Below are 57671 nucleotides of genomic sequence, written 5' to 3' on the forward strand. Positions count from 1 at the left end.
CGGTCCAAGCAACAGCTCTACTCCCATCTTACGCCCTTCCGCACCAAGCGCAATACCAACCTCATGCAGCAATTCCATACTCCAGGATGAGCCGATAGCTGAACCCGTCGGATAGCAAGTGGCAGGAATGTTCTCCCCGGTTACGCCCATTTCTTCATCGCTGTTTGTTTTCCGTATGCCATTCGTTCCGTCATACATATGAATAGGCGGGATAGCGAGACGCTCGATGCCTTTCGTCATCCACATATTTGAACCCGCACACAAAGACGCTTTTTCATCCAAAGTCATTAATGCTATTAAATCATTAGTCGATCTCTTCATGTAATCTCCTCCATTGTACAATCGGCCATACACCCCTTATTAGTGCTGTACCGACTCCTTCTCTTTCTTGAGCTCCTGCAAATCGTAAACCTTATAGAATGGAAACCATATCACAAACATTAACAGCAGCACGAATGCCAGCAGAATCAAGCCGTTAAAGCCGGCTAACAGATAGGTGGACAAGCCTAGCGGTGTATACCAGAGCTGGAATACTTGCGCTGGGATATCAGCCAAGCCCCAATCGAGTGCTAAATAGACAATTATCGGAATAACAAGGCCGTTAATCCACATCGGAACCATTAAGATCGGATTGAAGGCAATCGGCGCACCATAGACAACCGGTTCATTAATATTGAACAGCGAAGGAACGATCGTCGCTTTGCCAATAGAGCTGAGCTTCTTCGATTGAGCGAACAGGAACAATACGACTAGCGGCAGTGTGCCACCAAGCCCACCAACCCCAACCCAGCCGGAGAAGAACGTTTCAAACGTATTGATATTGATAGGATCAAGCCCTTTCGCTACGAGCGCTGCATTCTCCTCAATAGCCGGGAACCATATCGCATACCAGATCGGCGACATAACCCATGGGCTGACGCCAAACGAATACAGCACTACCCCGATGAAGTTGAATAGGACGAAGCCCAGCAAGCTTTGGCTGATTGCATTAAGCGGGTTGAAAATCGATACAATCAGATTGAAAATATCGAAATTCAACTGATACGTAAGTGTCCAGCCCATAGCCAGCAGTACAGCGATTGGCACAAGAAAATCAAACCATTCGACAATAAATTCCGGAAGCTTCGTATCTTTTTTGAAGAAAGAAAAACGGTGGAACACATTCATGACTACTGCTACAGCTACCCCCACGATAAGCGCCGTTACCATCCCGGCAGCGCCAAACCGCTCGAGTACGAACTGGATCGTGCCGTCATCGCCGAACGTCGGCTTAAGCAGCATCAGAAACAAGGATACTCCCGTCGCGCCGGCAATCAGCTTAATGTTATGCCGCTCTTTTTTGTGCATAACAAAATACGGTGTTAGAAATGCAATGAATATACCGATCAAACCAAAGCTGAATGTCGTGAATGGAGTCAAATCCGGCATACCCGGAATATAGTTATTCAGAATCGAGATTAACGTTACGAGCGATCCAATAAAGATCATAGGCAATATAACCATAATCGCCTGCTGAATCGAATCTACCCAGACATTCTTGGTGAAGGCCTCCACTCTCGGAGCGAACTTCTCAGTCATCCATTTCATGAAGCGGTCCATTTCTGTCTCCCCCTTGTTATTGTTGTTGTCGTCGGTCTATGAAACCGCTTTATTAGTATAAAATGATTCGTTAGCGCTTTCTCGTTCTTATTTGCCGGGAGGAGGTCTGTTTTTTGCCGAATCACTATCAATCCTTCTAGCTTGTTCTGCACAGCGTTTCCGTATACGGCAAAAAACACCCCTAAGACAACATAACGTCAACCGTCTGAGCAGTCGGTAACCGTTATTGTGCTTAAGGGGTGTTGCCATTACATTCCTGCTATTGCTTAATATTGCCTGTCCAGCAGAATCAGCATCACGCCATGCGGAGGCACAACAGCGTCCTCTTCATAATAGGTAAGCTGATGCAGCAGATCCGTTCGCATCTCCGGCCCGCTTCTGCTCTTCAGATAGTCCAGCTCTTCTTCTGTTGGAGCAGGTGGTGCGCCAAGACGAACCCATTCATCAAATACAGAGCCGCGATCCCTGCCGAGCACATACCTTGTCCGTTTATAGCTGCCTGACAAGCCCTGAACGTCGAGCCTGAACCTTTTATGCCCCTTTTCAGCAAAGATGGTATATCGGTTGAGTTCCGTTAAGCCCGTTCGGTCGCCGTTAGCGTACAGTGAATCGACATGCACATAATGATACATAAGAATCTGTAAGCTTCCATTGCCATTTGCTGTTACGATGTAGCCATCGCCTTGAGCGACAATGAAGCTGCCAAGCTTGGATAGGAGCTGGAACGCATAGTAGCTTGGTTTTTTCAGTCCGTTTCGGTTAACGAGTCCAAATCCACCGTAAAAAATCGAAGATGGAACTTGGCTTTCCTCAAAAACATCCGTAAACGACCAATAAGCGATTGAGTCCAAAGCCCCTATGCTCCCTAGAGCATGATAAATAACAAAAGGTGCCATAAACATCGTATCATGGACCAAATTCCGGTCGTACAGTGAGAAATTCCACTCTGTCATGTGCAGCTCAAGAGGCTGCTTCCTGCTGTATCCGATCTGCTTCTGTAACAGGTTAATGCTGTCCATATAGAAGGAAGGAGGCATGATAGAGGTCAGCTTCCCTACCTCTTCCTTCTTGAACGGATATTCGGAATAGACGTGGAAAGAGAAAAAGTCTATCGGTACGCTTCTGCTTCTACAATAGTCCATAAATGGCTCCGTCCAGCTGTCATTCCACAGCGTGCCGTATCCAAGCGCGGGCCCACCTACCTTTAATTCGGGCGATATTTCTTTAATGGTGTTGACGGTTTCCTCGTAAAACTGAAAATACTCTTCTTTTGTCCCCGCCCAGCATACATCGGTCAAATCCGGTTCGTTCCATACTTCGAAGTACCATTGCTTGACCTCATGATGTCCATAACGATTCAAGCAATGCCGCACGAACTCACGGACAAGCCCATTCCATTTCGATTGGTCCGCAGGCGGTGATATGCTGCCCTTCCACCAAAATATCGTTTCGTCAGAACGCTTCAGCAGGCTAGGCATGAAACTAAGCTCCACAAAAATCCGGATGCCCGACTGCAGCAAATAATCGTACAGGTTGTCCACGTATGACCAATTGTAAACCGGCGTCCCTTCCTCCGATTCCGAATAAACCATCATCTCATCGTTAAAAATGCCATGAAACCGAATATGTGAAAACGGGAACTGTCTTTGCATTTCCGTGAATTGCTTGCGCCAATCGTCTCTCAGTCCTTCCACCGCTCTACCGGCAGTCGTTATTCGGTTCCAATGCTTCTCATAAGCCTTGCCCGAATCTCCGGCATCCACCTGAACATCAACGGTATCATGCGTTTCTGACGGCAATTCGTGTTCAAGCGGCGGACTGCCTTCACTGTCGTTCAAATAACGGTATAAGGAATCCATTGCCGTAATCGTATCCGTCTCATAATAATCTGCGCTGGAAGACTCTTCGGTCGTCAGCGATTTCCTGGCTGGATCGGGCTTTTTAACATTAGCTTCACGGTATACGCTTGGGGTTGTTCCATACTTTCCTTTGAAGTACTGGTTGAACAGCTTTACGTTGGCAAATCCGCAATCGTGTGCGATTTGAGTTACGCTATTAGTCGTATCCGTGAGCTGCGCCGCAGCCTTCTCGAGGCGGATCAGCGTCAAATATTTTTGAAACGGAATACCGATTTTATCGCTGAAAAAATGAGAAAAATAATGCAGGCTCAAATGCTCCTGATCGGCCATCGACTGCAGCGTTATTTTCTGGTTATAATGCTTGTCCACATATTGAATGACACGGTTAAGGCGTAAATAATCGTATTCTTTTCCTTTCTCCTTCGACTCTCCGCTCATGCCAGCAGAGAAATACCGAATCAAATGGCCGGTTAGTGTTTGGAGGCTGCCAATTGAGTAATTCCGGTAGCCTGGCCCTTTTTTGTTAGATTCCCAGACCATTCTTGCTAAGCAGCGGCGCAATCGGTCGAATCGATAACGGTTATTAGGCGTCTGGCTGACCGAATTGCAGTAAAAAACAGCCGTATCGTTATCTAATAGTTCCAGACTGAATTGAAGCGTCAGAAGCACATTATCTTGGCTAGTGCATTCGATTCTATGTACAGACATACTGTTAATGACGATAATATCGTCTTCGCTTAAGTGATATTCGCGCTGATCGACATACACGGTAACCGCGCCTTGCAGCACATAGATCAGTTCGATTTCTTTATGCCAATGAAACGGAATGTTTTTGACGCTATTTATGAATAGCCTGATCGGCAAATCGTCCTGAGTTTCGACAAACTCGTAGTGATAACGCATGCTCCGCTCTCCCTTCATTCTTATTGTTATTATGCTCCCAATAAGAAGAGGAATTCAATGGAGATGCTTAAATCACCTTATGATCCGTATCTCCCGGTCTTTACGAAATATGGCTACTTCACAACATTTCAAGTATTGTTTCCCGCAGCAGGCTGCCGAATGCCGGCAGCCTGCTGCATACTTATTGAATACGTACTACACTTACCAAACTAAGACCTCATTACTGAAGTCAGCTATTCTCCTTTCGGGTACTGCGATTGCTCTCCCGTTGCATTCTGCGCGACAATAAATGCCTCCGGAATGGAGTTTTCCATTTCATCCACCGTAAGTTTAGTATGATTGTCCACAACTGCTTGTACGATCCAGTGTCTCATCGCTTCATTGATTTCGTCCGCCGCTTTCGTCGGAAGCTGATGCTTCTCCGCCTTAAGGAGAACGAGCTTGGATCGACGAAGGTTCTGCTGGAGTATTTTGCGATACCGCTTGAAGCCCCCATCCTTCTCCCCGTAAAGCAGCAGAACAGGTGCTTTTATATCCGAAAGCCGCTTGGTGCAGTTATAATCCAAGCTGTACTTATAAAGCTCGTGAATATTCCGTTTATGTCCTCGCTTCGAATCCTCCAACAATTTACGGAAGGTACTCAAACTTTCCGAATTCCCCCACGTAATCCCAAGCCTAAGCAGCCGAACCGCCGGCATCCAGCTTGACAATCCAATCGCAATTCGAATGCGGTTCCTCAGCACAAAGTCACTTGCCTCAGACATTGCGCTAATCAATATTCCACCCAAAAAAAGTTCGGGATGAGTTAGCATCGCTTCCAATGCAATAGACCCTCCCGTTGAATAACCGGCTACAAATGCCCTGTCAATTTTCAGGTAATTCAAGAGCTGCCTCATATCCTCGACAATCAGCTTATAGGTGATTGGCACATCCGACGAACGGCTTCTCCCATGTCCCCGAATATCGAAAGTAATGACCTGATATTCGGCCGACAGCTGCGCTTGTTGATATCTGAAGTTGGCGCTTGTAAGCAACGGAGGATGGATGAATACGATCGGAATCCCTGATCCATACGTCTCATAATAAAGCTCGGAACCGTTAATATTTGCAAAAGGCATAAGTATTCGCACCTCTAGTTCATAATCATTGGCTTTCTAAACCTAGGCACCACAATTGCGAACGATTATGTCGTTTGATGCATCCCCATTCATTTTTCACTTATCATATCCCAAATCAATTCAACTATTCTTCCGGTTCGTATTATGAGGTCATGGACGCAAGAATAACCAGAAATCCTAGATGGCTTAATAGACCCTTTTGCTCTGAATATCCATGGGAAAATGAAGGTATCCTAAGAAATCCGGAGGTTGCCTCATGACCAAAAAAGACCAACATCAACGGGAATGGGCCGTGTCTTAGAAAGCAAAGCAACTATTAGTTTTAACACAAAAACTGGAAGTTAGTAGACAAATTTATAGATCAGGGAAAAGAGGCACTGCGATGGATTCAGAGCGAACGTTATACGAATTGGGTTAATAAAGTAGCGGTACAAAAAAACCTGTGCCATCAAGATTTTGCAGCAGCCAACTTGATTAAAACTAAGCAAGGGCTTGTCATTATCGATATGGATTCTTTAACTTTCGATCTACCGGTAAGAGATATCCGTAAAATATTCAATAAAGTGATGAAAAAACATGGCTGGAGTTCTGCTAAAGCCATTACCATGCTGAGAGCAGACAGGGAGGTTCATCCTCTAAGCGAAGAGGAGTGTAGTATTATCTATGCTGATTTGTTGTTCCCTCATCTCTTCTATGGCTTAGCCAGCAAATATTTCAACAGGCGACTGGAATGGAACGCTTCGCAGACGTTGCTGAAGCTGAAATCTTTAATAGCGGCTGATTCAGATCGTCAGCAAATGCTCTCCTCCTGGAGCAGCATTATTCGGCAATCATAATAGGTATAAAGCTTGCTTTATGTTATTAAGCAAGCTTTCTTTAAACTACTTAGCCACTCTCAAACATTCGACACCAATGAAGTATCAATATGCGCGCAGCTTCATATTTTTCCGCATTGGCGAGGAAATTGTAGTTTACTTGGTTCTGAAAATTTTTATTTCGTCTTGGTTATTCTCCGTTTAATATTATCACTTACTAAACTTTACACCGGTCAGGACTTCACTAAGCTGCCACAGGCGTTCTGCTAGGGAAGGATCAATTGCATGATGAAATACAGCATCCGGCATCTCGTCCATTGAAGACGCAGCTTTAGCAATATCTGCATCTAAACAGTAAACTCCACCTTTACCTTTCAATAGAGGACTAGTTGCGCACCATACACTAGTTGCAGCTCCTTGTTCCTCTGTCTTAAATTCGGTAATGACTGATCCACTGATCTCTTCCTCCGAGACATATCGCAGCAGGTCTGTCTTAATTGCGCCAGGATGAACAGAGAACGCGCGAATATCATAATCATAACCCAGCTTATCTAGTGCAACCGCAAACAGTGCATTTGCTGATTTTGATTGAGCATAAGCTTGCCCCTTGCTATACTCCCGTCGTTCAAAATTAGAATCATCAAAATCAATACCCCCATACATGTGTCCAGCAGAAGAGAGCGAGACAACTCGTGCACTTGCTGCTTGTTTCAAAGCAGGCCACAAACGTGCTGTCAAATGGAAATGTCCTAAATGGTTGGTGGCAAATTGGGATTCGTAGCCTCGTGCATCCCTCGTCAATGGTGGCGTCATAATACCAGCATTATTGATAAGGATATCAAGTTTTCGTTCCGAGCTAAGGAAACGGTTTGCGAATGCATCGATAGATTCTGGATTCATTAAATCAAGTTCTTCAAGTTCGACCTGAGGAATACCTGCTAAAGATGCTCTAGCTTTATCCAAGTTTCGAGCAGGAACGATGACTGTACCTCCTTTATTCGCTAGAGCACGAGTAGTCTCGATCCCAATCCCAGAGTATCCTCCGGTTACAATGATAGTCTTACAGGATAAATCAATACCATCCAATACTTCAGTTGCAGTTGAATTCTTGCTGAATCCGGATAAGATCGGTTTTTGCGGGGTAACTTGATAATTGTTTTGTGTTGACAATTTCGTCTCTCCTCGTAATTAAGAACAACGTTATTCTTTTATATTTTGGATAACGCATTGATCTGGGCAATGCTTCCAAGATGGTAGGCACTGGGCTTGGGAACTCGTCTCTGCGTTGTACGATCCACCTCGATCAGCCCGAAACGTTTGGAGTAGCCAAGCTGCCATTCGAAATTATCAAGCAGCGACCAGTGCATATATCCTTTAACCGGAATGCCGTCGGCTATGCATGCTTGTACGCCTTTCAACGCACGATCGATAAACGCTACGCGACGCTCGTCTATGTTCGTTGCAACACCATTTTCGGTAATGAAAATCGGCTTGCTCCAATGCTTGGAAACATACCTTATGACGTGTTCCAACCCCTCAGGATAAAATTCATAGCCCATCTCGGTTTTTTCTGTGTCATCAGGGAGCGATAAAAAGCCATCAGGGCAATAGATCTCACGTGTATAATTTTGCAAGCCGAAGAAATCATCGTCCTGTAAGAAAGGGAGAAATTGCAGAAACTCCTCTTGCAACGTTTAAATGACCGCATCATTCCATGCGGAGTTATATACATTTATTCCGGAAGATCATCTACTTAAGAAGATTCACGGGATTGTGGACTTTAGTTTCATCCATGAACTAGTGAAAAATTCATATTGTGAATATTACGGTAGACCAGCAAACGAGCCAGAGCTGATCTTTCGCTTGCTGTTTTTACAGGTCTTATACAATCTCTCCGATGAGCGAATGATTGAAGAAGCGCAGGTTAATCTGGCTTACAAATGGTTTATTGGTGTTAATCCAGAAGATGCTTTCATGTTCCGCTATCTCGCCGATCTTGGCCAAACGGTAGAAGAGTTGTTCCCGGACCATGAAGGAGCAATAAGCGGCAAATTGCATATCGCGAAGGAAATTGTTGAAGACGAGCGCCTGCTAGCAAACAAAGGCATCCGGTCAGCGGTCGACCATGACGCTAGATTCGGTTGGAAAAGCAATACCATGTCGTTTTCGGTTATAAAGAACATTTGGCTATGACGGAAGAAGAAATCATTACAGCTGTCGAAGTGACACCGGGAACCAGCGATGACGGAAAACAGTTACCTACTCTGCTGTCGCCAACGAAAGCAAACGGGATTGTAGTTAAAGAAATCATTGCAGACACGGCATACTCTGGCAAAAACAATCTGGAAGCCATGAAAAAAGAAGCAATCCAGCCGGTGGTTTCACTGAATCCCGTCGTTCACTCGGGAGGCGAGCGTCAAGAGGGATTTGACTACAACAAGGACGCTAATTTTGTCGTCTGCCCCGCAGGTGAACACAGCACTCGCAAAGCCATTCAAGGCAGTAAAAAAAGCGGAGACAGCCGCTCGCTTGTATTCTACTTTGACGTAGAGAAATGCAAAGCATGTCCACTGCGCGATGGCTGCTACAAACCGGAATCCAAGAGCAAGACCTATTCTATTCGGATCATCGCAGAGCACTTCAAAGAGCAAATCGAGTTCGAACTAAGCGATACGTTCAAAGAACGGATTAAGCGCAGGCCGAACATTGAGCATAAGAACGCAGAGATGAAGAGATTCCACGGAATGGCTACAGCCAAATACCGAGGTCTATTTCGTATGCGAATACAAGCCTATCTCACTGCGTTTGTTGTAAATGTGAAACGAATGGTCAGGCTAATTGAGAAAGAGCAGCCCATCCTCTGACGAGGAACGAGCTGCTCTTTTTGTTTTTCAAATCCATTTACCATCTTAGAGTACCCATTTCCTCAAAATTGAGGATTTTGCAGGGCTCTCTTATTAAGACTGTATTTCTTCACTCTCCCCCCTGAAACAGTAGTAATAATGGGCATAATACTAAGTTCCATGACTGCTACTGTTGTGAATTACTCTTTTCAAAAAAATTTTCCGATGGATCTAAATATTTTGTAACGCAAAAAAAGTCCCAATGACTGTAATAGCTCACCGAGACTACTAAGATTATTTTTTTCCTATTATGCTTCGATCACCGTTTCCCCTTCCCCTACAGGGGTCTCAAAACCGTTCAAAAACCGAGTTAACGTGTCCTCGGTAATCGGAAACGCTGCATTCGCGTCATAACGTTCACTCCGTATGAGCAGCCTCTGACGCAATTCATCCGGCTCAACCTTTAAGTGAATCAGTTCCCACATTCCGCCATGCTGCTCGATCAGTTGCTTGTAGTCATTCCGTCTTTGACGCTGCCAGAAGCTGAAATCGATGACGATATGGCGTTTAGCTTTAATCAGGTTAACCATTTCCCCCCGCAGCTTTATTTCCGATTCTTCTTTATAGGTTTCATACTGCTCCTCAAGGTAATCCACTCCATAACGGCCGTGTGTGGCCCATATGTCCTCATCTATCGACAACCGGACGAATCCCTCTTCCTCCAGCTTTTGAGCAAAGGTTGTTTTCCCCGACCCCGCCACACCGCACATCATCACAACGATGGGAGCTACGCTAGTACGTATCTGCTGTACCAAATTTTCGAGAACAAGCTGTTCATTCAGCATCATTCATCATCCCCTTTTGATTTTTTAGGAAATATCCCTTAATCATAGTTAAAACATTTACGGTAGCTAACTATAAAATTTACTTTTTTTACATGTTTTTTACCATACTTAAAGCTAACTTAACTCTTATAGTTAATGCATAGTTGGAATGAAAGCCTTCATTAATAATAAGGGGGTAGTTCTACATGCAATCAATCGGATCTAAAAGGTTCATTATTGGCGTCCTGCTCGTATGGTCAGTATGCATGGCGATATTTAGCTTCGCCGATCTCTCTTTGTCCAAAGCCGTCTACAATGAGGCGCATTCCTTATTCGGGTTGTTCTTCGAAAACCTTGGTGAACATCCCGCCTTTATTGTCATTTTCGCAGCAGGAAACATTCTGTTCAGCACTGCAAGATATGAGCCTCTAGGCAAAAAAATCTTTATCCGCGTCGTCAGCGGTTTCTTGTTAACACTTGGCGGATTCGGCACGTTTGTCATCGGTATCACACGCCTATTCGCTTCGGAAGGAAACAGCTATTTGCTTCTCAGCCTATTGCTAACCATCGCACTAACTGTTCTTGCGCAATGGTTATTGCGATTGGTGCCAAGAGAAACGCTGAAGACTTACAATCTCGCTGCATGGGCCGGTATTGTTATCATTTTTTCAGAGATTATGCTTGTCAACGTATTAAAAATCTTCTGGGGGCGTCTTCGCTTTCGGGAAATGAACGGTGATTACTCTCAGTTTACTCGTTGGTTTATGCCACAGGGGATCCAGGATAATGGAGTCACCTCCGAGGCATATAAATCATTTCCATCGGGCCACTCCGCGAACGGCTGGTCCATGCTCGTATGGATGATATTCATGCCTTTCGCTACAAAATGGCGTAATCTGATGTTCATCCTCGCTGTTATCTGGGGACTATGTACATCATACAGCAGAATCGTTATGGGCGCTCATTTTGCAACAGATGTATTGTTCGGTGCTTTCATTACCATCTGCTGCATGATGTTTTGGTGCAAAATATTTAAAATCGAGCTGTATCCGAATCTAACCACGCATTACACTCAGTCTACATCGAAATCGAAGATTGGCGTCTAATGCTGCATGGTGGTTCCACACTTCTATTCAAAGTCCTTAAAATCACATCTCCAATCAGTCACATATGCGGGATAATAGCCAGACCGGTACGCCACTCTTTGTGAGGCGATATGACTGGAGATAGCATCATAAAGTGGTACACAACCACGTTGCAATATTTCAAAAGTTAAGCTGTTTATAAGATAAGTTGCCAATCCCAAATGACGATAATCGGGAAGAACGTCTATACCAATCTGCCACATCTTTGTGCTTACATTAGAAGCCCTGCCATTCCAACAACTTTACCATTTCTCTTCGCAAGTACGACCAGAACTGTATGATAAGGATAATTTTCATGATCGTTAATCTCATTGTTGGTGGCATTATAGGTGCTGTTATCTCGTCCCTAATGGATTGAATATCCTTCAAGAATGGATTTATCAACTTCAGTGAAATTTGCTGACCCACTCCTTATCACTGTTACTTCGGTAATGCTTAACCTTCGACACTTCCTATACTCTAGATAAAATAAAGTCCCGATGATTTTATTCTCATCGGGACTTTATTCAGCGGTTCCATACTTTTTTATCGCCACCACCACCATGTTCAGTGACATTATAGTTGGTGTCTAAGGAATCCAGTAAAATCAAGGTCTTTTTGATTTTTAGCTCGTTCTTAAAATTACATTATAGTTGGTATCTAAGAAAAGCACCCTCAACACACGATTACATTAATGTTGGTACCTCATAATTACATTAAAGTTTGTTCCAAATATTCATTTCGAGTAAATCACTACAAGTGACCATTTAGATGCTCTACTCTGTTCGCATGTCTCGATGAGACAGCTCCAGAATCTATTACCTTAACTACTTTTCTCAATTCGTCTTAACACATATGATGCTAAAGTAAACAGATCAATCGCATCATCTTCCGACATGCTCCATTCAATTTTTGCAGAGTGAGCAGTAGGATTCCTGAAAGTCCCAAACAATCCCTTAACTAAGTTCACGATGGGGGAGCATAATAAAGCCCATTAAACCAATCTTTCAAAAACCTAAACCCAGTCGCAAATAAGCTCCGTACCCTATTAACCCCAGCAGTACGATGATCGCCATCATGTTTTTTTTCATATCAAACCCCTCCATAGTTACAGCGAAATATCAATGAAGACAAATCTGGCGAGCCAAGCGCCGATTCTTTCCATCTGTCCGCTAAACAGCAGCAGGCCCATGGCAAGAAATATCACCCCGTTAATCTTTGAAAGCACGGGAACAAAGCGATTCATTTTTTTGAGAATACCCGTGGAGTAGGTTAAAGCGAAAGAAATCAATAGAAAAGGTATCCCCAACCCCGCCGAATAAACAGCAAGCATCAAGACACCGCTCCAAAACGTGTCGGAAGAGCTCGCCATCAGCAATATGGAGGATAAGGCGAGCCCGACGCAGGGAGTCCAACCAGTACCAAACGCAAGGCCGGTAAGGAAAGACTTCAATGTGCCTCCCGTCGATTGAAGGCGCTCCGTGTCCCAGGACTTATTCATATTAAGAAATTTCAAGTTCAGCCAGCCGATCATTTGCATGCCGAAAACTATAATGAGCAGACCGCTTAATTTCTGAACCAAGTCTCTATGCTCCGCGAACAACTGTCCTACCATGCTTGCCGATGCGCCCATCACAATAAAGATGGCGCTGAATCCGACGATAAAGCTTAAGGAATTCAACAATAACCGTTTTCGATCCACATCAATTTTGTTTTGGTGAACCGCTGATCCTGTGAGATGTGAGACATACGCAGGAATGAGCGGAAACACGCAAGGAGATAGGAAAGACAGCACTCCCGCGGCAAGAGCTATGAAAACTGAACAAATCCATTAGTGATTACCCCTTTTACCCATTGGTTTTCTGCCCATGATAAATCCATAAGAAAACAGAAAGAATCATTCCCATTGCAAAGCTGACTGCTTGTTCGGAACTAAATGATAGAAACAGGAGAGCTCTCTCTGGATTTAGGAACCAAAGAAAGGTCAAACCGATCGAAAACCATTGCCATCTTTGCATGATACTTTTTAGAGAAATCGGCTGTTTGGAAATGAAGAAAAAAAAGACCGTCACCGTCGCCAGTACGGCATATCCGGCATGAAACGGCCAGTTGTTGCTTTCAAACCAGATTACCCCCGCATGATAGGCTGCCGCCCCTCCCAATAAAAAGACTGTCACCACTTCCGCTGTTATCTTCCAAGACATATTTCCTTTCAAAACGCGGTAGGCGGCATACAATCCGGCAATCATGCTTGCGATCCATTGTCCCGGAACACCTCCGTCGAAATACAGGAGCGATGCCGGATGCTTGATCGTAAGCAAAGGATCCAACAATAGAGGACTCCCTTTCCAAACCAGAAACCAAATCACAAAAGCATTAAAAGCGATCGTACCGAAGTCATCTTCCGCAGACAGTTTCCTTACATAACTTCGCATTGCTGCCCATCCGAACCATCCGAATGGCGAAAAACATTAAAATTTGCCCATTGAGCACGAAGGAACCGATCTGAATCGTGTACAAAGCACTCCCCTCTCTGTGTGTTTTATCATATCAGCCGTTTGTTAAGAAACGTTAAAGCAGATTGGTAAAGATTGTTTCATTTCGGGAAGAACCGCGCTAAGCGGGGACCGTATTCGGTATTAGAAGGCTGGAGAGAATGTAGATGGTAAAAAGGATATGGGGTTGTGCGCGCGAGGTCGGATGCGCATAGACGGAAGCCCGAGGAACGCCTTAATCTATTCTATGGGCTTCCATTTCATCTAGCCGCGTTTGCGTGCGATGATAATGTAATGCTGTTCGCTCGGATAGGAAAGCTGTTCAACGAAAAAACCATTCTCCTCGAACGATTTTGACAAATCACCGGAATGCAAACGATGGTGAAGCGGCGGACCTTGCTCCATAGCCTTCTTCTCCCATTCGACACACAACACTTTCCCATCCGGCTTTAGCACCCTGTGAATCTCCTTCAAACCATCCTGCAGCGGGTCCACCTCATGGATCACGAAAGAAGCGATCACATGGTCTACAGTTTGGGCCTCTAGAGGAATCTGCTCAATCGCTCCCTGTACCAGCTCTACGTTGGTTGCTCCTTGTTCAGATATTCTTTCTTGCAGATATTGCAGCATCTGAGGTGCAACGTCCAAAGCGTAGATCTTTCGACAAAGCTTAGAGGCCGGCAACGTGAAATATCCTGTACCTGCCCCCACATCCAATACGGTATCTCTTGTTTGAATATCCAGCATGGCAAGAATGGTTTCCGGCGGTAATGCCTTTCGTCTCTCGGGATTATCTAGCTTCGCTGCGTGTTCGGGATTAAACCTTTTTTCCATCGTAACGCCCACCTTTATATTATAGTTGGATTGGAATGGTAACCCAGAATGAATGTTTATTATCATCACTATCAAGCTATGCCTGCCCGCCATGCTGCTGAGCAATCACCTTCACAATGGAAAGCCCTAAACCGGTACCAGCTTTGCCTCGATTACGGTGTCTGGACGGGTCCGCCTTCACGAACGTTTCGAAGATGTGGGCTTGAATATCCTCAGGGATAGAGGATTAAAGACGAGTCTCACTGGTTTATTTTTGAGTAGGACCACTCCACGCCGAAATTCCGCCGTTCAAATTGGCAAGATTCGTATATCCGTTTCGACTGAGCAGTTTTGCAGCTTGCTTGCTCCGCATGCCGCTCTGGCAATAGAGAAACACCTTCTTGTCTTTTGGAATTTCCCCCATTCGCTGCGGCAGCTGGCTTAATGGGATATTCACGGCACCTGCAATATGTCCCCGTCTATATTCATGACTTTCCCGGACATCGATGACCTTATTCCCCTTAGACTGTTCCTGAACCTGCTTCGCGGATAAATTGCGTAATCCTTTCACAGGAGCAAATTGTTTATACAGTATCCAGATGACGAATAAGGCCAAAAGGATATAAAAAATATAATCCAAAGCTTTTCACCTACCTGCTTTTTACTAAGAGTTCTACCGCTTCTTGCACCAACTTGTTTGTATCCCCGCCGGACGCCCTTTCATCTTGGATGCACTTCTCTAAATTGACAGCTACTACAAGGGCCATCGTTTTATCTATGGCACTGCGCACTGCAGAAAGCTGACTGACTACGTCCTTGCAATTCTTTTCTTCCTCCATCATGTTGAGAATACCCCTAATTTGTCCTTCCACACGGCGTAACCGCCTTTTCATGCTTTCATCATATTTCATCATGGTAACCCCCTATACATGTATAGGTATATTATAACCGAAAAGCGAGGAACTCGTCCTAGATAAATAAAGTTTACTTTCGTACCGGCTAAATCGGGGGGAGGGGGCAAACCACCCGACCCGACCCGATCCGTCAGTGACGTTATCCTTTTTTCACAAAAAACGTAAATACACCATTCTTTTCTTTCACATCAATCAGCTCATGATTCGTCTGATTGACCCAGGCTTGGAAGTCGTTCATAGAGCCCTTGTCGGTTGTTTGCAGTTCCATGGATTGACCTGTCTGAATCGAGTCAATTCCTTTCTTTGCCTTCACGATCGGCATCGGACACGCTAGACCCTTCGCATCAATAAAAATATCCGCCATTTCATGGTCCTCCTTTTTTCAGTTAAAAATTCAATGTGACTTCCGCATCGAAGGCGTAATCGAGATAAGTAGCCGCTCCACCAAGTTCAATGCCATCGATGAAATTTTCCTTGTCGAGTCCCATGACATCTACGGTCATTTGACAAGCGATCATGCGCACGCCGGATTCCCTCGCAATCTCGAGCAGCTGCGCGATCGTCGGGACATTTGCTTTCTTAAAGCCCTCCGTCAATCCCGCATTCTCCGGTTTCAGTTGAAGTATTTGCTCTGAATTCTTATGAATAGTCGACAAGCCCTCGAAGGTAAAGAAAATGCCCACCTCTGCGTCCAGTGCTGCTGCTGCTGTTGCGATGTTCAACACCTTATACGCTGTCTCCAAGCCGCCTGACGATGCGATAATTGCCACTCTTTTGTTTCCCATGTTTATTGGTCTCCTTATATATAAGTTTTATTTTTATTTTTATTCGTCGCGTTCCGTGGCCCCTTGCCAACCCGACATTCCGGTAAGTACGTTCTTTACCTTAGAAAAACCGCGTTCGTTAAGCAATTGACATGCCATATCGCTTCGAGTACCCGTTCTGCAAACAACATAGTATTCTTGATCCGGCTGCAGTTGCTCGATCTTCCCCTCCAACTCACCCATCGGTATGGATATCGCTCCCGGAATCCGCTCAAAGCTATATTCGGCAGGTTCCCGCACATCCAGCACATTGATCTTCTCGCCGGAAGCAAGTTTATCCGCCAATTCCTCATTACTTATAACATGAGGATACTTGGTTTCGGTTTTCGTCTCAAGCTCCGAGGCTTTCCTCAAGAAGTGACGGAAAACACCATCCTCTTCCTTCAAACCGATGTACTGGTTGCCTGTACGGTTCGCCCAGCTTTGCAGGTCTGCAACAGAGCCTTTATCCGTAGCACGAACCTCCAACACTTCACCCGACTGGATTTCCTCCATGCCTTTCTTGGTTTTCACAACCGGCATCGGGCAAGCCATACCTTCACAAATCACAACACGATTCGTTTGAATTATAGCTGTCATCTATTATTCCCCCCATCTTTAGTCATACAATGCATCCCGTCCCATTCGCACATACCTCCAGGCATATTGGCTACATCGTATCCCAAGGACTCAAGGTGCTCGCATGCTAATGAGCTTCGGTTACCGCTTCGGCAAACTACGATGTACTCTTGCCTCGGATCCAGCTCTGCATGCCTTTGATGGATAGTCCCCAACGGGATCTGCTTCGCACCGGGAATATGGCCGGAAGCCCACTCATCCGGTTCGCGCACATCCAGAATATGAAGCTCCTCACCTCTTTCTAACCGCCGTTTCACTTCATGAGGTAGAATATCTTTCGAATATTTGCCTGCCATATCGGTCGCTCCTTACATCAAGATATCAATCCAAATTTTAATCACAGTTGCTGTAATCAACCCAGCAAGTATCCATTGCAGTACTTTCACATTCATCGTCTTCCCGATCTTTGCACCCAGCGGCGATGCGATAATGCTGGCCACGACCATAACGATCGATGGAATCCAAAGCAGATGTCCGCCCATCACCTTACCGACCGTCGTCCCTATCGAGGAAATGAAGGTGATGGCCAGGGAAGAAGCAATCGCTACCCTTGTCGGGACCTTGAGCAGTACGAGCATAATCGGCACCGTGATAAAGGCTCCGGCTGCACCGACGATTCCTGACAAAATCCCAACGAATCCCGCAGAGACCGATGCCAGCCCCTTATTGAACTGCAAATTTGACAGGTCACTGGCATCATCGCCTTTCTTCGGCATAAACATCATGACCGCGGACACCAATGCTAGCACTGCATAGGTCAAATTAATCGCGCTATCGGGGAGAAACTTTGAGCCATAACTTCCAAGAAAACTTCCGATGATAATGGGAATACCCATGTACAAAACGAGCATTTTATTGATGAAATTCCCTTTCCTGTAAACGAAGATGCCGGCTAGCGTTGCGAAAAACACCTGGACCGCGCTCACCGCTGCAACCTCCTGCGCCGTAAAAGCAATGAATCCAAACGCCGGCGGAATGTACAGAAGCATCGGGTATTTAATGATAGATCCGCCTATCCCGACCATTCCGGAAATGAAGGACCCAACGAAGCCTATTACAAATAAGGTCAAAATCCATACCAAATCGAGTTCCACTTGAAAATCCTTCTTCCTTTATCTCCATTACGTATACCAGTATGGGTATATAATACAGACAATTACCTTAGATATCAATTTCTCTTAGCAGGAGGAGCGTAAGCAAGGGATTAGTTATCATGAACCGCGCAACGATTCGGTCCCATCTCCATTTCGCGTTGTTCTTCTACATTCGGTGTCATTTTACCCATATTCGTTTGGCGAATTTCTTGATAAGCGTTCGGTTGAGGAGGAAGGTGTTCCGTTACCGTGACTCGGAACTCATCATCGCTATGAATGTTCAACCCCGGATTGGATCGGTACAGATCCCCCAGTCTTGCGGACACCTTCCCGCCTTCCCCAAGCTCTGACCCTCTGCCGAAATGCGCAGGGAGAACAATAAAATTTTCGGATAGGTTCCTGTACGTTTGATACAGTGTTGTCCGCAGATCGCTCACCCAGTCCTCCGCTTTCCCCGCGAGATCGGGGCGGCCAATGGATGCCACAAACAAAATATCCCCAGTGAGCAAGTATTGATCATCGATAATGAATGAAGTGCTTCCAATCGTGTGCCCGGGTGAGTAAACAGCCTTGATCTTAATCTCTGTACTGCCGACCGTAATAACTTCCTCATCCTCTAGCGGTTCATATGGGAAAATAACTTCCGTCGCATCTTTGGGCGGCAGCCAATACTTCGCATTGGTTTTCTCAGCTAGCAGTCTTCCCCCAGAAATATGGTCTGCGTGCAGATGAGTATCGAGTGTGTGCTTAATTTGAACCCCGCGTTCTTGGGCAAATTGCTCAAATACATCTAACATCCGCACAGCATCAATTACCGCTGCATCCTTACCAGAGACCACCATGTAGGACAAGCAGCCTTTACCAATCCGCACGAATTGGAACAACTCCCCCCCGTCCTTCAAATCGCCGATCTTCACCGGCTCTAAATATTCACTCCAAGCCTTCATACCGCCTTCTAGGTAATAAATGTTTGTTCTTCCGGCTTCAATAAGCTGCTCCGCCACAAACCTTGAAGATCCTTCTTTCGCACATACAACCAAGATGTCTTTATCATTTGGGATTTGATCCAGCGCAGGGTCAATCCCATCCAACAGATCAAAGTAAGGAATGTTGATGATGTCCATCTTTCCTCCTTCAATTCTCCAGTCATCATATTCAGACGTATTGCGTACATCAAGTATGAAGAGTTCTTCATACTCAAGCAGCTTCCTCGTCAGTTGCTCCGAAGTCATCGGCTTCATTGCCGCAGTAACCATATTTTACAGCCCTCCTTATTAAGTTTGTTTTGATGGTAAACACGTTACCAAAATACCCATAGGGGTATGTGTATATGTTACTTTATCTTCTGAATCATGTCAACTGAATACTTCAGCACCTGTTCTCGGATTACCCTACATAAGTTAATTGTTTGTCGTTACAATACACTTGGTTAATCGTTCCTCCACCGAGACATTTTTCTCCTTGATAGAAGACAACTGCTTGTCCAGGCGTTATAGCACGAATCGGTTCGTGGAAACTGATACTCTAACTTTAGAATCAGCTAACCGTTCTACTGTTACTTTATTGTCCGATTGGCGATAGCGGAATTTTGCAGTACATTCAAATGTATCCGGTATATCTCCCCTTGAAATCCAGCTTACATTATCACTAATGATGCTATCTGAATATAGCATTTCATGGTGGAAGCCTTGTCCAACATATAGGACATTCCTTTCAATATCCTTTCCAATTACAAACCAAGGATCGCCGTTTCCTCCAATACCCAATCCATGCCTCTGTCCGATTGTATAGTACATTATTCCATCATGATGTCCGACAACTTTGCCGTCGAATGTTTCCATATTCCCTTTTCGAGCAGGCAAATAACCACTTAAGAACTCTTTGAAATTTCGTTCACCAATAAAGCAAATGCCTGTGCTATCTTTTTTGAATGCTGTCGCCAAATTAGCTTTGGCAGCTAATTCCCTTACTTTAGGTTTTTCCATATCACCTATCGGGAATAACACCTTACTTAACTGCTCCTCTGTTAATTGGTTAAGGAAATAAGTCTGGTCCTTCTTTTCATCTTTCCCTCTTAACATGTGAACTTCCCCGTCATCTCTGACCACTCGTGCATAATGTCCTGTAGCCACATAATCGGCTCCGAGTCTCATGGCATGATCTAAAAATGCCTTAAACTTGATTTCCTTATTACATCAGGATTCGGCGTTCGTCCCGCCTTATATTCTTCCAGGAAGTAGGTGAATACCTTGTCCCAATACTGCTTTCAAAATTCACTGAATAATAGGGAATATCCAGCTGATTACAGACGCGGATAACGTCCTCATAGTCTTCTGTAGCCGTACAAACACCAAATTCATCTGTATCGTCCCAGTTCTTCATGAATATTCCGATTACGTCATAGCCTTGCTCTTTAAGAAGCATAGCAGCAACTGAAGAGTCGACTCCGCCTGACATTCCTACAACTACACGTGTGCCTTTTGGTGCTTTCTCCATTTGATTTCCTCCTGTCTTTCTATAAATACTTTCTATCATCAATCGTAAATTCTGCTACTAGTAGAGGAAAAGAATTACACTATCCTATTAATTATCATTCCTTTTATTTCGGAAGAAAACAAAAGTCAAATCTGGTATGCCCCAGTGAAAGGACTTTTTCCGAAGTGGAAGTTCAAATATGATCATGAGTCCGACCACTATACCTGCCCAAATGGTCAAATTTAACGTATCGAACCACGACAAGAGAAGGATATAGAGAATATAAGTCAGATTCCAAACAGTGTAAGGAATGCCCTCTCCTAGCTGAATGTACACGATCAAAGAATTACACGAAAGTGGTGACGCGCCATGTTTGGGAAGAAAATAAAGAGTAAGTGAGGTTGAATCGGTTATCTAAATCAGGGAAAGCCCTGTACAAGTTCAGAAAAGAAAAAATAGAGCGAAGCTTTGCAGATTCAAAAGAATTGCATGGGCTTCGCTATTGCAGGTTGCGCGGAAAGCAGAAAGTGAGTGAACAAGTGTTACTCACAGCTGCCTGCCAGAACATCAAGAAGATTGCCACCCACTTATCCAGGATTGGATAGGTGGATGGGAGTCTTTTTTTCTAAATATGGACGTCTCAGAATTCGGTAAGAGCCAAAAACAAAAAAAATTGTAGAGAAAAATATACTTTCTCTACAATCTGAGATACCCTTCAAGAGTCTCTTTCCATACAAATTTAAATTTACTAGACGTTTTTTTCTGTTTTCACCTTAAAACGAGTAAGATTCTCCATCATCTGGCACTAACACATTAGACTTGATTCCTTTTTCGTTGATAAAGTTCTTTAATTCTTCTCTGGACAATCCCCAATGGTTAACTGCTTCCATATGACTAACAATGATGGTAGCTTCAGGAGCAGCCTTGTATACTTCATATATGTCTTCTTTCCCCATAATAAGAGGGCCAACAGGGCCATCTTCAACAAATTGGTTTTCGCCACCGTTTAGCATAATAACTTCTGGTTTGTAGGTATCGATAATCTCTTGTACTTTTTCATACCAGACGGTATCACCAGCTAAATACAATGTTTTTTCATCCGTGTGTTGGAAGACAATCCCCATAACATTTCCCATGAGCTTTGCCGTTTCTCCATGTCCGTGACGACCATCAACTTCAGTAAGTTCAACTCCATTAAAGTCTATACCTACTTCTTCTTCCATGACTTCAATATTCGTGAATCCTAATTCTTTGGCTAATTCAGCATCCTGTTCATCTTGCATAATCATCTTAATGTCTTTAGGCAGCTGTTCTTTTGCTGCTTGGTCAAAGTGATCCTCATGTGTATGAGTAATGATGACAGCATCTACACCATCAAGAATCTCATCAACGGACATTGGTAATTCAACGATTGGATTTCGATCATCTCTTTCGGCAGGAAGGAAAGGATCAAATTCGCCTTTTTTGGAAAACATCGGATCAATCAAGAACTTTTGCCCACCGTATTCTACAGTTAATGTAGCATTTCGGATTTGTTGGATATTCATTTCCTGTTCTTGTTGTTGAGAAGTATTTTGCTCTGGTTGGCTCTCCTGAGGGCTACCGCAAGCAGCTAATAATGCGCTCATTATAAGCGCCGTCATTGAAAGCATAGATGTCTTTTTAAATTTCTTCATTTTAGTAAAACCTCATTTCTTAAATTTAATAATTATTTCTCATTTAAATACACAACATAATGAAACAAATTGTCTCGTCTTTTGTGTTCGGCATCGGCCGAATAATAAAACCACCAGCAGCTTGAATCGTAAAGTCGGATTTATAGTACACCTACAGCAACAGAGGAGGGGACATGTTCTGAATGCAGTAGGTAAGAGGTGAAGTCCTCACTGTTTTCACCCGATACAATGGGAACCTGGCAAAACACCCCTGCATGTACATGGGAGATGAAACATAACCTCTCACTTCCCCCTCGGCATTTGCATTAACCAGGATGGTCCCAATTAATCCGCGTCCATTCATTTTTATCTACTTTTAATCTTTTGTTTTTAATTTGCGAATTTTTTCAGGTTCTTGCTATACAAACTAAAATTTACTACACACTTTTTTTCATTTTTCACCTTAAAACGAGTAGGATTCTCCATCATCTGGAACTAACACATTAGACTTGATTCCTTTTTCGTTGATAAAGTTCTTTAATTCTTCTCTGGACAATCCCCAATGGTTAACTGCTTCCATATGACTAACAATGATGGTAGCTTCAGGAGCAGCCTTGTATACTTCATATATGTCTTCTTTCCCCATAATAAGAGGGCCAACAGGGCCATCTTCAACAAATTGGTTTTCGCCACCGTTTAGCATAATAACTTCTGGTTTGTAGGTATCGATAATCTCTTGTACTTTTTCATACCAGACGGTATCACCAGCTAAATACAATGTTTTTTCATCCGTGTGTTGGAAGACAATCCCCATAACATTTCCCATGAGCTTTGCCGTTTCTCCATGTCCGTGACGACCATCAACTTCAGTAAGTTCAACTCCATTAAAGTCTATACCTACTTCTTCTTCCATGACTTCAATATTCGTGAATCCTAATTCTTTGGCTAATTCAGCATCCTGTTCATCTTGCATAATCATCTTAATGTCTTTAGGCAGCTGTTCTTTTGCTGCTTGGTCAAAGTGATCCTCATGTGTATGAGTAATGATGACAGCATCTACACCATCAAGAATCTCATCAACGGACATTGGTAATTCAACGATTGGATTTCGATCATCTCTTTCGGCAGGAAGGAAAGGATCAAATTCGCCTTTTTTGGAAAACATCGGATCAATCAAGAACTTTTGCCCACCGTATTCTACAGTTAATGTAGCATTTCGGATTTGTTGGATATTCATTTCCTGTTCTTGTTGTTGAGAAGTATTTTGCTCTGGTTGGCTCTCCTGAGGGCTACCGCAAGCAGCTAATAATGCGCTCATTATAAGCGCCGTCATTGAAAGCATAGATGTCTTTTTAAATTTCTTCATTTTAGTAAAACCTCATTTCTTAAATTTAATAATTATTTCTCATTTAAATACACAACATAATGAAACAAATTGTCTCGTCTTTTGTGTTAGGCATCGGCCGAATAATAAAACCACCAGCAGCTTGAATCGTAAAGTCGGATTTATAGTACACCTACAGCAACAGAGGAGGGGTTGTTGATCTTTTGTTTTTTAATTTACGAACTTTTTCAGGTGTTACATCATTTAAATGCGGATCCACTACCATCATTCCTGAGAAAGTTTGGAGAACTTGTCCGCGTATGGCACGTAGGTAATCTTCACCAAGTCCTTGTTGCTCAACTTTTTCTGCATTTGTTAACCCTTCTTCACGCTGTTTTTTCGCTAATTAACTTGTTGTAACAAGTCCAACATGTTTTTTCACCGTCCTAATTGATTTTGAATTTATTCAATAATTTGAGTATGGAAGCAGCGTTTCATATGAAAAAACATTATTTCTCCAAGGCCAGTAAATGTTGCTACACCTCGTTTATGAATTGCTGTTTTGAATCCTTCTGCGTCTGCTCCTGCAACTGTTAAAAAGTCACAAATATCCGTAGTTACCCCAACAGTATGAACCTTTTCTACTCCTAAATTTCTTAAAGTTTCAGCCAAATCTGTTTTAAAGAATGCATTATAGTTCGTTTTAGGTTTATAAATTAAATTTTCATTATCCTTATTATTTTGGAACCAATCATATAAATCTCCGTATAATTGTTGCCCTTCTGTACCTACAATATTATGTGGCGGCCATAATTCAAAATGTGGGTCATTTGGTTGGTGTGCATCCATTGATATGACAACAACACCTCCCTCTGCTAAAAATTTTGTTGCCAAATCCTGAATATAAGGCACAATTTCTTGTGCTGGCTTACCAACAGTTAATGTTCCATGATCAGCTGCAAAATCATTACTCATATCAACAATTAATAAAGCTTCTTTTGCCACTTTAATCAAACCCCCGTAATTATTTTGAAAATCAACTTTGTCTAAACGGTAAAATATGTTTTTCTTTTTATAAGGGTATAGACTTTCGGTTGTGTTTTTTTGTTTCCTCTATATTTTTCATTCTATTGTCCCAACAAGCTTGACTTAAAGACACAGGATATTCCGCAGGATTTAAAGAACGTTTGTACTCTTCCCATAAAAGGTTTAGTTGTTGCCCAGCATAGGATTGAATCTCTTGGACCCGAGGACATTCATACACGAGTGTGCCATGGTCAAAAATAACTTGGTGCAAGTCTTTAGCCGTATAATTGGTGAGGAATTTTCCAATATACTTATGCACAGGATGAAACATGTGAAGCTTATCTTCTTTTTCTGGTTGTTCGTTGGCTAAGGCGATATAATCTCCTTCTGATTTTTTCGTATGATTGTTGATGATGCGGAATACCTTTTTTAATCCTGGTGTCGTAACTTTTTCAGGACTCGAAGAAATTTTGATGGTATCGATCATCTGTCCGTTATCATCTTCAATGGAAACCATTTTGTACACGGCACCTAAGGCTGGTTGATCGAAGGCGGTAATGGCTTTGGTACCAACTCCCCATGCATCGATTTTCGCTCCTTGTGCGTTTAAGCTCATAATGGTATATTCATCGAGATCGTTTGAAGCATAAATTTTGGTGCCAACAAATCCTGCTTGATCTAATAATTTTCTTGCCTCTTTGGATAGATAAGCCAAATCCCCGCTATCTAGCCGAATGCCTAAAAAATTTATGTTGTTTCCCAATTCTTTGGCGACTTTGATTGCCGTAGGAACACCTGATTTTAGCGTGTCATAGGTGTCTACTAAGAAGACACAATCTTTGTGATACTTTGCGTATTTATGGAAAGCGGTGTATTCATCTCGATACGCTTGAACAAAGGAATGAGCATGTGTTCCTGAAACAGGAAGACCAAATCGTTTTCCTGCTCGAACATTGCTTGTGCCAGAGAACCCGCCAATATAAGCGGCTCTTGTCCCCCATAATGCGGCATCAAATTCATGTGCACGTCTTGTCCCAAACTCTAAGACGGGTTGTTCACCCGCGACTTGTTTGATTCGAGAAGCTTTGGTTGCGATGAGCGTTTGATAGTTTACGATATTTAACAAGGCCGTCTCGATGAGTTGCGCTTCAACTAACGGTGCTTCGATCCGAAGAAGTGGTTCGTTTCCAAATACAACTTCTCCTTCTTTCATGGCTCGAACAGATCCTGTGAAACGCACCGTTCGCAAAAAGTCAACATAGTCTTCTTGAAAGCCAAGTTCTTTTAAATAATCCAAATCGCTTTCAGTAAAATGAAACGTTTGAAGATAATCAATGATTCGTTCCAATCCAGCAAAGATCGCATACCCATTTCCAAATGGCAATTTTCGAAAATACAATTCAAATACAGCTTTTTTCGTATGAATGTTGTCTTCCCAATAGGCTTCTGCCATATTGATTTGGTACAAGTCCGTGTGTAGGGCGAAGCTATCATCGATGTACTTATCCACTCGTTTCACGACTTTTCTGTAAAAGATATTTTGCAAAGTCAACAAGTCTATTTGCTTCTACTGTCCGAAGCATATTTACATTCAAAGCATCTGGGCTCAGACGGAAGCGATCCAGTCCGTCAGCATCCTTGAAAATCTGATACAGCAGTACGCCCCGTTCCCTAATAGCAGGTAACTTTGTAATCTCTGACAAACCAAGCGAATCATCCTGGTCATGATAATAGGTAATGTAATAGGTTTGCTCATCATAGGGTAATTCGTGCTCATGGCAATAATCTTTGTAATACTCTGCCGCACGACTACCATGTCCCTTATCAATCCCATCATCCAGGCGGCGGGAATCATGGAAAACAGCCGCCATTCCGAGTGCATCCTTCTCCTCATTACTCAGACCTTTTTGTTGTCCGATGAGGAGTGCAAAGAGCAGCACGCGAGCGCAGTGGGCTTTAGTATGCCATACACTATCCGGCAGCCAAAACTCTACGTTTTGCTCCATGAATTTATACCATCGTTCATAAGGCTTTTTGATTGGTTGACAGACAGGATCATTCAGAACATTCGCTAGAAACATCATTCATTCCCTCCTCTGTTTTCTAATAAACAGCTTATTTCATCTGTACCAATTGCTGTAACACTTCCCCAATATTACCGTCGATCCCAATGGATTTAGAAGCAATTACATTTGGAATAAAAAGCTCGGATCCTTTATTAAAAGTAATATAGGTTGTATTTTCCTCAAGACTCGTTAATTTCATAAACGGGGCTTTAATCAATTGGTTTCTTGCACCTACGCCTAATTCCAGCAGGACTAATTTTTTACCATGAGCATTATCGATAAAATCCTTATAAGCCTGAAAGCTGGTTTGCCATGCTTCGCCCTTTAGAAAACTCCGATCGACTTCGACATTGACTTGCATTGGACCACCACATTCTAGACATTTAGGTATAAGGTTTGAAGGAACTTTTCCATTTTCTTGGTTCTGGGCCATTTTACTCAATATTTCGTCGCCTTGGTAAATTCGATTATGGCAACCATTAGAACATTGCAAATACCGGCTATTGCCCTCTATTTCGAAAAGGCGTTCCTTTGGAAATCCTGCCAGTGTAAAATGAGAATCTGTATTAGAGGTAACCACAAAATAATTTTTATCCTTCACCAGTTCATACAGGTTCTTCATAACAGGACTAGCTTCCTTATTGTTTAAAAAGTAGGCGTACATACGGCTGAAAAATGCCCACTTTTCTTCCTCGGAAGGATATGGATAAAAAGCTCCGTGTAGGATGCTACGAAAACCATATTTTTTGCGAAAATCGCCAAAATGTTCCAGAAAGGACGGATCCTCTGCAAAAATATTATAACCTTCCGAAATGGCGAGGCCGTTACTTGCGCCGATTACAATACTGTCAGCCTTCTTGATTTTGCTTAAAACTTCTTGATACTTCTCTTCCATATGAACCTCCATCTCCCTTCCCGTTCAAAGCATCTTGTAATGCCAGGGCAATATCTTCTTTAATGGCAAGTCCCTTTTCACTTAACTCTTGAGGAACAATCGCATCTTTAGGATTTATTGTAATGTAGTAGGCATTCGGAAAACTGTAAGTCATATTCCAGAACGGCTCTTTAATAAACATTGGTGTCATTGTTCCAACGCCTAATTCCAGAAAGAGAAACTTTTTATCTTTGTTTTTGATAACATACTCATTGTATTTTCTTAATTCACTTTGGTAAGAGCTTCCTTCCAGAAATACATAAGAGCGCACCCATGGTTCCATTTCCTGCCCGCATTTTGGACATACTGGAATTAACTCTGTTGGAATTCTGGTTCCATCTATGTTTGCATACATGTTTTCAACTTGCTCTTTATTAAAATAAACCTGATCATGGCAACGGGAGCCACATTGAAAATAACGCATATCTCCTTGAATTGGAGAAACTTTCTCTTCAGGGAAAGTCTTGGAAAACTGTGCGTCTTGATTCGTTGTAACAATGAAATAGTTTTTGCCTTGAAGTAGTTGCAATAAATCAAGGTAAGGGCGACCGGCTTCGGCATCATATATAAATTTGATTTCAGTTGCAAGAAAAGCCCACCGTTCTTCTCTTGTTGAAAAACGGTAATAAAAGCCCTCAAAAAGGTTTTTAATACCATATTTATCTGCAAATTTCCCAAAATGCTTCAGAAAATTTTCATCAGTATGATAAAAACTGTGTCCGATAGCCTCAGACATCCCAGCAGCGCCACCAACCACAATCGCCTCAGCTTCTTGGATTTTGTTTAGTAATGTGTTTATATTGTCTTGATATTGTTGTGATAACATATTTTATTTATCCCCTTTACGATTGTTATTCATAGTCGAAAAGATTAACTTTTATAGCACCTTTAATCGACCTATTTTTCGCCTTCTCTTTAAGAGCATCTTGAAATACACGGGCAATGTCTTCGCTAATGGCAAGCCCTTTTTCCTCTATTTCTCTAGGAACCATCGCATCTTCAGGATTAATGCTAATGTAGTATGCATTCGGCAAACTATAGGTCATCTCCCAAAATGGTTCTTTAATAAACATTGGTGTCATCTTTCCTACGCCTAATTCCAGAAATAGGATCTTTTTATATTTGTTTTTCATGATATATGCTTGGTATTTAGTTAATTCGCTTTTGAAAGAGCTTCCTTCCAGGAACACACGTGATCGAACCCATGGCTCCATGTCCTGCCCACATTTTGGACATCTCGGTATCAAATCCGTAGGAATTCTAGTTCCCTCTATGTTTGCGTACATTTTCTCTATTTGATCTTTATTTTAATAAACCTGATCATGACAAGGACCGCTGCATTGAAAATGGCGCCAATCTCCTTGAATCGGAGAAACTTTCTCATCAGAGAAAACCTTGGAAAACTGTGCATCTTGATTTGTAGTAACAATGAAATAATCTTTTTCTTGAAATAGCTGATTGTATCCGGCAGCGGCAGACATGCCAGCAGCACCACCAACCACAATTGCATCAGCTTCTTCGATTTTCTGAAGTAATGTTTCTATATAGTCTTGATATAGTTGATCAAACATACTCTATATTTCCTCCTATCAATCTGTCTAAAATCATTCACGCACATATACCCTCCCTCAAATAAATAGTAGAATCAGGGGGTGTAATCTATTTCTTTGTTTAGAAGCAACTGCTTTACTTGATTCTGAATGTATTATATAGTTTATATAAAACTAAAAACAAGTATGCACTTTTTAGACGCATACTATCCAGGAGGATAGTGTAAGTATGAAAAAATCCAAAGTTAATGTTGCTGACAGCCAAGAGACTTTTTTTGGCTACACACTTTCTATTATCAACGGTAAATGGAAACTGATAATTATTTATTATTTATCTAAATATGGTGCAGTACGTTATAATGAACTTCAGCGTATGATAGGTAAAATAACATATAAAACGCTCAGTTCTACATTAAAGGAAATGGAGAGTGATGGCTTAATTCATCGTGAGGAATATCCACAAATTCCTCCAAAGGTCGAATATAGCCTTACTGAAAAGGGACAAACTCTCTGGCCTATTATTCAGGAAATGTGCCAATGGGGAGAGTATAATAAAAAACACTAAAGGGAGATAACCGGATATTTTGCATGGATGGCTGGATCCAGAAGGTTCATATTATTCGTCTTATTGATAACTTTTATTCAGTTTATTTGTCAGGCTGGAACATAACTAGCCAAAAAGAAAAAATGGTTCCAATCATCGGTATTTGATGATGGAACCATTTTTATTTGGATTATTTCCACTGTCTATTTGTGAATTCCGTTCCCGCAAGGAAGCATTATCGTTGTAAATCCCATTTTTCTATATAACCAAATGCACCAATCTAAACGTTCTTTGTGAAATAAAAAATTGTTGACAAAAAATGTGTTAGCTTATAATATACATTTCGTTAGTTAAGTTAAGTTTACTTAACAAAAATATAAGGAGGATATTATGCTTTCAGGTTATCAAAAAATGTTTAAAGAACTGAATGTCATTTTTAGTGAATATTACTTAAATTATCTTTTGTACAATAAAAACGCGCAAAAGTTCAATGCTTACAATTTAACAACACAGCAAGATACGATTTTATTTTTTTTGAAGGATAATCAACGTATCACAGCAAATGAAATCGCCAAGAAATTCGCGATTACTAAAAGTGCTGTGAGCCAAGTATTATCGAAGCTCGAAGCTCAAAATTTTATCAAACGTGAGGTCAATCCAAATAATCATCGCGAGTTTTTCATCGTATTAGCAAAGGAAGGTCTCGTTTATCAGGCATTAAGCGAAGATGCAGATAAAGAATTTATGACGAAGCACTTCGCTGACATCGATTTAGAGCAATTGCAAAATGTACTACAAACATTGAAGAAAGTGAATGCATCCATTTCATCATCCAACAAATAGGACAATGAATTGTTTGACAATTAAATAGAGGAAATCAATTATGAATCGAAGAGAGAAAGTGTCTATTGCACTTGCATTATCTAGTTTATTTATTGCTTATGTGGGGATGGGACTTGCCGCACCAGTTATGCCATCAATTGCGGAGGAACTAAGGTTAAGTGGTGCCGTTGTCGGTTACTTGTTCGCTGCGATGGCCTTAGCACAGTTTCTGGCTTCCCCTTTTACAGGTGTATGGGTCGATTCAATCGGCCGTAAAAAAATGATTGTCATCGGTCTATTGTTATTTTCATTTTCAGAGGCACTGTTTGGCTTTGCAAATGAAACGTGGCTATTATTTGTGAGCCGTCTAATTGGCGGTGTAGGTGCCGCCTTCATTATGCCAGCTGTTGTTACGTATATTGCCGATAAAACAACGCTAGCAAATCGTGCAAAAGCGTTAGGCTACCAATCAGCTGCGATTAGTTTAGGATTTATAATTGGACCAGGAATTGGCGGATTTATTGCAGAGTTTGGGATACGCGCACCGTTCTTCTTTGCTGCTGCCATTTCATTGATTACTGCCATTGTTATTTTCGTTGTATTAGACGATTCGATTTCAACAGAGCAGCTACAAAAAAATCGTGCTTCCGCTGTACGACCAGAGTTTATTCAAGAATTTAAAAAATCGTTTCAGCCACAGTACTTCACACCACTACTGATCGTGTTCGTACTAGCGTTTGGACTGGCCGTTTATGAAATGATGTTTAGCTTATTTGTCGATGAAAAGTTTGGCTTTACGGTCCGTGATATTTCAATCATTATTACGATCGGTTCAATAGCTGGGGTTGTCGCTCAAATTTTATTCTTTGATAAGCTGGTCAATGTAATTGGGGAACGAATGCTGATTAATTTAACCTTACTATCTTCTGCTATTTTTATCTTTATTACGATTTTAATCGACGGTTACTGGACGATGATTGTCATTACGAGCATTGTATTCTTCTCTGGTGATATTTTACGCCCTGCTGTGACATCCTTTTTATCACAAATCGCTGGGGAAAACCAGGGGTATATTGCGGGTATGAACTCTGCTTACACTAGCTTAGGTATCATAATAGGACCGGTTATTGGCGGTATTTTATTTGATATCAACATCGATATGCCGTATGCATTTGCCGCAGTTGTGCTTGTCATCGCGTTTGTTATTTCAAGTACAAAATTAAAGAAGCCTCACCTCAATTAAACCTACTTAAAAATTCGCTATCTCATTATTATCAAGTTCCATAATAAATAAATTCCTTTCACCATGAAACTTTTTGAGATAAAAGTGTTTCGCCAACTTATCGATAAAAATCAATATACGATCTATGATTATAGTGTAACAAAATACTTTAAATGAGGTGGAGAATAATGAGCACAGCTCTAATTATTGTAGATATTCAAAATGACTATTTCCCAAATGGAAAGATGGAATTAAGCAACCCTGAAAAAGCGGCCGCTAATGCTGCGAAAGTGCTTGAATCGTTTAGACAGAATCACAAAGATAACATTTTCCATGTACAGCATATTGCAAGTAATCCAGCGTTAGGTTTCTTTCTTCCAGATACGGAAGGAGCAGGGATACATGAAACTGTTCTACCATTGGAACACGAAAGCATTATTATAAAACATTTCCCTAACAGCTTTTTAAAGACTGAATTAGAAAGTAAATTAAAAGAAAAAGGAATAACTAAGGTAGTGGTTGTTGGTATGATGACACATATGTGTATTGATGCAACAGTTAGAGCCGCAGTGGATCTAGGCTTTGAAACTACACTGATTGAAGATGCATGTGCGACGAGGGACTTATCTTATCAAGATAAGGTCATGCAAGCTGAACAGGTTCACTATGCATTTGTTAGCGCACTTAACGGTATGTATGCCAATGTAATTTCGACCGAGGATTTCCTGCAACAGAACAAATAATTCAATACAAAAGGGGCTTGTTTAAAAAACAAGTCCCTTTTTTCTTTCTATCCTTCTGGTGCGGCGATCAGCGGGCTACGTTGTTTAACCTTTTGTATCGACAGATTCAATTCATAGTTTCCATGATCGAGAAGTTTATTAAGAAAAAGATTCAATTGATCTTGGGATGCAACTTTTAATGTCAAATGGTAACAGCCTCCCCCAGATATTCGGTGAGCTTCAACTACCTCATCTCGATCGGTAATAAAACGAACAAACGAATCGTGATTTGCTGTTTTCATATGAATAATGGCAAACGCTGTATAAGAAATACCTAATTTCATTTCATCGATAATTAGGGAGTAGGCTTTAATTACACCGCTTTCCTCAAGTTTTTTGATGCGATTCCCAACTGCTTGTCCTGTCATATGAATTTGTTCCCCTAAGTCTTTCCATTGAATGCGCGAATTTTCGGTAAGTAATCGAAGGATCTGATAATCAATTTGATCAAGTTGCATATAAAATCAAAATCCTTTCGCTATGAAACAAGTTTTTGTTAATTGGTAGCAGGTTAAACTATACCCAATAATAAAAGGAGTTATTCAAAAGAATATACAACTCATTAGAAATGCGACACTCGTTCAGGAAAAAATAAGCAAATAACTTCGTATTCACTCCTGCTTTTTTTCTAAGACCCTTGCGGCTTTATTGATCGATCTTCGATTTCGGCCTGATAGAACGATTTCATCCCCTGATTGGATGTGATTCACCTAAATGACACAACCTCCCCATAAAAATCGGGTGGCCTGAGCCACCCGATCCAAAAAAATATCTGCTTTCATTTATGTGGATAGTGAGTAATTTTAAATCCATTATTGGATATAGCGGCCTCAGAAATTATTGTATGTTCTACTACAGGGTAATTTTCTGCTTTCAAGCATCCAGATACTCTGCTTTAAGCGTCCCATTCCCTGTTGTCCCACAATACCCCTATAGGTATATTACCAAGAAAAAGCATTCCCATCCGATAAAAGTTCCAGACGCCCTGTTTTGGGATCAAATGGCAAGACCATGTACAGGAATTGTTTTTGCTATTAATGGGTGATTACAGACAACATCACAACTCTTTAACACACTTATTTTAACATCACCAAAGCCTCGAAGCCAACTGTTAATATCAATCGATGAATATTTTAATATATCAAACATTTCATCCGAAATACCGCGTTCTTTCATATGCTCAATCATGATATCTGGATCCACTGCGCTCATACCACAATCATAGTGACCGACAATGAACACTTCGTCTGCATTTAGCTCGTAAAGCGCAACGAGTATACTACGCATGATACTACCAAATGGATGATTTACAATAGCCCCTGCACTTTTTACAATTTTTACGTCGCCGTTACGTAGATTCATCGACTTTGGTAATAGTTCGACAAGGCGTGAATCCATACAAGATAATACAACTAGCTTTTTATCTGGATATTTCGTTGTAATGTAGGGCTCATACCCTTTTTCTTCAACGAATTGACCATTGAATTCTAAAATATCTGTTAGTAAAGACATACTGTTCCCCCTTAAGTTTATGAGAAAATCTAAGCTCAGTCGAAACAACCGGCTAATTAACCATAAGGAACCTTCAAGCGTTATGACGTTGCCATTCTGGTTAGAACTGACCCCAGCTGTTATATACAGCGCTGTGTGGGAATTCAAGGTTATTTAGCAGAAAGCTCACTTTCTGTCACCCATTTATGGTTTTTAACCAGGGAGCCGCCAGTTGTCGGCGTATAATCCACCACATATACGGTTATTTGTTGTGCAGAATCAACCGTTGCTTTGGCTCCAGTGCCCGATTTGTTCATGAACCCATGGATCCAGCTGATTTTAGCGACTCCGGTTCAGTTCATCGTAGCCGCTGTATCCATCGGTCTGCAGATGCCGCTCTGATCCAGCGAGAAATGTTTTCGGATGTTCACCGCTGCGTCCGGTCTGGTAATCCACAATCGCACCCTATTCTAGAATAAGTGCATGTAATTGCTCCCTAATAGAAGAACATAGAGAGTTGAGTCGCGTTGTTTAATAAACGCACCTCTAGAACGTCTTAACACATAAGCAGTTAAACCGTCTGTTCCCGGCGCTCTGCCGATTCCCAAATCAATTCTGGCTGGATGTAGTGCCTCTAATAGCGAAAAGTTTTCAACGACTTTTAACGGACTATGATTCGGCAGCATAATGCGTCCTGCACCTACCCGGATCCTTTTTGTATTGGCAGCTGCATGTGCAATCATTAAATCTGGAGATGTACTGACTTGGTTTGCTGTATTATGATGTTCTGCAAACCAATAGCGTGAATAACCTAATTCATCTGCAAGTTGGATGCGTTCTGTGGAATCTTTCAATGTCTGGCTGGCATCATTTCCTTACAATTTTGTACCAATATCCAAAATGGAAAGTCTAATATCCTTATCGTTTATCGACATATCTCACAATCCCCTTATATTTGAATTAAAATGCTGATTTAGTTAGTTTGCTAAATATTTGAGTGTGTAAAAAAACTAGTTGCTCCATTTACTTAGGTTGCTACGTAAATGATTAAATGGAGATTTATCGAAGATTTTTCTCCATTTGCTGTAAGAACTCATTTAAGAGTATACGATTCTCCGCTGTTAGTCCTTTTAATAATTTATCTTGCTGCTTGCACCAAATTTGCGTAATAGGCTCACGTACCGCTTACCCTTTTCCCGTTAAATAAACACGACTCACCCGGCCGTCGACTGGGTCTTTCTTACGATAAACAAAGCCCTTTTTCTCCAGTGTCTTGACCATATTTGTTACGGTAGAAGGCTCACAATTCAAAAGTTCCGTTAATTGCATCTGTGTTATCCCATCTTCTGTCCATAATTTGCATAATAAGTTATCTTGGCCAACATGAAGATTTAGTTCTCGTAACATTTCTGAGTATTGTCGGCGCATCTGAGAGGATATTTTATCAATGTGTTCACGTATTTCATTATCAACCACAAGCAAACCTCACTTTCAATAAATGTTTAGCAGGCTAAGTAAATAATAACATGATGTTAATTATAGAACAAATATAAAGAGCTACATGTATCACTCAGTACCAGTAATTGAATAATAAATAACTTGAGGCTACTTGAGGTTACCTGATGTTATTTTTACTCTATTCTTTGGCTATCATCTTCATCATTCGTTTAAAGTACATACCTCCACAAACTCCGTACCGCGGCTAACATAAATATCCAATTTCGTTAAAGATTCTTACTCCATTAAATGGCCCTTTAATAGAATACAGATGAAGTTTAATTTTAAGGGTTAAAAGAAAAACTCTTTATCCTCGATGGCGATACTAAGCTGCCCGGCACCACAGGCGCAGGCATCGGCGCCGTTATGATCAGTGTGCGAATCTCGTTTTGCTCTAATGGAGCATTAAAGGCGTGAACTATTTGAAGATTACATAGATGCAGACTAATTGGGCTGTCTACACAATAACGACTAATGGCTTCGCCCCCTGATAACAAAGGGCGAAGCCATTAGACAAATTGTTTGCTGAAATTCCGTACGGTCTTAAAAAAACATTGTAACCAAGTGCAGCTGTTAAATAAACCTTCAGACACCAACTATAATGTAAAGACACTCACTTTGTTGTCAAGACACCAACTATAATGTCTAGGCACTAACTATAATGTCATCAGACACAAAATTAATGAATCAAAGTACCCTACTCCACCGTTACACTCTTCGCCAAATTCCTCGGTTTATCCACATCGTGACCGAGTGCGAGCGAAGCGTAATAGGACAGAAGTTGCAGTGGGATAACCGACAATGCTGGTGTCAGCAATGGCAGTGTCTTCGGAATCGCGAACAGCTCATCGACAGATTTTGCTACGTCAACCTCAGTGCCTTGGTTAGCGATACCGAGCACATGTGCGCCCCGTGCTTTCACTTCTTTAATGTTGCTAAGTGTTTTCTCATACAGCTCTTCTTGTGTAACCAGGGCAATAACCGGAACACCATCTTCGATCAGCGCAAGCGTACCGTGCTTCAGTTCACCAGCTGCATAAGCCTCGGAGTGAATGTACGAGATTTCTTTGAGCTTCAGCGAGCCTTCTTGTGCAACTGCATAGTCGACACCGCGACCGATGAAGAACAGGTTCTTGTGCACAGAGATCGTCTCCGCCACTTGCTGCAATACCGCGGACTGCTCAAGAATGCTCTCAACTTGCTCAGGTAGCACGTTCATCGCTGCAATAGTCTCTGCGATCTCCGCATCGCTCTTCGTCTCCAGAATGCCAGCCAAGTGAAGGCCGAACAGATAGAAAGCGATCAATTGCGAAGTATATGCTTTAGTCGAAGCTACAGCAATTTCCGGACCAGCGAGCGTTACGAGTACATCATCTGCTTCGCGGGCAACCGAGCTTCCCACTACGTTCGTGATTGCGAGTACGCGGGCACCATTACGCTTAGCTTCACGCAGCGCTGCAAGTGTATCTGCTGTCTCACCTGATTGGCTGACAACGATAACGAGCGTATCTGGTGTAATAATCGGTGCACGGTAACGGTATTCGGATGCCACATCCGTCTCAACCGGAATGCGTGCAAGCGATTCAATAACCGATTTACCGACCATTCCTGCATGGTATGCTGTACCGCAAGCGACAATATGCACCTTGCTAATCGACTTCACATACTCCTCAGTCATGCTGAGCTCCTTCAGATCGACGGATTTCCCGTCCTCTGTAATGCGTCCAAGCATTGTGCTGCGGTATGCCTTCGGCTGCTCATGAATCTCCTTCAGCATAAAATGATCAAATCCGGCTTTCTCTGCTGTGACGAGATCCCAATCGACATGATATATTTCCTTGGAAATAAATTCGCCTTCGGTCGTCATCAATTCGACACCTTCACGTGTCAGCACAGCCATTTCGCCGTCGTTCAGAATATATACGTTACGAGTATGCTCCAATATAGCCGGAATATCCGACCCAATGAAGTTCTCGCCTTCTCCAATACCAATAACGAGCGGGCTTGCAAAACGAACCGCTACGAGCTTTTCCGGCTCAAACTCCGTCAATACGCCAAGTGCATAAGCACCGCGCATGCGTTTCACTGCACGCTGTACGGCTTCGACAATATTGCCGTCATATTCGTCAGCTACAAGATGCGAGATAACCTCTGTATCTGTCTCTGATACGAAAATATGACCTTTAGCGATCAGCTCATCCTTCAGATCCAAGTAGTTTTCGACAATCCCGTTGTGTACAACAGAGAATTTCGAAGAATTATCCGTATGCGGATGGGAATTGACGTCTGATGGCTTACCATGCGTTGCCCAGCGTGTATGCCCGATTCCTACAGAACCGTGAAGCGGCTCACCGCGCAGCTTATCCTCCAGAACTGCCAAACGACCCTTGGACTTGGAGATTTCCAATCCATTCTTCGTGAATACCGCAATACCGGCAGAGTCATATCCCCGATATTCCAGCTTCTTCAGCCCTTCGATCAAAATGTCCTGAGAGTCACGTCCACCAATGTATCCTACAATTCCACACATATTTATATAGACCTCCGTTTTTTAGGTAGATTACCCCTATGACGGATGCCTGCCTATATGCGGCACAGGCGTTATGCGGTTGTCACAAATATAAGTCAAGTTAAGCCATTCCTCATGAATGGACCCCTATGAGCATAGAAGCTAGATGTGTAACCCTTCTGCCCGTACCAACCCCTCAGGCGGCACCATAGACATACGGGAGCTAATGTTGCAGCGTGGATGAACCAGTCCTTCCCTCACAAGATGAAACGGCTGTCGCCATCCTTGGCGGCGCGGCGCGTTTCATTCCGAGAAATATAGAGAAAGGATAGTGATAAGACATTCTTTCCTATATTTTAAGGAAGAAGCCGCATCTCATCGCTTGGATCGTACTGTACTGCTTAGAATGATCAATAATACCCTATAGCATCCTGTCGAACGTTTGTATGACCGGTCGCCCAATCACTTTGCGTATCGACTTTCGGTTGGCATGCTGTAACCGGGAGGTCCCCGCCGAACATTCGAACACCCCCACCTCGTCAGCTTCCCGTATGAACGCATCATTCGCAATATCCAAACAACACCGTTCATCACGCAAGCTCTGGCGCTTATGAATCTGTATAACCTCTACCCACGCTTTCCTTCTGGAATCATACTTCCTATCATATTCACTTTCGTCAAATTTCGCAACCTGTACTTTAGACTTAGGACGAACATTTCGCGAAATCCTGCTGGGCAATGTCTGCCATTTAACCTATTCTGCCGGGCTTTAGCACTAGTATTTGCACTTCGGCTGCCCTATTCTCCTTCCTTCATTACCCACTTTATTCTCCTCCGAAGCATTTAACACTGTCCTAGCCAAAAATTCCTGCCTCCCTTATCGGCATCAATACCAATAACCGTCCATTCATTATGCGGGACGGTTATTGGTTCTATAGGAGGAATAACCTAATTGCGTTAGCTATTAACCCAGCTGCTCTTTCACTACATTAACGATACGAGCAACGTAATCTTCAATTTGATCCTTCTCAGGTCCCTCAGCCATTACTCGAATGAGCGATTCCGTACCTGACGGACGCACGAGAACACGGCCATTATCGCCAAGCTGCTGCTCCACTTCTTCAACAGCGCTTGCAATAGCAGAGTTGCCTGCATATAGGCCCTTATCTTCTACACGCACGTTAACGAGCACTTGCGGATATTTGCTCATCAGCTGCTTCAGCTCGCTTAGCTTGCGACCAGAGGCAACGATGGTATCAACAAGCTGCAGGGCAGTTAGAATGCCATCACCAGTCGTGTTGTAATCGAGGAAAATAACATGTCCCGATTGCTCGCCGCCAAGATTGAAGCCGCCACGGCGCATCTCTTCCATCACGTAACGGTCTCCAACGGCCGTCTGAGCCGTCCCAAGGCCGATTCGCTGCGCAGCCTTGAAGAATCCGATGTTCGCCATTACGGTCGTTACAACAGTGTCTCCATTAAGCTTGCCAGCCCGCTTCATGGCATCTCCGCAGATGCAGAGAATATAGTCGCCATCTACCTCTTCGCCTTGATCATCAATTGCAATCAGGCGGTCTGCATCGCCGTCGAATGACAAGCCAAGATCCGCGCCGTGCTTCAGTACCTGCTCACGCAGGTATTCAGGATGCGTCGAACCTACACCTGCATTAATATTGCGGCCATCAGGCTCTGCCCCTACAGTAATAATATCCGCGCCAAGATCGCGGAATACCTTCGGCGCAAGCTCATAGGCTGAACCGTTCGCGCAATCGAGTACGATCTTAAGTCCGCTGAAATCGCCTTTAATCGTTGTTTTCAGATAGTCCAGGAAACGATACTTCGCATCATGATCATCCGTTACCGTTCCGATATCACCGCCAACAGGGCGTGGAAGCTCATCAACAGCTGAATCAATGAGTCGCTCAATCGCAAGCTCTGTCTCATCGGACAGCTTGAAGCCGTCGCCACCGAAGAACTTAATGCCATTATCCTCTACTGGATTATGGGAGGCTGAGATCATGACGCCAGCGTCAGCCTTCAGCTCGCGCGTAATATAAGCAACAGCTGGCGTGGATACAACGCCTAAGCGTACGACGCTTGCGCCTATGGACAGCAGACCTGCGATGAGTGCTGCCTCAAGCATTGGACCTGAAATACGTGTATCCAGCCCGATTACTACCTTAGGCTTATCTGCCTGTCCTGTTAATACGAATCCGCCGCAGCGGCCAATTTTATAAGCAAGCTCAGGAGTCAGCTCCTGATTCGCTACACCCCGCACACCATCTGTTCCGAAATATTTCCCCATATTGCTCTAGCCCCTTTTTATCGATGTCGATATCGTATGTGTATTGGTATTATTCTTTAAGCACCGTTAGAGCCTTCACTTCCGTTCGTGCTCTCTTCCCCGGTTTCATTGCCTGTATTGTTTCCATTCCCATTGTTAGTGCCCGTTCCATTGTTACCCGGCGTATTCCCATCACCGGTACCCGTATCGGTTCCATCCTCCGGCTCCTCCTCCTTAGGAGGCGTTGCAGTCGGAGGCGGCGTCACTTCACCGCCATCTGAATTGCCTTCCCCATCAGGCTCGGCCCCTGCCTCTGTGGAATCATCCTCAATCTCGATGGTGACTGTAAGCTCAGGTGCAGCTGCATCCGTTAGATCGACGAAGGTTGGCAGATCTGCCTTCAGCTTCACACTATGGCTGCCTACTGTCAGTCCACTCAGATCAGCTGTAAGCGTCACATCCGCTTGCTGGAGAGCTGCGAGCATAGTAGGAGCACCATCAACCGACAGAGTCACGTTGCCCCCTTCAGGCTCGATAACCTGCGCCCGCAAGCCATCGGACAACCCCGATAATGTAATCGGGATGTCTAGTGACCTGGATTCCGAAGCGACAAGGGTGACATCGACATTAATCTCAGTCGGCTCCACAAGCTTCGCTCCTCCAACAGTAGACACCTTTGCCTTCACAGTACCTGATTTTTTCAATTTCGACAAATCTATCGTAATTCCGCTATAAGAGGTCAGTGAATCAAGCAGCTCCTGATCCCCATAGACAGCAACCTTATCAAGCTCTGCCTTCACTGACGATACACTTAGACCGTCAGCGGGACGGCCAGTGAAGCTGAGCTGCAGCGGCAGCATTTTGAATGGAGGCGTTACTGGCACCTCTATCTCTACGGTTGAAGGGTTGATGGCTGCATGCTCCATCACATCTCCTTCCGTATCATACACGACGATACGCGCCTTTTTGTCCACAACAGTCTTCTCTGCACCTTCTACGCTGACCGTCGTGCTTACAGAGCCTACATGTACCATCTCTTCTTTGGGAAGAGTAACCTTCACTTGGCTATTGGCTTCATCTACGAAGCCCGGCGTTCCTGTTATATAACCATTCGCAGGCGTTCCTGTCGTTATGACGGCAAGGTCGAATGATTTGGTCTGAATCTCTTCAATTTCTACCGTAACCGTCTGCGGAGACATCTCTACCACACTAATGCCATTAGGCAGCTTATAGGTCAGAGGAACGACATGCTCACCCGCTGTAATGTTCGACAGATCAGCCTGCACAATATAGTCCTCCGGCTTGGCGGCAAGCAGGCTCGCACGCCTGCCTTCCACAACGATGCGTACAACCGTAGGCTCCAGCTTGAACAGCGCATAATTCGCCTCATCCAGACCGATCGGAACAATCTCTGCGGCTTCAATGACTTTTGTATCCATATTGGAGGTTACCTTCGCGGGTGTCGATTCCGGATCGAAATGAACGACAGCCCACAATAGCAGCGCGATGACGACAGACAGCACTTTAAGGGCGGTTGGGTGACTCAGCCATTTATCCATCACGGCCTCCTTTCCGCTTCCACAGCGACGAGACGGTTGCCCGCTCCTTGCCGTTTTCCTTCGAGTTCGGTGTCAGCTCCTCGAACAGCTTCGATATTAAGGATTCTTCCTTAATGTCACGTACGATCATACCATTTAATGCAAGTGACACTTGCCCGGTTTCTTCGGACACAATAACGGATATTGCATCGCTCACCTCGCTCACACCGATAGCTGCCCGGTGACGGGTTCCAAGCTCTTTGCTTATGAAAGGATTCTCCGACAGCGGCAAATAGCAGCCAGCAGCCATGATCTGATTGCCGCGAATAATAACCGCACCGTCATGGAGCGGTGAGTTCGGTGTGAAGATGTTAAGCAGAAGCTCCGATGTAATTCTCGATTCCATCTGAATCCCTGATTCAATTAATTCACTAACCCCCGTGCTCCGCTCGAATACGATCAGTGCGCCCACTTTGCGATCAGCCATATGCTGAACAGCCTTCATAATGGCCATGATCATATCGTTAAGTACATCCTTGTCCAGCGAGGTCGTACGAGAGAATAGCTTGCCTCGACCAAGCTGCTCAAGCACACGCCGCAGCTCTGGCTGGAAGATAATCAGCACCGACACGACACCGAAGGTAAACATCTGGTTCATCAGCCACTTAAGCGTATATAGGTTGAACCATGTACTAATCGCCCATACCGCAATAAGCACCAGAATCCCCTTCAGTAATTGGACGGCTCTGGTACCGCGAACGAGCAGTATCATTTTATAAATAATATAACTGACGATCCCGACATCAATGATGTCCTTCACCCAATCATTCCAATTCAAATCTGCAAAATAACTCATATGCCAACCCCCAAACAATCGACGACAGTTAGTTCTATCTCGATTTCAACTTTATTCTTTTCTAGAATTGGGTTTGGAAATCCTTTATTTCAAAAAAAAAATAACTGCCCCCTTGCCAGGGTGGCAGTTATTGCTAAGAAGCCATTCCGCTGAACGTCTGTGTCACTTTGTACCAGAACCAATCAAGCGCTTGATCGATCGTCCTGCTCTGTCCCGCAATATAACCGGTAGATGCTAAGTTAAGGGAGCCGTCAATAACGGTTACATTCCCATCAACTTCTCCTCTGACATCCGCTTGACCATTCTCCACAATAAGATTTCCTTTGATATGAACACCTTCCGGTACTGTGACCGTATTGCCTTCTATAACAATCTGCTGCAGATCCTCTCCCGATACGATCAGCTTGGAATCTTGGCCCCACATCGAGCTGAAGCTTGCCAGCATAACCACTACGAATAGCGCGGCGGCAGTTGCGCCAGGGTATTTGTAGATGAAGCGCAGCAAGACGTTACGCTCTTTCTTCTGTTGTTTCTGCTTCTGCTTGGGCAATTGCTCCAAGATACGTGCTGTTAGCTTCTCCGAAGCTAGCTTATCATAATCAGGAACGGATATTGCGGCATGCTCCATCGTGATGAATGTCATGGCTTCCGTCTTCTCCAGTTGTTCAAACCGGGCTAGGCAAGTGGGACACGTTCGCAGATGAGCTTGTAGTTGTAGCGTATCCTCACGCGGCAGTTCGCCGTCCAAATAATCATGCATAAGTAACATGGCGACGTTGCATTTCATAGCAGCCAGTCCTTTCTTTCATTTCTCGCGCATATGCTTTTCTCACTTATAGGATACGTATCGCTTCACAGGATGTTTCATTTTTTTAAAAGTTGTTCTATAGCTTATGCTCAAGCTTCTTACGCAAAAAATCCCTGCCGCGGTGAACCCGTGTTTTGATCGTTGTCACTGGCATATCCAGCACATCTCCAATTTCCTGCAAAGATAATTCTTGTATGTAGCGAAGCATCATCACCGTCTTGTATTTGGGTGGCAGTGAGCCTATCGCTTCATGAATGATCCGCTGCGTCTCCGTAAGCAGCATCTCGGACTCTGGTGTTCGATTATCGCTTGGAATCATCGAATAGCCGTCAAGCCCTTCATGCTCGGATGATTCCGCATCCAGCGAGTAAGTCGGCTTGCGCTTGCGAAGCTTGTCGATACACAGATTCGTAGCAATCCGATATATCCAAGTCGAGAATTTCAAGTTCTCATCATAACGATCTAGATTCTTATAGACGCGCAGGAACGTTTCCTGGACTACGTCTTCAGCCTCCTGGCGGCTGTTCAGCATTCGATAAGCCATATGGAACAGCTTGTCCTGATAGAGCTCAACAAGCTCAGCAAATGCCCGTTCATCGCCTTTTAGTGCTAATCTGGCTAGTCGGGCTTCCAGTAAATTCACTATATTTCCCCCAAACTTTCAGTTTGAACGGTTAGTTGTCGCGAGTCCTCCCCCAAGATGGCAAGGGTCCAATCATAAGTACGAGCGCTTGCTGCATCCCGAGCCGAAATCCACTTATTAAGGGGATGAGCCAGCCGATTACCGCAATCGGCAGCCTCATAGCTCCAAGCGCGTGGACGAAAGGATCGCTTCCGATAAGCTGAATTCTCCGTATCCAGCATCAACGGCCGTCACCTTCCCTCATGTAGTTAAGTCAATTCATATAGACTGCATATAAGAGAGAATGCCTTCTATGAAGGCTCTACGTACAAGGTGAGACATACCCTTCTCCTTAAACTTTCTAGAAAAATGGTAATCCACCTGAACTGAAAAAGCAAGAGAATTGAACAAAGAAGCCATTCCCACAATCAGAACGTGATTACGTTCATGTTCATATTTGAACAATTATATCTTGTTCATCTCTACATGAAAAGAGCAACGGGCTATTTCTAGCACCCCTGCTCTTCTAATTTGACAATCTACCGTTATGAAGTGAATTATAGCGAGTTACTCATTAATGTAGCTACCGTCTCTGTAATCGTGCTTGTTGGAATAGCGAAGCCGATGCCTTGTGCTTCTGAATTGACTGCTGTATTAATACCGATAACCTGACCGCTGGCATTGAGCAGTGGACCGCCCGAGTTGCCCGGGTTAATGGAAGCATCCGTCTGTAGCAAATGCTCGTATAGGTGATCGCCAGTCTCATCCGATATCGTAATTGGACGCTCTTTGGCGCTAAGTACGCCGACAGTCATCGTATGGTCGAAGCCATAAGGGTTACCGATAGCGATGACCCACTCTCCAATTTCCGTGTTGTCCGAGTCACCCAGCTCAAGAGTTGGGAAATCTTCTGTACCTTCTATCTTCAATACCGCCAAGTCCTTGTCCTCACTAGCTCCCACTACAGTAGCAATGAATGGCTCGTCATAGCCTTCAACGGTTACCTTCACTTGCTTAGCGTCCGCAATCACATGCTCATTCGTCAGGATATAGCCCGATGATTTGAAAATAAATCCAGTACCCGAGCCGCTTAGCTCCAGATTAGAGCTGTCTGTCTCCTCCTGAGCCTGCGGCTGCTCTTGCTGCTGGCTGCTGCCCTGATCCTGCGGGAACTGCTGGCTGAAATACTGCCAGTAATCCGAGCCTCGGCTAACCGAACGCGCTGGCTCTGTATAATTCTCGATCTTTACGACCGCCGGTGAGGCTGCTGCATAAATATCTGCGATGTCGGATTCAACGGACACCGATGCCGTCTGAAGACCCGAGTCCCCGCCTGCGGTATTGCTCACGATCGCATTGCTTGTTACAGACGATTGATTCCCGCCGGTGAACAGATTGCTGCGATCTGCCGTATACATGAACCCGCCAATGACGACAGCCCCTGCCAGGAATGCTGCGAATATCGCTTTAGCTGAAGTCTGCTTGTCTTTGGGAGGCTTGCCGCCTGATCCGAACCCCTCAGACCCGCCGCCATTCGGGGCTCTCAATTGCTCTAGCTGATTCTCATAAGTGGAAGTCATATCAGATGCCGATCTCGCCGGCCCGTAAGTATAGGTTGTTACTTGTCTTGCTTGAGTATTGGAACCACCAGATTGGCCTTCGTTATCCTGTCCGAAACCTGTGTGCTCATATCCGTTGTTATATTTGTTGTTCTCATTCATCCTTATATCCTCCTTCGATTGTCGCTTATTTTGCTAGATCGTGTTGTTTGCTTCCTATGAATACATCATGACGGATGTACCTTAAAGCAAACTTAAGAGGATTTAAAAGGAACATAAAACATTAATCGGTTTCTTGTAAGCCCGCCTGATTCACATCCTTCACGAACTGCTGCGGGTTGTCAACGGATAGATAAATCGTACGTACGCTGTGCGGCAGGAACAGCATACCTTCTACACGCATAGGGCGAGCAAGCTTGATTTTCACGTTGGGCTTGCCTACTGTCGAGCCTATGGCCTCTTTCCACTCTTGCCTGCTTACCTGATAGCCCTCGGAACAACTTACCTCAGCTATCGAAGTGAGCGGGATATCCGCCTGAATACGCAGACCATAGCGCAGCCGAAGCTTTCCACCCTCCAGGCGTATGGGCCGAAGTACAGCTGCACGACAATCCGCCCATAGCCAAGCAAGCAGCCACAGCTCTGTAAGCGATACGATCCAAGCAGCTATATGCGACCATTGCATCAGAAGCAGATGAACAACAACCGATTCAATGAGAATGATTTTGGTAGCAAATGCGGCCAGTAATATTTGATTCGTTTCCCGGTGGTAGCTATACGAATGTTTCTCTTCATGCTGGAGACCTTCCCGCTTCCTTCTATCTTTCCATGAGAAAAACAAATAATAGATCATACTTGCATCATGAGCAATAACGGAAGCCAGCTTGCTTGGTCCAAGCACATTGAACGTCGCTTCCCTTAGCGCTTCCCCTGGATAGGCCGTATTCGACTTCAGCTCTTTGAAGCGCCGAATGAGTCGGAGGAGCAGCCTAACCTCATAGAGGATAAAAGCACCCTCAGCGAGGAAAATTAGCAGCTCAATCGGCCATATGCTATGCCAGATCATTCCTCTCTGTCCCGATGGGAGAACGACCCACGCGGCAAGGGCACCTAACAGTGGCAGGGGCAGAATCGCCGTGATTTTCCTGCTCGAGCGCCGTACTACTAGTGCCCAATACAAGAGCGGAACAACAATCATGAAATCGAATAACAGGGCATACACAAGCCAATCATTATGGTGAACAGTTCGTACGACAACACTGTCTACAAGCAGGATACATAGTACTAGAGCGGCAAACATTGAAGCGAACATCTTATTCTTCGTCAATCAGCATCACCTCCAACAGATTTCATACTCATCTCTACTTTCAGTATAAAGCTCCGCCTTTCTACTAAATAGATCCAAATATAGATATTCATTAACAATTAATATAAAAAACAGGCAAAGCGATTACTCGCCTTGCCTGTCATGATATAGCTTATATCGGATTAGCCCGTGTTTCTCAGGCCAGCAGCAATTCCGTTGATGGTAAGAAGCACTTCACGAAGCAGATCAGCATCGTCCCCATCCTGCTCACGCAGAGCTCTGATCTCCGTCAGCAGCTGTACTTGCATGTAGCTGAGCGGATCAACGTACGGATTACGCAGTCGAATCGATTCTTGAATAACAGGAACGTTATCCAGAATTTCGACTTGGCCTGTAATAGCCAAGATCATCTCGGAAGTAAGGTTATACTCGGATTCAATCTGTCCAAATATACGATCGCGGATCGTCTTATCCGAGATCATATCCGCATACTCCTTCGCTATGAGCAAGTCTGCTTTGGCAAGCGCCATCTGTAGATTGTCGATAAGCGAACGGAAGAACGGGAATTGCTCATACATCGTCTTGAGCGTATTCAGACGACCCTCGTCTTCTCCCACGTATCCTTTAAGTGCAGTACCTGCCGCATACCAAGCTGGAAGCAAGTAGCGGCTTTGCGTCCAAGCGAATACCCAAGGAATCGCACGCAAATCTTCAAAGCGATCGCTGTTCTTCCGTTTCGATGGACGTGAACCGATATTCAGCTCACCAACCTCAGCCAGCGGTGTCGACTCCTTGAAGTAAGTCAAGAAATCTGGATCACGGAATATAAGATCCTGATATTTGTGAAGCGCAGTCTCGGAGATCGAGCGTGCAATCTCTTCCCATTCAGCTTCAACAGCTTGATCCTGCTGCTGTGGATATTTCGCCAGACGAGCCGCCGTAATTAGCGCCCATGTCGCCTGCTCCAAGCTGCGGTATGCAATACCTTGCATCGAATAGCGGGAGGACAATACCTCGCCTTGCTCTGTAATCTTAATGCCGCCGCCAACGGTATGTGGAGGCTGTGCCAGAATACTGCGGTTGAGCGGCATGCCGCCACGGCCCAGTGCACCACCACGGCCATGGAAGAACTTCAGCTTCACGCCATATTCATTAGCTGCAGCTGTAATCTCATTAAGAGCAACGCGCAGCTCCCAGTTCGCTGTTACTGCTCCGCCGTCTTTGTTACTGTCGGAGTAGCCCAGCATAATTTCATGCAGATTACCTCTTGCTTCCACCGCCAGGCGGTAGATCGGAAGCTCGAACAGCTGCTTCATTACACCTGGTGCAGCATGCAGATCATCGATCGTCTCGAACAGCGGAACCGATTGCAGCGTGCATGTTACCGTGCCATCCGCTTCCTTGCGGAACAAGCCGACTTCCTTAGCGAATACCATAACCTCCAGCATATCGCTTGCGCCTTCTGCCATACTGATCAGGTAGCTTGATATGCAATGAGGTCCGAACTGCTGCTGTGCATGATATACCGTTTGGTATACATCCAGACATTCACGAGTCGATTCTGTATAGGACAAATGGCTCGAAGTCAATGGCCGTGGATCGTTCAGCAAACGATGCAGCAGATCAATCTTGTCATCCTCAGACAAGGAGCCGTAATCTGCGACGATGTTCATTTTGGACAAAATTTCGGTCATCGCATTCTGATGCTCTTGACTGTGTTGACGGATATCTAGCGCCAGCAGGTGGAAGCCGAACAGCTCTACCTGACGAACGAGCTTAGCGATCTGCGTATCTGCGACCGTATCCGCGTAATGATGACGCAGACTACGATCAATTATTCTCAGATCATTCAGCAGCTCAGCCGGATTGTTGTAGCGCATTGGAGCTTCATCACGCGTATTCGCAAGCTTCTCCAGCATGAAGCCGATCTTAATACGATAAGGCTCTTTGGTATTGCGCCATAGATCGATGCATTTCAGCTCGACTTGCTCACGATCTTGACGAATGGAGGCGATGAGCTCTTCTGTTACTTCAACAATGTTCGTGCTGAAGCTTAGCTGCTCCATCAGCTCGTTCAATTTTTCTTCATATTTCTTAATTGCCAGTTGGCGATTAAGGGTCAATGTCTCCCATGTAATCTTGGCTGTTACCGATGGGTTGCCATCGCGGTCGCCGCCGATCCATGAGCCGAAACGCAAGTAGTTTGGCGCATGCCACTTCTCCTCTGGATAATATTTAGCCAGATTGCACTCCAGTTCTTCATATACCTCAGGAAGCACTTCGAATAATGTCTCGTCGAAGAAATACAAGCCATTACGTACTTCATCAATAACGGTAGGTTTACGGTCACGCAGCTCATCGGTTTGCCACAGTACAAGAACTTCATTCTGCAGCTTGTCCTGAAGCTTCTCCCGCTCCCGATAAGTAAGTGTCGGATTGTCCAGCTCCATGACATCTTCGGCAATCCGTTTGTGAATATCCAGAACAGCCCGACGGGTTGCTTCTGTTGGATGTGCAGTCATGACAAGCTCGAGTGAGATGCCGCTTAAAATTTGCTGTACATCTTCAACTGAAATATTACGCTCTTTCAAGTCGAGAATAGCACTCTCGATCGAGCCGCGCTGCACGCCCTCGCCAGTCGAACGCTCATAATCACGTTTGCGGCGAATACGATGGTTCTGCTCAGCAATATTGACCAGTTGAAAATAAATAGCAAATGCACGAATAACTTGATGACGAATCTCAGGACTTAAGGATGCAATGGTAGTCTTGAACTGCTCGAATAGCTCTGGAACGAACTCCGCACGAAGCGACTTACTTGTTTCCCGAATTTGCTCGACTATGTCTAATAATTCGCGCCCACCTTGATGTACAAGTACTTCTCCAAGTATATTACCAAGGAAACGTACATCCCTACGCAGCAGGTTATTGGCCTGCGGACGATGTGCCGATAAAGTCGATGTAGCTTGATCCGACATACTAATCCCCCTGTACAGCATCATATTTGACGTTTTTTCAACTTCTCCCATCATACTACAAAATGTCGCAGGGTTGAAGCCCTGTTCCTCTTCAAAATCATTCTCCAAGCCCTTTCATGCTCCGTCTGCAGCCCGATGAAGGCATGAATTGGAAGCCTTATCCTAATTACAAGGAGTAGAAAATACGAAGGAGCTGCATGTGAAATGAAACGAACTGAACAAGCGCAAATGCTGGAGCACCGCGCACTTATCCATAACAAACCCTATATGGCGCTTATGGCTTCACAGCTTATTTCGAATCTGGGAGACTGGCTTCACCTGCTAGCGCTGCTCACCCTCATTGGAATGAAATGGAACGCCACTCCTCTCGAAATAACGGGCGCCACCTTATGTATGGTTCTCCCGATGCTGATCGGTGGACCGTTCGCAGGCATGCTAGCAGATAGATTCGAGCGCAAGCGGCTCATGCTGCTCTCCGACATTTCCCGAGTTGTCATTGTGCTTGGACTAGTATTCGTGGGGCAGATCTGGCAGGTGTATGTCCTGCTCATCGCAAAAAGCCTGTTCGACGTGCTCTTCTCGCCTGCCAAGAACGGCAAGCTGAAGGAGATTGTGCCTCCTGAGCAGCTGGAACAAGCTGTATCCTATAGTGCCATGATTGAGCAGACCAGCAAAATCATCGGCCCCGCCCTAGGCGGTGTACTTACTGCTGCCTTCGGCATCGCCGCTTGCTTCATTATTGATGCTGCTTCCTTCCTTGTCTCAGGTCTCATCCTGCTCCAAGTCCCAGGGAAGATGACACGTGAAGCTGTCGAACGAGAGGCAGCACCCTCCGCCAATGATCCCAAACCTTCCTTCTGGTCTGAGCTGTCGGCAGGTATGCGCATTATTTCAACGATCCCAGCTATCGCATATGGGCTTCTTACGCTAGCCATGGTGCTGCTCGTCCTGCAGATCGCAGATTCCCAGCTTGTTGTCCTGTTCCGGGATCTGCCTAATATGGACGAATCCCTGTTAGGCTGGTGTATTGGGCTTAGCGGCATCGGGACATTGGCAGCAGCCATTCTCCTGAAATGGCTGAAGCGTTTATCTACGCTTTCCAAGATGGGAGCTGGTGGTGCGATGCTTGGCTTCGTGTTCGCGGGAGCGGGTGCATTGACGCTCTACGGTCCCTTCGGCTCTACAGGCCAGGCTCTTATTATAAGTGCATTCTTCCTTGCGGGTCTCGGAGCAGGGACAACGTTCATTCCATTCCAGATCATGCTTCAGCAGCGAACCCCAGAGCGCTTGACCGGCCGGGTATTCGGTACCGTAACGAGTGTAACCTCCGCTGCTTCCGTTATCGGTCCATTATGCGGAGGACTACTGGTGACGGCTTTCGGACCCGCTCCGACCTTCGTCTTATCTGGAAGTATCATGATGATAATCGGCGCTCTTCTGCTCGTGTTCAGAAGCAGCATAATGAATCGCGACCGGGAACATGATCCTATTCATACAGCTGGACCATCTTCAGCTGCCTCTACTATAGACGCCTAACGCGTACAAATTTTGTCGAAGTTGGGGCTCCATTTGTGGATTAGAGCCTTCCCAGCAGCTTCTACATCCTGAGAAAGCCCCTACTTCAATCATCATCCTTCCCATGCCTGCGCCTTTCGTCATTCGTTTCATCATTCTTCTTTTCTTTTCGGTCTTGCTTCTCCCGCTTCTCTCTTTCCTCCTCCTCCTGTTTCCTCTCTTTATCTTTCTTGTCCTTCTTGTCGTTCTTGTCCTCGTCTCGTTTGCCAGCATTACCTTTATCGCCTGTATCAGTATCATTCTTGATCCCGCCGGTTATAGCAGGAGCTGCGTTCAGCAGACTAAGTTCTGCCTGGAACTGTAGGACGGGCTCATTCTTAAGCGCTTCGTCCATTATCGCCTTCAGCACAATTCCCGCCGCCTTGGAGCTTGTCTGTAGATAATGGCTCTGGTCGCTCTGATCATAGCCGAGCCAGACCGCTCCAACAAGCTGCGGGGTATAGCCGACGAACCAGTTGTCCTTGGCTCCGCCTGACGTGCCTGGCATCTGCGTTGTACCAGACTTGGCAGCCATTGCCCGGCCGCTAAGCGCAGCAGCTTCACCTGTCCCTTCCGTGACTACACCTTGCAGCATGGCGTTCATCGTCTGGGCAATAGCCTGCTCAAGGACTTGGCTCCCCTCACCTCCGGCGTACTCTGCCAGCAGCTCGCCTTGCGCTGATTCGATACGTCGAATCGTATGGGCCTTCTGCTGGACACCGTTATTCGCCAAAGTGCTGTATGCAGCGGCCAGCTCTAACGGCGATACGCCATGCTCCAAGCCGCCAAGCGCCAAGGAAAGCGTCTTGTCGCCAGCAACGAGTGGAATACCGAAGCGCTCCGCTGATGCGAAGCCCGTCTCCACCCCGATTTCATGAAGAAGCTTAACGGCTGGTACGTTATAGGAATGCGCAAGCGCATCATACAGCGTCACCTCCCCGTGGAATTGGTTATCTGCGTTACCAGGCGAGTATCCATCGATGTTGATTGGCTCGTCGAGCAGGACGTCCTTCGGTCGATAGCCTTGCTCCAGCGCCGGAATATACACGGCTAACGGCTTCATCGCAGAGCCAGGCTGGCGCTCCAGCTGCGTAGCCCGATTAAACCCGCGGAACGGCTGCTCGCCTCGTCCGCCGACAAGCGCGCGGACGCCACCGTCACTTGGATCAACGAGCACTGAACCGCTCTGCAGCAGCTGATCTGCGGTGGATGGAGGGAACAGCTCAGCATTGGCGTATACCTGCTCAGCCGTCTGCTGCATATGTGGGTCCAGCTCGGTGTAGATCTGCAAGCCGCCTTCCAGCACTTCTTTGTCCGATAGCCCATACTCCCTCATCGCTTCACGAATGAGCTCATCCACGTAATAGGGGTACTGAATATCTCCAACACGGCTGGGCTTAGCATCAAGCAGCAGAACCGGCTCCTCAATCGCCTGCGCATACACTTCATCCGTAATGAGCTTCTGCTCCTTCATGAGGCCAAGCACAACATCGCGCCTCGACTGCGCTTTCTCCAGATGCTCATAAGGCGTAAGCGCGGAGGGGGCTTTCACAAGCCCAGCCAGCAGGGCAGACTCTGCTACCGTCAGCTCTGACGCCTCCTTGCCATAATAAATATAAGCGGCACGCTTAATTCCCCATGCCCCTTCGCCATAATAAATCCGATTTAAATACATACCCATAATTTCCTGCTTGCTGTAGCTTTCCTCGATCTTTCTGGCCAGCAGCAGCTCCTCCCATTTGCGTGACCATGTCTTCTCGTGCGTCAAAAAGACGTTCTTGGCAAGCTGCTGAGTAATCGTACTGCCACCCTGCACTTTCCCGCCCGCTCCCAGGTTAGCAGCCAGTGCTCTGCCTGTCGCCCGAGCATCGAAGCCGGCATGCTCCCAGTAACGCCGATCCTCGATCGCTATTACAGCATCAATGACGGACTGGGGAATTTCCGCATAGCTGATTTCCTCAATTTGATTGAATGAAATACGGGTAGCCACTTCGCCATCCCGGTCATATATAATCGTGGGCGCAGGAAGCGCCTCATCAAGCAGCTTAACGTCCTGTGCATTCACCAGTATTCGGAACGCTCCCCAGCCGCCAAGCAGTACGACAGCCAGCATGATCCCAGATGCAAGCAGCAATAGCTTTATGGGATAGCCTTTTCTGCGTTTTCTTTTTGTTTTATTCATAACCATTCCCCCAAGCGTGACTAAACCATACCTTTCGCAGCCGCATCCCGGTTTAAGTGCGTTCACACTATATTTTATTCCAAATAAAAAGAAGACTGCTCCTCAATAAGGAACAGCCTTCTCCATTCTATCCGTATTATCGCTTTATTTAACCATCACCCATGCCCCTCGGCTATCCGCTGACTCCAGCTCTGCTTCATAAATCTGAATGCTGCCACTGGTGCTCTCCGGGGTTGCGACCGTAATCGCTGAATCATCCAGCACGGCTTGCACGAAATATTTCAGTTGATAATAATAGCCATGATCTGCTGACAGCTCCGGACTAAAGCCCGCTCCATTGTTCGGATTGACGGTAACCGTATCGCCGCGGAACTGAACGTTGCCTTCTGCAAAATTAACCTTGAAGCCCATTTCGAAGCCATGATCGCCCTGAAGCATCCAGTCGACATGAGCGTTGACGATTTTCCCATCCTCATAACGGTAATTCGTCGAGACAATGTCATAGCCGCTGCCTGGAATGACGTTAAGCCCCGTACAAGACACGGCTTCCGGCTTGCCGAACAGCCAGTTAATCATATCCGTATCATGAACGTGCATATCGAGCAGCGCCCCCCCGCCCTTCTCCTTCTGCAGCACCCAAGGACCCCATGCAGGCGTCGCTCCACCGCGGTAGAAATTACTATATAGCACACTGCCGAACTTGTTCGTGTCTATTAATTCCTTCAGATACACATAAGCCGGCCAGAAACGGAGGCATTGTCCGATCATCAATTTCTTCCCACTGGCTTCTGCTGCTTCGATCATCGCATTGCATTCTTCCGTATTCAGTGCCATTGGTTTCTCACATAAGACGTGCACGCCTTGGTTCAAGCATTGAATCGATATTTCCTTATGGAGAAAAGTAGGGAGCGTAATATCGACGATATCCAGCTCTTCGTTAGCCAGCATCTCTTGAATAGAGCTGTATTTGTTGAATCGACTGAAGTCGATCTCATTGTCAGAGGCCGTGTCGATATTACCGCCTGCAGAGCCACCCTCAAGCTTAGCCGGGTCCATATCGCACAGCGCTGCCACGCGAATCGGCATGCCTTCCTGCTCTAGACGAATGTAGTTCTCCAAGTGGGATCTGCCCATGAAACCAAGTCCAATTAGTCCAATCTTCAGCATTAGCGCTCCGTCCTTCCTAGAATAGCGTCCATCGCATTCGATGTATTATAAATGATCTGTTTCGTGTGATACGTATAAGGAGGAATCATCTCTGCGGTCACATAGTCCTCATAGCCAATCGCTTCAAGCGCACGTATAACCTCAGGGTAATTCACATCACCTGCCAGCAGATCCACGAACCCATGCAGGCCTCCTGCTTGACGACGATAATCCTTGAAATGCACTTTTTTGATCCGTTTATTCAAAATGTGAATCCAATGCTCCGGGTAGCCCGCATAGAGGGTATTGCCTACGTCGAAGTAGGAGCCCACGTAATCCGAACCGATTTTATCAATGAAATCCCGCATCTCCAGTGGAGACAGCAGAAATTTATTCCATACATTCTCGATGCCAATCGAGACCTTCACCGCTTCAGCCTCCGCAGACATCGCCTTGAAGACTTCCAGCGCATTGTCATAGGCAATATCATAAGGCACAACTTCTGCACCAGGGATGAAATCAACACCTACAGCGCCTGGTACGACCAATATCGTGTCTACGCCTAGAATCGCCGCTGCTTCCAGCTGCTTCTTCATGACATCCTGCGCCTTCTGGCGAATATCCGTATTCTGGCTGGTCAGCGGGTAGTCCCAATAGAGTCCGCTTGCCAGACTTGATAAGGCTATTCCTGCATCTTCCGCATATTGGCGTATGCCGCGGATTTCCTCTTCTGTACTTTCCAGACTAAGTGGACCGGCAACGGCAAGAGACAACTCTATCCCTTCGAATCCTGCATCAGCCGCAAGTGTGATACTTTCCTGTACGCTCAAGCCTTCCGGGAACGACCAAATATTGATTCCTTTTTTCACTGTTGTACGCCTCCTACAATTCCGCTTCATACAGCTAATTATAGAGGTAGAGCTTACCTTCGCATTTAGCAAAAAAGCCGGACGATTTGCACAACGATTTCCCAAGTTATGCTACTATGAGAGGAGCACAGGATAGAGCCTATCGCAGCGAAAGGAAGACCGAACCGATGAAGGATGATTTTGTCCGGCTGACCCTTAAGGAATTGCTTACTGTGGATAAACTTATTTCATTTCACTATTTCGAATATACGAAGGGCTTCTCGTTCGAAGGCGAACAGCATGATTTCTGGGAGCTGCTATATGTAGATAAAGGCGGGGTTGAGGTTCGTGCGGATGAACGAACGGTTGAGCTGGCGCAGGGGATGATTATATTCCATAAGCCGGGTGAGTTCCACACGGTTCGCGTGGGCGATCTGCATAAACCGCCTAACCTCATCGTCATATCCTTCGAGTGCGGTTCACCTTACATGAAGGAACTAGAGAATGTCGTCATGCCGCTTGGCAGTCGGGAGCAGAAGCTGCTGTCCCTCCTGATGCAGGAGGGCTTCCAAGCGTTCGAGCCGCCGTTCGACGTACCTTCCGTTCATGAGCTAACGAGAAATTCGTCTGCTCCGTTCGCAAGTGAGCAAGCGACCAAAGCTTATCTCGAAATTCTGCTCATTCAGCTTATACGTCAGCTCGAAGCTGAGACCGCTGCTGTTGCGGATATAGATAAGAGAAAGCCATCCTCTATTCAGACCTTGCGAGTCGAGCAAGCCATTGTTCAGCGGATCACTGACTATATGAGAGCACACCTCTCCGAGCAGCTAACGCTCGATCAGCTATGTCAGGAGACTCATCTTGGCAAAAGCAGGCTCAAAGAAATATTCCATTCCCAAAAGGGAACCGGCGTCATGGAATATTTCAAGCTACTGAAGATAGAGGAAGCCAAATCCCTCATCCGCGAGCATCAATACAACTACACGCAAATCTCTGATATTCTCGGTTATGCAAGCATCCATTATTTCTCCCGAGACTTCAAGAAATCAACAGGGATGTCTCCTTCCGACTATGCTCGTACCGTCAGCGCACACTCAGGCCTTTCGTTAGATAAAGCTCCTTGAGAGGATTGTCCGCTTATCATGCAAAGGGGTGTATCGAAGGTCATTCGACCAATCGGTACACCCCTGATTCTAATTAGATATTCATTCACCGCTGCAACTTAGTATACCTCTATAGAAATCAAAAAAACTCTTTGCTTTCGCAAAGAGTTACGCTTCATAAATTATGGAGCGGGTGATGGGAATCGAACCCACGCTATTAGCTTGGAAGGCTAAAGTTCTACCATTGAACTACACCCGCGTGTAAGTGGTCGGGATGACACGATTTGAACATGCGACCCCCTGGTCCCAAACCAGGTGCTCTACCAAGCTGAGCTACATCCCGACATTTCATTTTATTGTTAGAAAAGAATGGCGTGCCCTAAGAGATTCGAACTCCTGGCCTTTTGATTCGTAGTCAAACGCTCTATCCAGCTGAGCTAAGGGCACGTATATGGAGCGGAAGACGGGAATCGAACCCGCGACCCTCGCCTTGGCAAGGCGATGCTCTACCGCTGAGCCACTTCCGCAAGCTTTTCTGTCAGCCGTTTCGTCAATCTCAATGTTGCGGCGACAAGTAATAATATATCACCTACAGAAACAAAAAGCAAGTGTTTTCTAGAAAAAATATTTTTTAAAAAAACCTATAAAAAAGCCGCACAAACATGTACGGCCGTCATTCTATCGCTTCATCTATGCCCCTGCGGCTGCCAAGTGCGGCATGTGAGGTGCCATTACTTTATCAGCTGCTGCTTCACCAGCAAGTGCGTAAGGAAGGCATAGCGGCACCCCTGTACGCGGATCAGGAATGATATCTGCTTCGATATTAAATACCTTCCGCAGTATATCTGGTGTCATAACCTCTGCTGGAGACCCTTCCCCTACAACGACACCTTGCTTAATCGCAATCATGTGATGCGCATAACGTGAGGCATGGTTCAAATCGTGAACGACCATTACAATCGTCCGGTTATTGCTCTCATTAAGCTTCTGCAGCAAATGCAGAACCTCAAGCTGATGCGCCATGTCGAGGAACGTCGTAGGCTCATCCAAGAACAAAATATCGGTTTCCTGCGCTAATGCCATTGCAATCCAGGCACGCTGTCTCTGACCGCCTGACAATTGATCAACGGGACGATCACTGAATTCA

The 57671-nt window shown here is 44.8% G+C and carries 54 protein-coding genes, 4 tRNA genes and 8 pseudogenes (2 of these 66 running past the window's edge); 10 read left to right on the top strand and 56 right to left on the bottom strand.

Annotated features, from left to right (window positions below):
- From AC6ESP_RS14780 to AC6ESP_RS14795, 4 genes are all read right to left on the bottom strand, one after another.
- A protein-coding gene (locus AC6ESP_RS14780) for a beta-glucosidase family protein (RefSeq protein ID WP_497097502.1) crosses the window boundary here: on the bottom strand, positions 1-321 show its beginning. 1950 nt of this gene lie to the left of the window's left edge; the window shows 321 of its 2271 coding nt (coding positions 1-321); its start codon is at positions 319-321; the stop codon falls past the left edge of the window.
- 39 nt (positions 322-360) lie between these two features.
- Complete coding sequence (locus AC6ESP_RS14785) at positions 361-1599, bottom strand: PTS sugar transporter subunit IIC (protein ID WP_497097503.1); 1239 nt, start codon at positions 1597-1599, stop codon at positions 361-363.
- Between the two features lie 266 nt (positions 1600-1865).
- A complete protein-coding gene (locus tag AC6ESP_RS14790) occupies positions 1866-4361 on the bottom strand; it encodes a GH39 family glycosyl hydrolase (RefSeq protein WP_497097504.1) in 2496 nt (831 codons plus the stop codon).
- A 233-nt stretch (positions 4362-4594) separates the two neighbouring features.
- Positions 4595-5479 carry an alpha/beta fold hydrolase gene (locus AC6ESP_RS14795; RefSeq protein ID WP_497097505.1) on the bottom strand — a complete coding sequence of 295 codons (885 nt, stop codon included), beginning with the start codon at positions 5477-5479 and terminating at the stop codon, positions 4595-4597.
- Positions 5480-5865: 386 nt separating this feature from the next.
- On the opposite strand from AC6ESP_RS14795, the gene AC6ESP_RS14800 reads away from it, so the two are divergent.
- Positions 5866-6315, top strand: a complete 450-nt coding sequence (locus AC6ESP_RS14800) for a YutH/CotS family kinase-like spore coat protein (RefSeq protein WP_497097557.1) — start codon at positions 5866-5868, stop codon at positions 6313-6315.
- A gap of 189 nt (positions 6316-6504) precedes the next feature.
- Here AC6ESP_RS14800 and AC6ESP_RS14805 read toward each other — a convergent pair whose 3' ends face one another.
- Positions 6505-7464, bottom strand: a complete 960-nt coding sequence (locus tag AC6ESP_RS14805) for an SDR family NAD(P)-dependent oxidoreductase (protein WP_497097506.1) — start codon at positions 7462-7464, stop codon at positions 6505-6507.
- A 38-nt stretch (positions 7465-7502) separates the two neighbouring features.
- Positions 7503-7985, bottom strand: a complete 483-nt coding sequence (locus tag AC6ESP_RS14810) for a family 1 glycosylhydrolase (protein ID WP_497097507.1) — start codon at positions 7983-7985, stop codon at positions 7503-7505.
- Positions 7986-7992: 7 nt separating this feature from the next.
- Between AC6ESP_RS14810 and AC6ESP_RS14815 the strand changes: the two are divergent.
- A pseudogene (locus tag AC6ESP_RS14815) lies at positions 7993-9158 on the top strand (transposase).
- A gap of 287 nt (positions 9159-9445) precedes the next feature.
- On the opposite strand, the gene AC6ESP_RS14820 reads toward AC6ESP_RS14815, so the two are convergent.
- On the bottom strand, positions 9446-9985 hold the full coding sequence (locus AC6ESP_RS14820; RefSeq protein WP_497097508.1) for a P-loop nucleotide/nucleoside kinase family protein: 540 nt from the start codon (positions 9983-9985) through the stop codon (positions 9446-9448).
- A gap of 182 nt (positions 9986-10167) precedes the next feature.
- On the opposite strand from AC6ESP_RS14820, the gene AC6ESP_RS14825 reads away from it, so the two are divergent.
- Complete coding sequence (locus tag AC6ESP_RS14825) at positions 10168-11067, top strand: phosphatase PAP2 family protein (protein WP_497097509.1); 900 nt, start codon at positions 10168-10170, stop codon at positions 11065-11067.
- A 23-nt stretch (positions 11068-11090) separates the two neighbouring features.
- On the opposite strand, the gene AC6ESP_RS14830 is transcribed toward AC6ESP_RS14825, so the two are convergent.
- The 15 genes and pseudogenes from AC6ESP_RS14830 to mnmA all read right to left on the bottom strand — a co-directional run bounded on the left by AC6ESP_RS14830 (position 11091) and on the right by mnmA (position 20339).
- On the bottom strand, positions 11091-11309 hold the full coding sequence (locus tag AC6ESP_RS14830; protein WP_497097510.1) for a GNAT family N-acetyltransferase: 219 nt from the start codon (positions 11307-11309) through the stop codon (positions 11091-11093).
- 599 nt (positions 11310-11908) lie between these two features.
- Complete coding sequence (locus tag AC6ESP_RS14835; RefSeq protein ID WP_497097511.1) at positions 11909-12055, bottom strand: TIGR02391 family protein; 147 nt, start codon at positions 12053-12055, stop codon at positions 11909-11911.
- Positions 12056-12193: 138 nt separating this feature from the next.
- Entirely contained in the window at positions 12194-12913 is a 720-nt protein-coding gene (locus AC6ESP_RS14840) for a cytochrome c biogenesis CcdA family protein (RefSeq protein WP_497097558.1), read from the bottom strand.
- Between the two features lie 19 nt (positions 12914-12932).
- Positions 12933-13520, bottom strand: a complete 588-nt coding sequence (locus AC6ESP_RS14845; RefSeq protein WP_497097512.1) for a hypothetical protein — start codon at positions 13518-13520, stop codon at positions 12933-12935.
- A gap of 324 nt (positions 13521-13844) precedes the next feature.
- Complete coding sequence (locus AC6ESP_RS14850; RefSeq protein ID WP_497097513.1) at positions 13845-14414, bottom strand: class I SAM-dependent methyltransferase; 570 nt, start codon at positions 14412-14414, stop codon at positions 13845-13847.
- A gap of 76 nt (positions 14415-14490) precedes the next feature.
- Positions 14491-14634, bottom strand: a complete 144-nt coding sequence (locus AC6ESP_RS14855; protein ID WP_497097559.1) for an ATP-binding protein — start codon at positions 14632-14634, stop codon at positions 14491-14493.
- Positions 14635-14661: 27 nt separating this feature from the next.
- Entirely contained in the window at positions 14662-14964 is a 303-nt protein-coding gene (locus AC6ESP_RS14860) for a rhodanese-like domain-containing protein (RefSeq protein ID WP_497097514.1), read from the bottom strand.
- Between the two features lie 79 nt (positions 14965-15043).
- Positions 15044-15307: a metal-sensitive transcriptional regulator gene (locus tag AC6ESP_RS14865; RefSeq protein ID WP_497097515.1), complete on the bottom strand. Its 264-nt coding sequence runs from the start codon at positions 15305-15307 to the stop codon at positions 15044-15046.
- A gap of 139 nt (positions 15308-15446) precedes the next feature.
- Positions 15447-15671: a sulfurtransferase TusA family protein gene (locus tag AC6ESP_RS14870; RefSeq protein ID WP_497097516.1), complete on the bottom strand. Its 225-nt coding sequence runs from the start codon at positions 15669-15671 to the stop codon at positions 15447-15449.
- 22 nt (positions 15672-15693) lie between these two features.
- Positions 15694-16092 carry a DsrE/DsrF/DrsH-like family protein gene (locus AC6ESP_RS14875; RefSeq protein ID WP_497097517.1) on the bottom strand — a complete coding sequence of 133 codons (399 nt, stop codon included), beginning with the start codon at positions 16090-16092 and terminating at the stop codon, positions 15694-15696.
- 39 nt (positions 16093-16131) lie between these two features.
- Positions 16132-16710 (bottom strand): sulfurtransferase TusA family protein, encoded by a 579-nt coding sequence (locus AC6ESP_RS14880; RefSeq protein WP_497097518.1) that lies wholly within the window; start codon positions 16708-16710, stop codon positions 16132-16134.
- On the bottom strand, positions 16707-17045 hold the full coding sequence (locus AC6ESP_RS14885; protein ID WP_497097519.1) for a rhodanese-like domain-containing protein: 339 nt from the start codon (positions 17043-17045) through the stop codon (positions 16707-16709). Before AC6ESP_RS14885 ends, AC6ESP_RS14880 begins: the two co-directional genes overlap by 4 nt.
- Positions 17046-17057: 12 nt before the next feature.
- Entirely contained in the window at positions 17058-17843 is a 786-nt protein-coding gene (locus AC6ESP_RS14890; RefSeq protein WP_497097520.1) for a sulfite exporter TauE/SafE family protein, read from the bottom strand.
- Between the two features lie 110 nt (positions 17844-17953).
- The gene (locus AC6ESP_RS14895) at positions 17954-19099 is read right to left on the bottom strand and encodes an MBL fold metallo-hydrolase (protein ID WP_497097521.1); all 1146 of its coding nucleotides are present in this window, start codon (positions 19097-19099) and stop codon (positions 17954-17956) included.
- 130 nt (positions 19100-19229) lie between these two features.
- A pseudogene (mnmA, locus tag AC6ESP_RS14900) lies at positions 19230-20339 on the bottom strand (tRNA 2-thiouridine(34) synthase MnmA).
- A 135-nt stretch (positions 20340-20474) separates the two neighbouring features.
- On the opposite strand from mnmA, the pseudogene AC6ESP_RS14905 reads away from it, so the two are divergent.
- Positions 20475-20923 (top strand): annotated as a pseudogene (locus AC6ESP_RS14905) (transposase); the annotation flags it as partial.
- A 168-nt stretch (positions 20924-21091) separates the two neighbouring features.
- On the opposite strand, the gene AC6ESP_RS14910 reads toward AC6ESP_RS14905, so the two are convergent.
- The 11 genes and pseudogenes from AC6ESP_RS14910 to AC6ESP_RS14960 form a co-directional block, all read right to left on the bottom strand.
- Positions 21092-21865 (bottom strand): MBL fold metallo-hydrolase, encoded by a 774-nt coding sequence (locus AC6ESP_RS14910; RefSeq protein ID WP_497097560.1) that lies wholly within the window; start codon positions 21863-21865, stop codon positions 21092-21094.
- A 196-nt stretch (positions 21866-22061) separates the two neighbouring features.
- Positions 22062-22343, bottom strand: a pseudogene (locus AC6ESP_RS14915) (Hsp33 family molecular chaperone HslO); the annotation flags it as partial.
- A 93-nt stretch (positions 22344-22436) separates the two neighbouring features.
- Entirely contained in the window at positions 22437-23210 is a 774-nt protein-coding gene (locus AC6ESP_RS14920; RefSeq protein WP_497097560.1) for an MBL fold metallo-hydrolase, read from the bottom strand.
- A 280-nt stretch (positions 23211-23490) separates the two neighbouring features.
- Positions 23491-23703: pseudogene (locus AC6ESP_RS14925) on the bottom strand (DUF896 domain-containing protein); the annotation flags it as partial.
- A gap of 56 nt (positions 23704-23759) precedes the next feature.
- The gene (locus AC6ESP_RS14930) at positions 23760-24302 is read right to left on the bottom strand and encodes a cysteine hydrolase family protein (protein WP_497097522.1); all 543 of its coding nucleotides are present in this window, start codon (positions 24300-24302) and stop codon (positions 23760-23762) included.
- Positions 24303-24369: 67 nt separating this feature from the next.
- Entirely contained in the window at positions 24370-25833 is a 1464-nt protein-coding gene (locus AC6ESP_RS14935) for a nicotinate phosphoribosyltransferase (RefSeq protein WP_497097561.1), read from the bottom strand.
- A complete protein-coding gene (locus tag AC6ESP_RS14940) occupies positions 25826-26407 on the bottom strand; it encodes an HD domain-containing protein (protein ID WP_497097523.1) in 582 nt (193 codons plus the stop codon). The genes AC6ESP_RS14935 and AC6ESP_RS14940 overlap by 8 nt, the downstream gene beginning before the upstream one ends.
- Positions 26408-26438: 31 nt before the next feature.
- A complete protein-coding gene (locus AC6ESP_RS14945; protein ID WP_497097524.1) occupies positions 26439-27284 on the bottom strand; it encodes an SIR2 family NAD-dependent protein deacylase in 846 nt (281 codons plus the stop codon).
- Positions 27238-28149 carry an SIR2 family NAD-dependent protein deacylase gene (locus AC6ESP_RS14950; protein WP_497097525.1) on the bottom strand — a complete coding sequence of 304 codons (912 nt, stop codon included), beginning with the start codon at positions 28147-28149 and terminating at the stop codon, positions 27238-27240. Before AC6ESP_RS14950 ends, AC6ESP_RS14945 begins: the two co-directional genes overlap by 47 nt.
- A gap of 25 nt (positions 28150-28174) precedes the next feature.
- Positions 28175-28513 carry a hypothetical protein gene (locus AC6ESP_RS14955; protein WP_497097526.1) on the bottom strand — a complete coding sequence of 113 codons (339 nt, stop codon included), beginning with the start codon at positions 28511-28513 and terminating at the stop codon, positions 28175-28177.
- Between the two features lie 117 nt (positions 28514-28630).
- Positions 28631-28894, bottom strand: a complete 264-nt coding sequence (locus AC6ESP_RS14960) for a hypothetical protein (protein WP_497097527.1) — start codon at positions 28892-28894, stop codon at positions 28631-28633.
- Between the two features lie 208 nt (positions 28895-29102).
- Here AC6ESP_RS14960 and AC6ESP_RS14965 point away from each other — a divergent pair, with 208 nt between their 5' ends.
- The 4 genes from AC6ESP_RS14965 (at position 29103) to AC6ESP_RS14980 (ending at position 32204) form a co-directional block, all read left to right on the top strand.
- On the top strand, positions 29103-29438 hold the full coding sequence (locus AC6ESP_RS14965) for a winged helix-turn-helix transcriptional regulator (RefSeq protein ID WP_497097528.1): 336 nt from the start codon (positions 29103-29105) through the stop codon (positions 29436-29438).
- 369 nt (positions 29439-29807) lie between these two features.
- On the top strand, positions 29808-30260 hold the full coding sequence (locus tag AC6ESP_RS14970; protein WP_497097529.1) for a MarR family winged helix-turn-helix transcriptional regulator: 453 nt from the start codon (positions 29808-29810) through the stop codon (positions 30258-30260).
- 40 nt (positions 30261-30300) lie between these two features.
- A complete protein-coding gene (locus AC6ESP_RS14975) occupies positions 30301-31482 on the top strand; it encodes an MFS transporter (RefSeq protein ID WP_497097530.1) in 1182 nt (393 codons plus the stop codon).
- A 167-nt stretch (positions 31483-31649) separates the two neighbouring features.
- Complete coding sequence (locus AC6ESP_RS14980) at positions 31650-32204, top strand: cysteine hydrolase family protein (protein WP_497097531.1); 555 nt, start codon at positions 31650-31652, stop codon at positions 32202-32204.
- Between the two features lie 47 nt (positions 32205-32251).
- Here AC6ESP_RS14980 and AC6ESP_RS14985 read toward each other — a convergent pair whose 3' ends face one another.
- The 15 genes and pseudogenes from AC6ESP_RS14985 to ppc all read right to left on the bottom strand — a co-directional run bounded on the left by AC6ESP_RS14985 (position 32252) and on the right by ppc (position 49691).
- The gene (locus AC6ESP_RS14985) at positions 32252-32701 is read right to left on the bottom strand and encodes an Lrp/AsnC family transcriptional regulator (RefSeq protein WP_497097532.1); all 450 of its coding nucleotides are present in this window, start codon (positions 32699-32701) and stop codon (positions 32252-32254) included.
- A gap of 483 nt (positions 32702-33184) precedes the next feature.
- Positions 33185-33755, bottom strand: a pseudogene (locus AC6ESP_RS14990) (beta-class carbonic anhydrase).
- 149 nt (positions 33756-33904) lie between these two features.
- Positions 33905-34045, bottom strand: a pseudogene (locus AC6ESP_RS14995) (DUF1541 domain-containing protein); the annotation flags it as partial.
- Positions 34046-34073: 28 nt separating this feature from the next.
- Positions 34074-34190, bottom strand: a complete 117-nt coding sequence (locus tag AC6ESP_RS15000; protein ID WP_497097533.1) for an IS66 family transposase — start codon at positions 34188-34190, stop codon at positions 34074-34076.
- Between the two features lie 14 nt (positions 34191-34204).
- Positions 34205-34597 (bottom strand): annotated as a pseudogene (locus AC6ESP_RS15005) (MsnO8 family LLM class oxidoreductase); the annotation flags it as partial.
- A gap of 322 nt (positions 34598-34919) precedes the next feature.
- Entirely contained in the window at positions 34920-35210 is a 291-nt protein-coding gene (locus tag AC6ESP_RS15010) for a MarR family winged helix-turn-helix transcriptional regulator (RefSeq protein WP_497097534.1), read from the bottom strand.
- Positions 35211-35928: 718 nt separating this feature from the next.
- On the bottom strand, positions 35929-37761 hold the full coding sequence (gene glmS, locus AC6ESP_RS15015; RefSeq protein ID WP_497097535.1) for a glutamine--fructose-6-phosphate transaminase (isomerizing): 1833 nt from the start codon (positions 37759-37761) through the stop codon (positions 35929-35931).
- A gap of 943 nt (positions 37762-38704) precedes the next feature.
- Positions 38705-40045 (bottom strand): phosphoglucosamine mutase, encoded by a 1341-nt coding sequence (gene glmM / locus AC6ESP_RS15020; protein WP_497097536.1) that lies wholly within the window; start codon positions 40043-40045, stop codon positions 38705-38707.
- A 56-nt stretch (positions 40046-40101) separates the two neighbouring features.
- Positions 40102-41583, bottom strand: a complete 1482-nt coding sequence (locus AC6ESP_RS15025; protein WP_497097537.1) for a CdaR family protein — start codon at positions 41581-41583, stop codon at positions 40102-40104.
- Positions 41576-42418, bottom strand: a complete 843-nt coding sequence (cdaA, locus tag AC6ESP_RS15030) for a diadenylate cyclase CdaA (RefSeq protein ID WP_497097538.1) — start codon at positions 42416-42418, stop codon at positions 41576-41578. Before cdaA ends, AC6ESP_RS15025 begins: the two co-directional genes overlap by 8 nt.
- A gap of 133 nt (positions 42419-42551) precedes the next feature.
- Positions 42552-43187 (bottom strand): zf-HC2 domain-containing protein, encoded by a 636-nt coding sequence (locus tag AC6ESP_RS15035; RefSeq protein WP_497097539.1) that lies wholly within the window; start codon positions 43185-43187, stop codon positions 42552-42554.
- Between the two features lie 115 nt (positions 43188-43302).
- Complete coding sequence (gene sigW / locus AC6ESP_RS15040; protein WP_497097540.1) at positions 43303-43869, bottom strand: RNA polymerase sigma factor SigW; 567 nt, start codon at positions 43867-43869, stop codon at positions 43303-43305.
- Between the two features lie 536 nt (positions 43870-44405).
- Complete coding sequence (locus AC6ESP_RS15045; protein WP_497097541.1) at positions 44406-45569, bottom strand: S1C family serine protease; 1164 nt, start codon at positions 45567-45569, stop codon at positions 44406-44408.
- Between the two features lie 121 nt (positions 45570-45690).
- Complete coding sequence (locus tag AC6ESP_RS15050) at positions 45691-46734, bottom strand: hypothetical protein (RefSeq protein WP_497097542.1); 1044 nt, start codon at positions 46732-46734, stop codon at positions 45691-45693.
- Between the two features lie 161 nt (positions 46735-46895).
- The gene (ppc, locus tag AC6ESP_RS15055) at positions 46896-49691 is read right to left on the bottom strand and encodes a phosphoenolpyruvate carboxylase (protein WP_497097543.1); all 2796 of its coding nucleotides are present in this window, start codon (positions 49689-49691) and stop codon (positions 46896-46898) included.
- A gap of 204 nt (positions 49692-49895) precedes the next feature.
- Here ppc and AC6ESP_RS15060 point away from each other — a divergent pair, with 204 nt between their 5' ends.
- Positions 49896-51227, top strand: coding sequence for an MFS transporter (locus tag AC6ESP_RS15060; RefSeq protein ID WP_497097544.1), 1332 nt, complete (start codon positions 49896-49898; stop codon positions 51225-51227).
- Positions 51228-51312: 85 nt separating this feature from the next.
- Here AC6ESP_RS15060 and AC6ESP_RS15065 read toward each other — a convergent pair whose 3' ends face one another.
- The 3 genes from AC6ESP_RS15065 to AC6ESP_RS15075 all read right to left on the bottom strand — a co-directional run bounded on the left by AC6ESP_RS15065 (position 51313) and on the right by AC6ESP_RS15075 (position 55442).
- The gene (locus AC6ESP_RS15065; RefSeq protein WP_497097545.1) at positions 51313-53427 is read right to left on the bottom strand and encodes a transglycosylase domain-containing protein; all 2115 of its coding nucleotides are present in this window, start codon (positions 53425-53427) and stop codon (positions 51313-51315) included.
- Positions 53428-53571: 144 nt separating this feature from the next.
- Positions 53572-54594, bottom strand: coding sequence for a Gfo/Idh/MocA family protein (locus AC6ESP_RS15070; RefSeq protein ID WP_497097546.1), 1023 nt, complete (start codon positions 54592-54594; stop codon positions 53572-53574).
- Positions 54594-55442 carry a sugar phosphate isomerase/epimerase family protein gene (locus AC6ESP_RS15075; RefSeq protein WP_497097547.1) on the bottom strand — a complete coding sequence of 283 codons (849 nt, stop codon included), beginning with the start codon at positions 55440-55442 and terminating at the stop codon, positions 54594-54596. The genes AC6ESP_RS15070 and AC6ESP_RS15075 overlap by 1 nt, the downstream gene beginning before the upstream one ends.
- Before the next feature lie 167 nt (positions 55443-55609).
- On the opposite strand from AC6ESP_RS15075, the gene AC6ESP_RS15080 reads away from it, so the two are divergent.
- Positions 55610-56545 (top strand): AraC family transcriptional regulator, encoded by a 936-nt coding sequence (locus AC6ESP_RS15080; protein ID WP_497097548.1) that lies wholly within the window; start codon positions 55610-55612, stop codon positions 56543-56545.
- Between the two features lie 164 nt (positions 56546-56709).
- Here the strand turns inward: AC6ESP_RS15080 and AC6ESP_RS15085 are convergent.
- The 5 genes from AC6ESP_RS15085 to AC6ESP_RS15105 all read right to left on the bottom strand — a co-directional run.
- Positions 56710-56783 (bottom strand) — tRNA-Gly (locus AC6ESP_RS15085).
- Between the two features lie 7 nt (positions 56784-56790).
- Positions 56791-56867 (bottom strand) — tRNA-Pro (locus AC6ESP_RS15090).
- A gap of 27 nt (positions 56868-56894) precedes the next feature.
- Positions 56895-56971: transfer RNA gene (locus tag AC6ESP_RS15095), tRNA-Arg, on the bottom strand.
- Between the two features lie 5 nt (positions 56972-56976).
- Positions 56977-57051, bottom strand: a tRNA-Gly gene (locus AC6ESP_RS15100).
- A gap of 163 nt (positions 57052-57214) precedes the next feature.
- On the bottom strand, positions 57215-57671 hold the 3' portion of the coding sequence (locus AC6ESP_RS15105; protein WP_497097549.1) for an ABC transporter ATP-binding protein. Its footprint extends 389 nt past the window's final position; only the last 457 of its 846 coding nucleotides appear in the window; its start codon lies beyond the right edge, outside the window; its stop codon occupies positions 57215-57217.

Source organism: Paenibacillus xinjiangensis (assembly GCF_059686975.1).

What these genes read in the sequence shown, in the direction of transcription:
- AC6ESP_RS14785 (WP_497097503.1), bottom strand. Translation starts at nt 1,599, where the DNA reads ATGGACCGCTTCATGAAATGGATGACTGAGAAGTTCGCTCCGAGAGTG.
- AC6ESP_RS14850 (WP_497097513.1), bottom strand. Translation starts at nt 14,414, where the DNA reads ATGGAAAAAAGGTTTAATCCCGAACACGCAGCGAAGCTAGATAATCCC.
- AC6ESP_RS14820 (WP_497097508.1), bottom strand. Translation starts at nt 9,985, where the DNA reads ATGATGCTGAATGAACAGCTTGTTCTCGAAAATTTGGTACAGCAGATA.
- AC6ESP_RS14960 (WP_497097527.1), bottom strand. Translation starts at nt 28,894, where the DNA reads ATGTTTGATCAACTATATCAAGACTATATAGAAACATTACTTCAGAAA.
- AC6ESP_RS14875 (WP_497097517.1), bottom strand. Translation starts at nt 16,092, where the DNA reads ATGGGAAACAAAAGAGTGGCAATTATCGCATCGTCAGGCGGCTTGGAG.
- AC6ESP_RS14795 (WP_497097505.1), bottom strand. Translation starts at nt 5,479, where the DNA reads ATGCCTTTTGCAAATATTAACGGTTCCGAGCTTTATTATGAGACGTAT.
- AC6ESP_RS14870 (WP_497097516.1), bottom strand. Translation starts at nt 15,671, where the DNA reads ATGGCGGATATTTTTATTGATGCGAAGGGTCTAGCGTGTCCGATGCCG.
- AC6ESP_RS14880 (WP_497097518.1), bottom strand. Translation starts at nt 16,710, where the DNA reads ATGACAGCTATAATTCAAACGAATCGTGTTGTGATTTGTGAAGGTATG.
- AC6ESP_RS15045 (WP_497097541.1), bottom strand. Translation starts at nt 45,569, where the DNA reads ATGAATGAGAACAACAAATATAACAACGGATATGAGCACACAGGTTTC.
- AC6ESP_RS14885 (WP_497097519.1), bottom strand. Translation starts at nt 17,045, where the DNA reads ATGGCAGGCAAATATTCGAAAGATATTCTACCTCATGAAGTGAAACGG.
- AC6ESP_RS14895 (WP_497097521.1), bottom strand. Translation starts at nt 19,099, where the DNA reads ATGGTTACTGCGGCAATGAAGCCGATGACTTCGGAGCAACTGACGAGG.
- AC6ESP_RS15025 (WP_497097537.1), bottom strand. Translation starts at nt 41,583, where the DNA reads ATGGATAAATGGCTGAGTCACCCAACCGCCCTTAAAGTGCTGTCTGTC.
- AC6ESP_RS14965 (WP_497097528.1), top strand. Translation starts at nt 29,103, where the DNA reads ATGAAAAAATCCAAAGTTAATGTTGCTGACAGCCAAGAGACTTTTTTT.
- AC6ESP_RS14910 (WP_497097560.1), bottom strand. Translation starts at nt 21,865, where the DNA reads ATGAATATCCAACAAATCCGAAATGCTACATTAACTGTAGAATACGGT.
- AC6ESP_RS15035 (WP_497097539.1), bottom strand. Translation starts at nt 43,187, where the DNA reads ATGTTACTTATGCATGATTATTTGGACGGCGAACTGCCGCGTGAGGAT.
- AC6ESP_RS15080 (WP_497097548.1), top strand. Translation starts at nt 55,610, where the DNA reads ATGAAGGATGATTTTGTCCGGCTGACCCTTAAGGAATTGCTTACTGTG.
- AC6ESP_RS14980 (WP_497097531.1), top strand. Translation starts at nt 31,650, where the DNA reads ATGAGCACAGCTCTAATTATTGTAGATATTCAAAATGACTATTTCCCA.
- AC6ESP_RS14975 (WP_497097530.1), top strand. Translation starts at nt 30,301, where the DNA reads ATGAATCGAAGAGAGAAAGTGTCTATTGCACTTGCATTATCTAGTTTA.
- AC6ESP_RS14790 (WP_497097504.1), bottom strand. Translation starts at nt 4,361, where the DNA reads ATGCGTTATCACTACGAGTTTGTCGAAACTCAGGACGATTTGCCGATC.
- AC6ESP_RS15060 (WP_497097544.1), top strand. Translation starts at nt 49,896, where the DNA reads ATGAAACGAACTGAACAAGCGCAAATGCTGGAGCACCGCGCACTTATC.
- AC6ESP_RS15065 (WP_497097545.1), bottom strand. Translation starts at nt 53,427, where the DNA reads ATGAATAAAACAAAAAGAAAACGCAGAAAAGGCTATCCCATAAAGCTA.
- AC6ESP_RS15070 (WP_497097546.1), bottom strand. Translation starts at nt 54,594, where the DNA reads ATGCTGAAGATTGGACTAATTGGACTTGGTTTCATGGGCAGATCCCAC.
- glmS (WP_497097535.1), bottom strand. Translation starts at nt 37,761, where the DNA reads ATGTGTGGAATTGTAGGATACATTGGTGGACGTGACTCTCAGGACATT.
- glmM (WP_497097536.1), bottom strand. Translation starts at nt 40,045, where the DNA reads ATGGGGAAATATTTCGGAACAGATGGTGTGCGGGGTGTAGCGAATCAG.
- cdaA (WP_497097538.1), bottom strand. Translation starts at nt 42,418, where the DNA reads ATGAGTTATTTTGCAGATTTGAATTGGAATGATTGGGTGAAGGACATC.
- AC6ESP_RS14920 (WP_497097560.1), bottom strand. Translation starts at nt 23,210, where the DNA reads ATGAATATCCAACAAATCCGAAATGCTACATTAACTGTAGAATACGGT.
- AC6ESP_RS14950 (WP_497097525.1), bottom strand. Translation starts at nt 28,149, where the DNA reads ATGTTATCACAACAATATCAAGACAATATAAACACATTACTAAACAAA.
- ppc (WP_497097543.1), bottom strand. Translation starts at nt 49,691, where the DNA reads ATGTCGGATCAAGCTACATCGACTTTATCGGCACATCGTCCGCAGGCC.
- AC6ESP_RS14970 (WP_497097529.1), top strand. Translation starts at nt 29,808, where the DNA reads ATGCTTTCAGGTTATCAAAAAATGTTTAAAGAACTGAATGTCATTTTT.
- AC6ESP_RS14830 (WP_497097510.1), bottom strand. Translation starts at nt 11,309, where the DNA reads ATGTGGCAGATTGGTATAGACGTTCTTCCCGATTATCGTCATTTGGGA.
- AC6ESP_RS14865 (WP_497097515.1), bottom strand. Translation starts at nt 15,307, where the DNA reads ATGATGAAATATGATGAAAGCATGAAAAGGCGGTTACGCCGTGTGGAA.
- AC6ESP_RS14825 (WP_497097509.1), top strand. Translation starts at nt 10,168, where the DNA reads ATGCAATCAATCGGATCTAAAAGGTTCATTATTGGCGTCCTGCTCGTA.
- AC6ESP_RS14945 (WP_497097524.1), bottom strand. Translation starts at nt 27,284, where the DNA reads ATGGAAGAGAAGTATCAAGAAGTTTTAAGCAAAATCAAGAAGGCTGAC.
- AC6ESP_RS14940 (WP_497097523.1), bottom strand. Translation starts at nt 26,407, where the DNA reads ATGATGTTTCTAGCGAATGTTCTGAATGATCCTGTCTGTCAACCAATC.
- AC6ESP_RS14845 (WP_497097512.1), bottom strand. Translation starts at nt 13,520, where the DNA reads ATGCGAAGTTATGTAAGGAAACTGTCTGCGGAAGATGACTTCGGTACG.
- AC6ESP_RS14985 (WP_497097532.1), bottom strand. Translation starts at nt 32,701, where the DNA reads ATGCAACTTGATCAAATTGATTATCAGATCCTTCGATTACTTACCGAA.